At 71.4% G+C, this 57,671-nt stretch carries 46 protein-coding genes and 2 pseudogenes (2 of these 48 cut by a window edge); 20 read left to right on the top strand and 28 right to left on the bottom strand.

What is annotated here, in order from left to right; genetic code table 11:
• A protein-coding gene (locus tag OG510_RS33145; protein ID WP_406141663.1) for a molybdopterin-dependent oxidoreductase crosses the window boundary here: on the bottom strand, positions 1-2,185 show its 5' portion. The gene continues 734 nt to the left of window position 1, outside the view; only the first 2,185 of its 2,919 coding nucleotides appear in the window; the start codon lies at positions 2,183-2,185; its stop codon lies beyond the left edge, outside the window.
• A complete protein-coding gene (locus OG510_RS33140) occupies positions 2,176-2,985 on the bottom strand; it encodes an FAD binding domain-containing protein (RefSeq protein WP_406141661.1) in 810 nt (269 codons plus the stop codon). The genes OG510_RS33145 and OG510_RS33140 overlap by 10 nt, the downstream gene beginning before the upstream one ends.
• Before the next feature lie 162 nt (positions 2,986-3,147).
• Between OG510_RS33140 and OG510_RS33135 the strand changes: the two genes are divergently transcribed.
• Positions 3,148-4,656: a PucR family transcriptional regulator gene (locus OG510_RS33135; RefSeq protein ID WP_406141659.1), complete on the top strand. Its 1,509-nt coding sequence runs from the start codon at positions 3,148-3,150 to the stop codon at positions 4,654-4,656.
• A 55-nt stretch (positions 4,657-4,711) separates the two neighbouring features.
• Here the strand turns inward: OG510_RS33135 and OG510_RS33130 are convergent, their stop codons facing one another.
• From OG510_RS33130 to OG510_RS33120, 3 genes are all read right to left on the bottom strand, one after another.
• Positions 4,712-5,491, bottom strand: coding sequence for a lysozyme (locus OG510_RS33130; protein WP_406141658.1), 780 nt, complete (start codon positions 5,489-5,491; stop codon positions 4,712-4,714).
• A gap of 392 nt (positions 5,492-5,883) precedes the next feature.
• The gene (gene dmpG, locus OG510_RS33125) at positions 5,884-6,939 is read right to left on the bottom strand and encodes a 4-hydroxy-2-oxovalerate aldolase (protein WP_406141656.1); all 1,056 of its coding nucleotides are present in this window, start codon (positions 6,937-6,939) and stop codon (positions 5,884-5,886) included.
• Positions 6,936-7,958 (bottom strand): acetaldehyde dehydrogenase (acetylating), encoded by a 1,023-nt coding sequence (locus OG510_RS33120; RefSeq protein ID WP_406141655.1) that lies wholly within the window; start codon positions 7,956-7,958, stop codon positions 6,936-6,938. Before OG510_RS33120 ends, dmpG begins: the two co-directional genes overlap by 4 nt.
• Before the next feature lie 181 nt (positions 7,959-8,139).
• Between OG510_RS33120 and OG510_RS33115 the strand changes: the two genes are divergently transcribed.
• Positions 8,140-8,865 (top strand): IclR family transcriptional regulator, encoded by a 726-nt coding sequence (locus OG510_RS33115; RefSeq protein WP_406142683.1) that lies wholly within the window; start codon positions 8,140-8,142, stop codon positions 8,863-8,865.
• A gap of 59 nt (positions 8,866-8,924) precedes the next feature.
• Here OG510_RS33115 and OG510_RS33110 read toward each other — a convergent pair whose 3' ends face one another.
• The 8 genes from OG510_RS33110 to OG510_RS33075 all read right to left on the bottom strand — a co-directional run bounded on the left by OG510_RS33110 (position 8,925) and on the right by OG510_RS33075 (position 16,105).
• Positions 8,925-9,806, bottom strand: a complete 882-nt coding sequence (locus OG510_RS33110) for an NAD(P)-dependent oxidoreductase (protein WP_406141654.1) — start codon at positions 9,804-9,806, stop codon at positions 8,925-8,927.
• Positions 9,803-10,141, bottom strand: coding sequence for a Dabb family protein (locus tag OG510_RS33105; protein WP_406141653.1), 339 nt, complete (start codon positions 10,139-10,141; stop codon positions 9,803-9,805). Before OG510_RS33105 ends, OG510_RS33110 begins: the two co-directional genes overlap by 4 nt.
• A 4-nt stretch (positions 10,142-10,145) precedes the next feature.
• A complete protein-coding gene (locus OG510_RS33100) occupies positions 10,146-11,489 on the bottom strand; it encodes a M24 family metallopeptidase (protein WP_406141651.1) in 1,344 nt (447 codons plus the stop codon).
• Positions 11,490-11,561: 72 nt separating this feature from the next.
• Positions 11,562-12,566 (bottom strand): transketolase family protein, encoded by a 1,005-nt coding sequence (locus OG510_RS33095; protein ID WP_406141649.1) that lies wholly within the window; start codon positions 12,564-12,566, stop codon positions 11,562-11,564.
• A complete protein-coding gene (locus OG510_RS33090) occupies positions 12,559-13,494 on the bottom strand; it encodes a 1-deoxy-D-xylulose-5-phosphate synthase N-terminal domain-containing protein (RefSeq protein WP_406141648.1) in 936 nt (311 codons plus the stop codon). Before OG510_RS33090 ends, OG510_RS33095 begins: the two co-directional genes overlap by 8 nt.
• Entirely contained in the window at positions 13,491-14,243 is a 753-nt protein-coding gene (locus tag OG510_RS33085) for an enoyl-CoA hydratase/isomerase family protein (RefSeq protein WP_406141647.1), read from the bottom strand. The genes OG510_RS33090 and OG510_RS33085 overlap by 4 nt, the downstream gene beginning before the upstream one ends.
• Positions 14,240-14,803 carry a flavin reductase family protein gene (locus tag OG510_RS33080; RefSeq protein WP_406141645.1) on the bottom strand — a complete coding sequence of 188 codons (564 nt, stop codon included), beginning with the start codon at positions 14,801-14,803 and terminating at the stop codon, positions 14,240-14,242. The genes OG510_RS33085 and OG510_RS33080 overlap by 4 nt, the downstream gene beginning before the upstream one ends.
• A gap of 24 nt (positions 14,804-14,827) precedes the next feature.
• Positions 14,828-16,105, bottom strand: coding sequence for an acyl-CoA dehydrogenase family protein (locus OG510_RS33075; protein ID WP_406141643.1), 1,278 nt, complete (start codon positions 16,103-16,105; stop codon positions 14,828-14,830).
• Between the two features lie 300 nt (positions 16,106-16,405).
• Between OG510_RS33075 and OG510_RS33070 the strand changes: the two genes are divergently transcribed.
• Positions 16,406-17,701: a PucR family transcriptional regulator gene (locus tag OG510_RS33070; protein WP_406141642.1), complete on the top strand. Its 1,296-nt coding sequence runs from the start codon at positions 16,406-16,408 to the stop codon at positions 17,699-17,701.
• Positions 17,702-17,966: 265 nt separating this feature from the next.
• The gene (locus OG510_RS33065; protein ID WP_406141641.1) at positions 17,967-19,247 is read left to right on the top strand and encodes a YeeE/YedE family protein; all 1,281 of its coding nucleotides are present in this window, start codon (positions 17,967-17,969) and stop codon (positions 19,245-19,247) included.
• 158 nt (positions 19,248-19,405) lie between these two features.
• Here OG510_RS33065 and OG510_RS33060 read toward each other — a convergent pair whose 3' ends face one another.
• The gene (locus tag OG510_RS33060) at positions 19,406-19,855 is read right to left on the bottom strand and encodes a spore-associated protein (protein WP_406141640.1); all 450 of its coding nucleotides are present in this window, start codon (positions 19,853-19,855) and stop codon (positions 19,406-19,408) included.
• A gap of 107 nt (positions 19,856-19,962) precedes the next feature.
• Complete coding sequence (locus OG510_RS33055; RefSeq protein WP_406141639.1) at positions 19,963-20,541, bottom strand: TetR family transcriptional regulator; 579 nt, start codon at positions 20,539-20,541, stop codon at positions 19,963-19,965.
• 107 nt (positions 20,542-20,648) lie between these two features.
• On the opposite strand from OG510_RS33055, the gene OG510_RS33050 reads away from it, so the two are divergent.
• A complete protein-coding gene (locus OG510_RS33050; protein WP_406141638.1) occupies positions 20,649-22,139 on the top strand; it encodes an FAD-dependent oxidoreductase in 1,491 nt (496 codons plus the stop codon).
• A 275-nt stretch (positions 22,140-22,414) separates the two neighbouring features.
• Positions 22,415-23,365 carry a hypothetical protein gene (locus tag OG510_RS33045; protein ID WP_406141636.1) on the top strand — a complete coding sequence of 317 codons (951 nt, stop codon included), beginning with the start codon at positions 22,415-22,417 and terminating at the stop codon, positions 23,363-23,365.
• Positions 23,366-23,532: 167 nt separating this feature from the next.
• Here OG510_RS33045 and OG510_RS33040 read toward each other — a convergent pair whose 3' ends face one another.
• Entirely contained in the window at positions 23,533-24,528 is a 996-nt protein-coding gene (locus OG510_RS33040) for an aldo/keto reductase (RefSeq protein WP_406141634.1), read from the bottom strand.
• 126 nt (positions 24,529-24,654) lie between these two features.
• On the opposite strand from OG510_RS33040, the gene OG510_RS33035 reads away from it, so the two are divergent.
• Entirely contained in the window at positions 24,655-25,524 is an 870-nt protein-coding gene (locus OG510_RS33035) for a helix-turn-helix transcriptional regulator (RefSeq protein WP_406141633.1), read from the top strand.
• 251 nt (positions 25,525-25,775) lie between these two features.
• On the opposite strand, the gene OG510_RS33030 is transcribed toward OG510_RS33035, so the two are convergent.
• Positions 25,776-26,348, bottom strand: a complete 573-nt coding sequence (locus OG510_RS33030) for a dienelactone hydrolase family protein (RefSeq protein WP_406142681.1) — start codon at positions 26,346-26,348, stop codon at positions 25,776-25,778.
• Between the two features lie 276 nt (positions 26,349-26,624).
• Here OG510_RS33030 and OG510_RS33025 point away from each other — a divergent pair, with 276 nt between their 5' ends.
• The 3 genes from OG510_RS33025 to OG510_RS33015 all read left to right on the top strand — a co-directional run bounded on the left by OG510_RS33025 (position 26,625) and on the right by OG510_RS33015 (position 27,653).
• Positions 26,625-27,137, top strand: a complete 513-nt coding sequence (locus OG510_RS33025) for a hypothetical protein (protein ID WP_406141631.1) — start codon at positions 26,625-26,627, stop codon at positions 27,135-27,137.
• 101 nt (positions 27,138-27,238) lie between these two features.
• Positions 27,239-27,394, top strand: a complete 156-nt coding sequence (locus OG510_RS33020; protein WP_164267675.1) for a hypothetical protein — start codon at positions 27,239-27,241, stop codon at positions 27,392-27,394.
• 19 nt (positions 27,395-27,413) lie between these two features.
• Positions 27,414-27,653, top strand: coding sequence for a hypothetical protein (locus OG510_RS33015; RefSeq protein WP_406141629.1), 240 nt, complete (start codon positions 27,414-27,416; stop codon positions 27,651-27,653).
• Positions 27,654-27,677: 24 nt separating this feature from the next.
• Here OG510_RS33015 and OG510_RS33010 read toward each other — a convergent pair whose 3' ends face one another.
• From OG510_RS33010 to nirB, 5 genes and pseudogenes are all read right to left on the bottom strand, one after another.
• Positions 27,678-28,376 (bottom strand): alpha/beta hydrolase, encoded by a 699-nt coding sequence (locus OG510_RS33010; protein WP_406141627.1) that lies wholly within the window; start codon positions 28,374-28,376, stop codon positions 27,678-27,680.
• Positions 28,377-28,596: 220 nt separating this feature from the next.
• Positions 28,597-29,226, bottom strand: a pseudogene (locus OG510_RS33005) (sirohydrochlorin chelatase); the annotation flags it as partial.
• A gap of 107 nt (positions 29,227-29,333) precedes the next feature.
• A complete protein-coding gene (locus tag OG510_RS33000; RefSeq protein ID WP_406141626.1) occupies positions 29,334-30,707 on the bottom strand; it encodes a nitrate/nitrite transporter in 1,374 nt (457 codons plus the stop codon).
• A gap of 106 nt (positions 30,708-30,813) precedes the next feature.
• Positions 30,814-31,257 (bottom strand): nitrite reductase small subunit NirD, encoded by a 444-nt coding sequence (gene nirD, locus OG510_RS32995; protein WP_406141624.1) that lies wholly within the window; start codon positions 31,255-31,257, stop codon positions 30,814-30,816.
• Entirely contained in the window at positions 31,254-33,803 is a 2,550-nt protein-coding gene (gene nirB, locus OG510_RS32990; RefSeq protein ID WP_406142679.1) for a nitrite reductase large subunit NirB, read from the bottom strand. The genes nirD and nirB overlap by 4 nt, the downstream gene beginning before the upstream one ends.
• A 311-nt stretch (positions 33,804-34,114) precedes the next feature.
• Between nirB and OG510_RS32985 the strand changes: the two genes are divergently transcribed.
• On the top strand, positions 34,115-35,308 hold the full coding sequence (locus OG510_RS32985) for a uroporphyrinogen-III synthase (protein WP_406141623.1): 1,194 nt from the start codon (positions 34,115-34,117) through the stop codon (positions 35,306-35,308).
• A gap of 166 nt (positions 35,309-35,474) precedes the next feature.
• Positions 35,475-39,806: a molybdopterin-dependent oxidoreductase gene (locus OG510_RS32980; RefSeq protein ID WP_406141621.1), complete on the top strand. Its 4,332-nt coding sequence runs from the start codon at positions 35,475-35,477 to the stop codon at positions 39,804-39,806.
• Positions 39,807-39,952: 146 nt separating this feature from the next.
• On the opposite strand, the pseudogene OG510_RS32975 reads toward OG510_RS32980, so the two are convergent.
• The 6 genes and pseudogenes from OG510_RS32975 to OG510_RS32950 form a co-directional block, all read right to left on the bottom strand.
• Positions 39,953-40,465, bottom strand: a pseudogene (locus OG510_RS32975) (hypothetical protein).
• 115 nt (positions 40,466-40,580) lie between these two features.
• Positions 40,581-41,048 (bottom strand): CAP domain-containing protein, encoded by a 468-nt coding sequence (locus OG510_RS32970; RefSeq protein WP_406141619.1) that lies wholly within the window; start codon positions 41,046-41,048, stop codon positions 40,581-40,583.
• A 101-nt stretch (positions 41,049-41,149) separates the two neighbouring features.
• A complete protein-coding gene (locus tag OG510_RS32965; RefSeq protein WP_406142678.1) occupies positions 41,150-42,160 on the bottom strand; it encodes a protein kinase family protein in 1,011 nt (336 codons plus the stop codon).
• A gap of 193 nt (positions 42,161-42,353) precedes the next feature.
• On the bottom strand, positions 42,354-43,631 hold the full coding sequence (locus OG510_RS32960; protein WP_406141618.1) for an ATP-grasp domain-containing protein: 1,278 nt from the start codon (positions 43,629-43,631) through the stop codon (positions 42,354-42,356).
• A gap of 44 nt (positions 43,632-43,675) precedes the next feature.
• On the bottom strand, positions 43,676-44,914 hold the full coding sequence (locus OG510_RS32955; RefSeq protein WP_406141617.1) for an MDR family MFS transporter: 1,239 nt from the start codon (positions 44,912-44,914) through the stop codon (positions 43,676-43,678).
• Between the two features lie 9 nt (positions 44,915-44,923).
• Positions 44,924-46,612: an AMP-binding protein gene (locus tag OG510_RS32950; protein WP_406141615.1), complete on the bottom strand. Its 1,689-nt coding sequence runs from the start codon at positions 46,610-46,612 to the stop codon at positions 44,924-44,926.
• A gap of 599 nt (positions 46,613-47,211) precedes the next feature.
• Between OG510_RS32950 and OG510_RS32945 the strand changes: the two genes are divergently transcribed.
• From OG510_RS32945 to OG510_RS32910, 8 genes are all read left to right on the top strand, one after another.
• The gene (locus OG510_RS32945; protein WP_406141614.1) at positions 47,212-48,471 is read left to right on the top strand and encodes a condensation domain-containing protein; all 1,260 of its coding nucleotides are present in this window, start codon (positions 47,212-47,214) and stop codon (positions 48,469-48,471) included.
• A gap of 212 nt (positions 48,472-48,683) precedes the next feature.
• Positions 48,684-51,182: an ATP-grasp domain-containing protein gene (locus OG510_RS32940; RefSeq protein WP_406141612.1), complete on the top strand. Its 2,499-nt coding sequence runs from the start codon at positions 48,684-48,686 to the stop codon at positions 51,180-51,182.
• A gap of 29 nt (positions 51,183-51,211) precedes the next feature.
• Positions 51,212-52,891, top strand: coding sequence for a carbamoyltransferase C-terminal domain-containing protein (locus OG510_RS32935; RefSeq protein WP_406141610.1), 1,680 nt, complete (start codon positions 51,212-51,214; stop codon positions 52,889-52,891).
• Positions 52,891-54,273 (top strand): KamA family radical SAM protein, encoded by a 1,383-nt coding sequence (locus OG510_RS32930; RefSeq protein WP_406141609.1) that lies wholly within the window; start codon positions 52,891-52,893, stop codon positions 54,271-54,273. Before OG510_RS32935 ends, OG510_RS32930 begins: the two co-directional genes overlap by 1 nt.
• Entirely contained in the window at positions 54,270-55,577 is a 1,308-nt protein-coding gene (locus OG510_RS32925; protein WP_406141608.1) for a pyridoxal phosphate-dependent aminotransferase, read from the top strand. The genes OG510_RS32930 and OG510_RS32925 overlap by 4 nt, the downstream gene beginning before the upstream one ends.
• On the top strand, positions 55,574-56,287 hold the full coding sequence (locus OG510_RS32920; protein WP_406141607.1) for a maleylpyruvate isomerase family mycothiol-dependent enzyme: 714 nt from the start codon (positions 55,574-55,576) through the stop codon (positions 56,285-56,287). The genes OG510_RS32925 and OG510_RS32920 overlap by 4 nt, the downstream gene beginning before the upstream one ends.
• A gap of 65 nt (positions 56,288-56,352) precedes the next feature.
• Entirely contained in the window at positions 56,353-57,519 is a 1,167-nt protein-coding gene (locus tag OG510_RS32915) for an acyl carrier protein (protein WP_406141605.1), read from the top strand.
• 38 nt (positions 57,520-57,557) lie between these two features.
• On the top strand, positions 57,558-57,671 hold the 5' portion of the coding sequence (locus OG510_RS32910; protein WP_406141603.1) for an acyl carrier protein. The gene runs 153 nt beyond the window's last position; only the first 114 of its 267 coding nucleotides appear in the window; it begins with the start codon at positions 57,558-57,560; its stop codon lies beyond the right edge, outside the window.

Genomic DNA, 57,671 nt, shown 5'->3' with positions numbered 1-57,671 from the left:
GGGCCTTGCCCGCCACCGTGGTGCCGGCGGAGGCGAAGGCCCCCGTGTCGTAGATGGCCCCGTCGGTGTCGGAGTTGGTCAGCCGCACCCGGTCAAGCTCGGTCGACATGTCCGTGGCGATGATCTGGGTGTGTACGGTCGTGGTGCCGTTGCCGAACTCGCTGGTCCCCACTCCGGCGACGTACGTGCCGTCCGGCTGCACGGCCAGCGTGGTCTTGGAGACGTGGCCGAAGGGCGCCATCGTGGCGATCATCGAGACCGCCATGCCCTCACCGATCCGCCAGTGTTCGCCCTCCGGCGGAGCCACACCGTTGCCGCGGTCGAGACCCTGCTGCACGAAGTCCAGGCACTGGTCGAGTCCGTAACTTCCGTAGACGAGCCCGTCGTCGGCCGGATGTGCCTCGATCAGCGGGTCGCCGTCGCCGACCATGTTGATGCGGCGCAGTTCGAACGGGTCGATGTCGAGGGCCACCGCCAGTTCGTCCAGGGCGGACTCGACCCCGAGGATGACCTGCCCGAGGCCGTAGCCACGGAAAGCACCGGACGGGACGTTGTTGGTGTAGACGGACTCGGCGTCGACGCGCTTCACCGGGGCGTTGTACAGGCTGAGCGACTCGGCGCAGCCGTGGAAGAGCACACCGGGCGCGTGGTTGCCGTAGGCGCCGGTGTCCGCGAGGACGTTCAGCTTGATCGCGGTGAGCTTGCCGCCCCGCTCGGACCCGACGGTGACCTGGACACGGAACGGGTGACGCACCGAGGTGCGCGAGAACTCCTCGGGGCGGCTCATCTCGTACATGGCGGGCTTGCCGGTGCGCAGGACCACGAGTGAGACGAGGTCCTCGGAGAACATCTCCTGCTTGCCGCCGAAGCCGCCTCCGACGCGTTTGGTGAAGACGCGCACCTTCTCCTCGGGCAGGTCGAAGAGCCGGCACAGCGTACGCCTGGTCAGGAAGGGGACCTGGGAGCTGGTACGGACGGTCAGCCTGCCGTCGTCGAGCCAGCCGAGGCTGCCGTGGGTTTCGAGTTGCATGTGCGAGACCCGCTGGGTGCGCCACTCACCGTGCACGGTGACGTCGGAGTCCGCCAGCGCCTGGTCGATGTCGCCGCCCACTCCGCCGTGGATGGACGCGAGCAGGTTGCGCGAGGGGTCTTCCGGCAGCTCCGCCTCCGGCTGGTCGCTGTCGATCAGATCGGGGTGCAGCACGGGCGCACCGGGTGACCTGGCGAGTTCCGGATCGTGCACCGAGGGCAGGACGTCGTAGGTGACCTTGATGAGACGGCAGGCGTGTTCGGCGACGGCTGCCGAGACCGCGGCCACGGCCGCGACCCGCTGCCCCCGGAAGCGGACGACGTCGTCGAACATCCGGGTGTCGTGCGGGTCGTCGGTGCGGTGTTCGTGCTGAGCGGTGGAGAAGCGGATCCGGGGTACGTTGCGGTAATCCATCACCAGCTCCACCCCGGGCAGTTGCTCGGCTTCGGTGGTGTCGATGCCGACGATGCGGGCATGGGCGTGCGGCGATCCGAGTACGCGGATCTGCAGGGCGCCCGGCAGTTCCATGTCAAAGGTGTACGGCTCGGTGCCGGTGACGACTCGCTTGGCGGCGGGCGGGTTCACCGACGTCCCGACGGTCGTCTTCACACCGTCGGACTCCGGCCCGGCGCAGGTGCCGGATTCCGGCCGGGCACAGGCGGACCGTCCGTCAGCTCCGCACCCCCGCTCCGCGCCGTCCGCCGGGTCCTCGGTGGTGGCCGCGGCCGCGACGCCCTGCTCGATGGCCCGGCGGATGGGACGGTATCCGGTGCACCGGCAGAGGCTGCCCTTCATCAGCCGGTGCATGTCGTCGAGCTGGTCCTCCTTGAGGGTGGACGCGGTGACGATCATCCCCGCGGTGCAGAAGCCGCACTGGAAGGCGAAGTTGTCCACGAACGCCTGCTGCATCGGATGCAGGTTGTCGACCGTTCCCAGGCCCGCAACGGTGGTGACCGACCGGCCTTCGGCGCGCCGCGCCGGGAATATGCAGGAGTGCACCGGCTTGCCGTCGACCAGCACCGAGCAGGCCCCGCAGTCGCCCGCGTCGCACCCCTTCTTGACCTCGAAGTGCGCCTGGTCGCGCACGAAGGTACGCAGACACTGGCCGGCGCGCGGAGTGGCGCTGTATGCCTCACCGTTGATGTTCAGCTCCATGTCAGCAACTCCTCCAGAATCTCCTCGAGCAGCACGCTGCTGACAGCGCGGCGCCAGTCGGCGGTGCCCATCGGGTCGGTGTAGTAGCCCTCCGCGTCCAGGGCGTCCTGGCGCAGCCGAACGGAGCTGGGCAGGGTGTCGTACCGCAGTACCACCGGGCACAGCGTGGCGGCCGTGATGCTGAACACCGCCGCACCCGACTCGTCCTGCCGGCCGGTGAGCACCGCGGCGCTGCGGCCGATCTCGACCAGCGCGATCTTGCGGAAGGCGGTGCGCGCACGGAGCGCGTGGGCGGGAATGTCGATGCAGCGCAGTACATCGCCCTCGCCCAGCGAGTTGGTCCCGTTGCCCGTGGGGATGTCGGCGACGGGCACCGTGTACTCGCCGCCGTCCGCGGTCCAGATCAGCGCGGTGGCGTCCAGAGCCGTGGCCAGCGACACCATGGCGGCAGCGGCGTACGAGCGGCAGATGTTCCCGCCGACCGTCATCATGTTCCAGATCTTGAACGAAGCCAGCAACGCGCTGGCCGCCTGGAAGAAGATCGGGTGCGCCGTCCACCCCTCACGCCGGCGTATCCGGGACAGCTCGGCCACGGTGCAGGTCGCCCCGATCCGCAGGCCGTCGGGCGTCTCCTCGATCGACGGCCACCCCATCGCCCCCAGATCGACCAGGCCGGTCGTACTCACCTGTGGCTCCGAGAACAGCCAGGTGCCGCCACCGAGGACCGCCTCGCCCGGCGCCAGGATGAGGTCTTGGCGTGTACGTGCTGTACGCCACGTCTCGATGGTGTTCAAATCCACGGCTCACCTCGTTCCCACGTGCGCCGCCGGGTACAGCGGCTCGGAATGCGCCAAGTAGACCGCCCGGGGTCTGCCGCCCATCACCACCGCCGCATACGTATTTTCCGGCCCGGAATCGGTGGATCAACCGAACTGGCGGATCGCCCGGTGAGGTGGCACGCCGTGTCTGATAGTGATGGCTCCGTGCAGGTGAAACAGGTATTGGAACTCGCCGACCTCGGGGTGGCACCGCTGTGGGCGCCCCCTCGCGCGCTGCGGCGGACCGTCACCGGTGTCACGACGGCCGACATGGAGAATCCGTCGACGTATCTGTCGCCGGGGGAGATCGTTCTGACCGGTCTGGTCTGGTGGCAGCCGGACCACCGCGGGGCGGCGCGGGCCTTCGTCTCCGCGCTGCGGGCCGCGGGTGCGGTCGCACTGATCGCCGGAGAAGGTGTGCACGGCGCGATCCCCGATGAGCTCTTCGACGCCTGCCGGGACCATGAGCTGCCGCTCTTCTCGGTGCCGCAGAGCACCACGTTCCGCGCCATCCTCGACCGGATCTATGTGTGGCTGTGGGCCAACATCCGAGAATCCGGGGCCCCGGCACTGCCGTCGATCGTCAAGGACGAACTCCTCACCGGCATCGCCTCCGCGGCCCCGGTCGACGCGGTGCTCCGAACGGCGGTCGAGCGCATCGAACTGCCGGGGCTCGCGCTGGTCTCCCCCGCCGGCCGGGTGATCGCGAGCAGCGACCCGCGCGCCGCGGACTGCCCGCAAGGCACACAGGTACCGGTCACATCCGGCCAGGATTCACCGTTCGACGGCTGGTGGCTGCGTACGGGCCGAGCGGTCGGCTCACGCCGTTGGCCCGTGCTCAACGAGCTGGCCGCCCTGTTCTCCACCAGGCTGGCCCAGCACCGCGAGCGGCTCGCTGCCCGTGGCGCGGCGGCCGGGGCACTGCTCGCCGGACTCGACTCGAAGGGCACTCCGGCACGATCGGCGGCCGTGCACGCGTGCGGCCTGCCGGGCGACGTCGCGCTGACACCGGTCGTGGTGAGCACACCCGGTGCGCCGGCCGCCTGGGCCGTGGACGCGGCCAACGAGTTGTTCGAGGCATGCGCGGTGGATTTCGCCGTGTGCCCGGGTGGCAGCGCCGAGGCGGTCGGTTTCGTCGCCGCGCCGCCTGACCGGCTCGCCCCCCTGCTGTCGGAGCAGCTCCCGCCTCTGCAGAGGCTCGTCGACGACGTCACCATCGCGGTGGGCGTCGGCCCGAGTGCCCGTCCGAACGACCTCGCTCCGGCTCTGCACGGGGCTCGTTTCCTCGCGGATGCCGCGGGCCGACGACCGGGCTCCGGGCCCCGGGTCCGTACGGGCTCCGCCCTCACGAGTCTGAGTACGCTCCTGGAGGGGGTGCCTGCTCCCGTGGCGCACGCCTTCCAGATGCGCACGATCGGCCCGGTGATCAGTTATGACACCGCGAAGGGCACCGAACTGCTGCTGACGCTGGCGACGTTCCTGGAGAACAGGGCGTCGTGGACCCGCACGGCGGCAGCCCTGCATCTCCACGTGAACACCGTTCACTACCGGATCGAACGGGCGGAGGCGCTCACGGGCCGCCGGGTGTCCGACCCGGACGACCAGAGCGACCTCTGCACCGCTCTCATCCTGCATCAGCAGTCCCACGGGTGACCACGGCGCACCGGACCGGGCGGAGCGGCCCCACCGGCCGTGGGTCTCCCGCCGGTCAGCCGTTCGCGAGGGCTTTCACACGGTCGAGGCTGCCGTTGAACCGGTTGTGGTCGCCGACCGTCGCCCCCTTGGATGTGTACTGCCAAATGGTCTGGTACTTCCAGCCCGCGGGCAGGGCTCCGACGGACGACCCGTAGTTCGGAACCCACAGCGGATTGGTCTTGCCGAAACCGGAGTTGTTGCCCGTGCAGGACTTCCACCAGTTGGTGGAGGTGTACAGGACGACGTCCCGGCCGGTCTTCGCCTTGTAGGTCTTGGAGAAATCCCTGACCCAGTTGACCATCCCCTGGTGGCTCAGTCCGTAGCAGGTGGCGCCGTAGGGGTTGTACTCCATGTCCAGAGCGCCCGGCAGGGTCTTGCCGTCCTTGGACCAGCCCCCGCCGTGTGCCAGGAAGTACTTGGCCTGCGTGGCACCGCTCGATGTGTTGGGGGTGGCGAAGTGGTAGGCACCCCGGATGATGCCGGCTTTGTACGAACCGTTGTACTGCTGGGTGAAGGACGGGTTCTTGTAACTCGTGGACTCCGTCGCCTTGATGTAGGCCAGCTTCACGCCGGACTTCCACAGCGGGGACCATGCGACGCTGCCCTGGTGACTGCTGACGTCGACACCCTCCGTCCCCCGGGCGCCGGTGAGCGCGACGCCGCTCCTGCTGGTGCCCTCATGCCTGAGGATCTGGGAGCCGGCGAAGTCGTCCCCGGGGTGTGAGGGCTCGGTGACGCCGGCGGCGGCGCCCGCGGCACTGGACAACACGAGAGCAAGGGCAGGAACACCCATGGCCAGAGCGGCCAGAACGGTCGACCTCCGGCGAGGCGTACAAGCGGTCACAGACATGAGACTCCTCCAAGGGTCGAGCCCAGCCTGCGGGGAGTCCGGGGGGACACTCCGTCAGGCGCGCGGAGGACCCAGCTCATATCACCCGATATGTCGTACGGTTGACGCGGCACCGACGCGGCCGCACCTTGAGCGTTACCGTCCCGAAGTCGACGACTCTCTGACATCCGACGTCAGACGATAGAGCCGGACTCGATGGCGGTCCAGGGAAAGTGCACGCACATGACGGAAAAGGCGAGCTTGCGAACAGTTCCGCGCAGGAGCGCTGGGAGACGTGGGCATGACGCCGGACTGCCACGGTGAAGGTGAGCCGTCACCGTGGCAGTCCCGCTGTCCTATCGCCCCGAGTCCGCCACCAGGTCCAGCGCGATATCGGTGATCATGTCCTCCTGGCCGCCGACCATCTTCCGTCGGCCGACCTCGGCGAGGATGGTGCGGGTGTCGAGACCATGACGTTCGGCGGCGGCCTCGGCATGGCGCAGGAAACTGGAGTACACACCCGCGTAGCCGAGGGTCAGTGTCTCGCGGTCGACCCGGACCTCGCGGTCCTGGAGCGGGCGGACGATGTCGTCGGCGGCGTCCATGAGCGGGAACAGCTCGCAGCCGTGCTCCCAGCCCATCAGGTCGGCGACCGCGATGAACGCCTCGAGCGGACAGTTGCCTGCGCCCGCGCCCTGACCGGCCAGTGAGGCGTCCACGCGGGTGACGCCGTTCTCCACGGCCACGACGGTGTTGGCCACGCCCAGCGCGAGGTTGTGATGGGCGTGGATGCCGATCCCGGTGGCCGGGTCGAGGACGTCACGGTAGGCGCGGACGCGGTCGCGGACCCCGTCCATGGTGAGGCGGCCGCCCGAGTCGGTCACGTAGACGCAGTGCGCGCCGTACGACTCCATCAGCCGGGCCTGACGGGCGAGTTCGGCGGGCTCCGCCATGTGGGACATCATCAGGAACCCGGCGACGTCCATGCCCAGTTCGCGGGCGGCCGCGATGTGCTGGGCGGAGATGTCGGCCTCGGTGCAGTGGGTGGCGACACGGACCGACCTGATCCCGAGCGCGTGCGCCTGCCTGAGGTCGTGCAGGGTGCCGATACCGGGCAGCAGCAGTGTGGTGGGCACGGCGGTGCGGGTGGCGTCGACGACTGCTTCGATCCACTCCCAGTCGGTGTGGGCGCCGATGCCGTAGGTGATGCTGGAGCCGGCCAGGCCGTCGCCGTGGGCGATCTCGATGGCGGCGACCCCGGCCGTGTCCAGGGCGGTGGCGATCGTACGGGCCTGGTCGGTGGTGTAGCGGTGCCGGATGGCGTGCATGCCGTCCCGCAGCGTGACGTCCTGGACGTAAAGCGCGGGTGTGTTGCCGGCCTGTGTGGATGTGTTGCCGGTCTGCGCGGTCATCGGGGTGCCACCTCACAGGACGAGCGGTGTGCGGCCATGCGCTCCGCGGTGCGCAGCGCGGCCGAGGTCATGATGTCGAGGTTTCCCGCGTAGGCGGGGAGGTAGTGGGCGGCGCCCTCGACCTCCAGGAACACGGACACCTTCAGCGCCGGTCCGGCCGCGGCGCCCGCGGGCAGCAGGCTGCGCAGTGGGTCGTCGTCGGTGACCGGATCGAACTGCACCTGCTGCTTGAGGCGGTAGCCGGGCACGTACGTACGGACCGTCTCCGCCATCTGCTCCACGGACGTCCGCACCGCGTCCCGGTCACAGTCGGAGACCAGGCAGTACACGGTGTCCCGCATGATCAGCGGGGGTTCGGCCGGGTTGAGGACGATGATCGCCTTGCCGCGGGCCGCACCGCCGACCTGCTCGATGGCGTGGGAGGTGGTCTCGGTGAACTCGTCGATGTTCGCCCGCGTGCCGGGGCCCGCGGAGCGGGAAGCGATGGAGGCGACGATCTCCCCGTAGTGGACGGGGGTGACAGCACTCACCGCGGCGACCATCGGGATGGTGGCCTGGCCACCGCAGGTGACCATGTTGACGTTCGGGGCACCGAGGTGGGCTTCGCCGTTGACCGGAGGCACCAGGTAGGGGCCGACGGCGGCCGGGGTGAGGTCGATCAGGGTACGGCCGAGGGGGCGCAGCACTTCCTCGTGGTGGCGGTGGGCTCCGGCCGATGTGGCGTCGAAGACGATCTCGACATCGGCGAACTCGTCCATCGTGACCAGGCCCTCGACGCCCTCGTGGGTGGTGGCGACCTTCAGACGGCGGGCGCGGGCCAGGCCGTCGGAATCGGGGTCGATGCCCGCCATGGCCACGATGTCCAGGCGCTCGGAGAGACGCAGCACCTTGATCATGAGGTCGGTGCCGATGTTGCCCGAGCCGATGACGGCGACCTTCGTGGGGACGCCGGTCCGTTCGGCCCGTGCGAGGGCGTCGGCCGCTTCGCGGACCGCGTCCGGGGTGGATGGGGTGCTCATGGGCACCTGCGGAGGGCTCGCGGGGAGCGGATGCGCGGCACGGACATACGGAACCTCCGGTACGGGGAGTGGGGTGAGGGGACGGCGCCCCGGGAACGACGGGTCGATGTCCTCGGTATAGAGGGAGCGTCGCGAAGGTGACAAACTCTGTTCCATGACACGGAACAACACGGTCGGCAATATGCTGGAAAAGGCGGTTTCTGTCCTGGATTGCTTCCAGGAGGCAGGCGGCTCATACCGTCTGGCGGAACTCACGGTGCGTACAGGACTGTCGAAGACCACCGTGCACCGGCTGGCGGCCGACCTCGTACGTCTGGGGCTGCTGGAGCGCTCGGGTGACCGGTACCAGCTGGGCGGCAAGCTCTTCGAGCTGGGCACCCTCGTGCCGAGGCGCCTCGATCTGCGGGAGTCGGCTCTGCCGTTCCTCCAGGATCTGTTCGAAGCCACCCGGGAGACCGTGCACTTCGGAATCCGCGAGCACCACGAGGTCGTGTACCTGGAGCGGATCCATGGTCACGATGTCCTGCCGCTCCCCTCCCGGATCGGCGGCCGCCTCCCCCTCACCTGCACGGGGGTGGGCAAGGCGCTGCTGGCCTTCGCCCGGCCCGAGTTGCTCGACGAGGTGCTCGCCGCGCCGCTTCCCGGGCTGACCTCGCACTCGCTGACCGATCCTGCGCGGCTGCGCACCGAGATCGAGCAGACGCAGGTGTCGGGCATGGCGTACGAGGAGCAGGAGGCCACCCTCGGGGTGAACTGCATCGCGGCCCCCGTCTTCGCCGGAGGCGGCACAGCGGTGGCGGCCCTGTCGGTGGCCGTACCGATGGACCGCTACCGTCCCGCGCAACTCGCACCAGCGGTACGGACGGCGGCGCTCGGCCTGTCGCGTGTGCTGCGGAACGGGGTGTGAGAGCCGGAGAAGGGGAAGGGCCGCAGGAACTGCGGCATGCCACCCTCCCCCTCCAGCCGTCAGCGGGGCAGCCCGGCTCTGTCCCTGGCCACCTCCGACAGCACCGCCCAGTCCTGCTCGCCCCATCCCTTGGCCAGTGCCTGGAGCAGTGCGTCATGCACGAGCCCGGCCAGGGGGAGCGGGACGTTGTTCGCCGCCGCGGCGGCCTGGGCCAGGCGGACGTCCTTGAGCCCGAGGCGAGCGGTGAAGCCGGGTGGCTCGTAGGTCCGGTTCGCGACCAGTCCTCCGTAGGCGGTGTAGACGGGGCCCGGCAGCACGGTCCCGGTCATCACCTCCGCGAACAGCGTCCGCTCCACTCCGAACGACTCGACCAGGGCGCAGGCTTCGCTGATCGACTCGATGGCGTTCGCCACCATGAAGTTGACGGCGATCTTCACGGCGTTCGCGCGTTCGGGCTCGGTTCCCAGGTTCCAGATCCGGCGGCCCATCGTCCGTAGCAGCGGTTCCAGCTCGGCGAGCCGCTGTGCGTCGCCCGCGGCCAGGATGTGCAGGGCGCCGACAGCGGCCACGTCTGCCCGGCCCAGTACGGGAGCGGCGACATACCCGATGCCGTGTTCGCGGTGCCGGGCGGCGAGTTCACGGGCGAACGCGGTGGACACCGTCGCCATGTTGATGTGCACGCCGCATGCCGCGTCGGTGAGCACACCGGTCTCGGCCACCTGCCGGCGGACGCTGTCGTCGTCCGCCAGCATGGAGAACACGACCGGCCTGGCGAAGACCTCCCGGAGCGACCCGGCGGGGACCGCGCCCTGCCGGGCCAGCTCCTCCACCGGTGCCGGGGAGCGGTTCCAGACGGTGACGCGGTGCCCGGCCTCCAGCAGACGCCGCGCCATGGACCGGCCCATGGTCCCCAGTCCGACGAAGCCGACGTCGGCCTTCATGTCCGGTCCTGGCTTTCGCCAGGAGCTGGGGCTGCCGGGGCGGTCGCGTAGTCCATCGCGAACCTCTCGGAACAGATCTCGTCGAGCCTGGACATGAACAACTGGTGTGCGGGGTGGACCCAGTAGGCGTCGAACGCCCGGGTGTCGTCGAAACGGCCGAGGCATCCATGGGTGTAACCGCGGGCGAGCCCGGACGCGTTGGTGTTCTCGCCCCATGTCAGATCCCGCAGTCCGGTGACACCGCCGCCGATGCCGGCCGCGAGTTCCCCGAGGGCTTCGGTGAGTTGCCGCTCGCGGCCCGGGTGGGGTGTGAGGACCACATAGTGCTCCAGCATCCGGCTACTCCGTTCCGTCGGTGTCGCCGCTCCGGCCCGCGTACGACGCGGCGCCCCGGCCCGCCCTGTCCGCACGGTCGACCGCGAAGGAGAAGCCGTTCCAGTAGCGCGTGCCCGCCACCAGGAGTTCGTCGGCCGGGAAGCGGGTGATGACCCTCGGGCCGTCCGCGGTGACCACGACCTCCTCCTCGATGCGGGCCGCCGACGAGCCGTCCTTCGTCGGCCAGTAGGTCTCCAGCGCGAACACCATGCCCTCCTCGACCGGCACCGGGTGCTCCAGCGAGTGGTAGCGGCTGATCAGCGGCTGCTCCCAGACCGAGAGACCGATGCCGTGGCAGTACTGGAGGCCGAACGCCTCCTCCTCGCTCGCGTAGCCGAGGTCCGCCGCGCTCGGCAGCGCACGCGCCACATCGGCGGTGGTGGCACCCGGGCGCACCGCGCTGATGGCCTGGTCGATGGCGTCACGGGCGCGCTGGTAGGCGTCGCGCTGCCGGGCGTTGGAACTTCCCACGTTGAGCGTGCGGTAGTAGCAGGTCCGGTAGCCGTTGAAGGAGTGGATGATGTCGAAGTAGGCGGTGTCCCCGGGGCGGGTGATCCGGTCGCTGAACACATGCGGGTGGGGGCTGCACCGCTCACCGGAGATCGCGTTGACGGCTTCGACCTCCTCCGAACCCAGCTCGTAGAGAACCTTGTTGACCAGGGCGACGCAGTCGTTCTCCCGCATGCCGACATGCAGGGACCGGTAGAGCTCGTCGTAGGCGGCGTCGACCATCGCGGCGGAGTGGTCGAGCAGCGCGATCTCGTCGACGGTCTTGATCCGGCGGGCCTGCTGCATCAGCTCCTGGCCGTTGACGACGTGCAGGCCCTCACGCTCCAGGGCGCGCAGCACGGGGATCTCGACGACGTCGATGCCGACCGGCTCGTCGTGCAGGCCGTTCTCACGCAGCAGATCGGCGATCCGCTTGGCGTTGCCCGCCTCGACGCCCACGTCCTCGGGGATGGAGCCCCGCCAACTGGAGATCCCCGCACGCCAGTTGTCGGCGGGAAGCCAGCTCGCGTGCGTCTTGTGCTGCCGGGCGGCCGAGCCGATGTCCCACAGGATCGGGCTGTGGCCGCGCATCAGCAGCACACAGCGGAAGAGCTTGTCACGGGCCCAGTTCCCGATGTGGGTGGCGGTCGTGTAGCGGATGTTGTTCATGTCGAACAGCACCAGGGCGCCCAGGTCGGAGGTCTCCAGTGCCCGCATCGCGCGGGCCAGGCGCTCGCTGCGGAGCCGGTCGAAGTTGACCCGTTCCTCCCAGTCGACGCCGAGGACGGCTCCGGGTGAGGCAATGCTGTGGGACGGCATGGTCGATGACTCCTCTTCGGATCCGGGCGGAACCCGGACGGTTCTTCGCTGCGCGAGGGGACGGTGGGTGGGTCAGACGGGTGCGTACTCGCCCTGCTCCGCCCGGTACTCCGGTGCGCGCGGGCCCGCCGAGCGCCGGCCGAGGAGCGACCAGGCGGTGTCGACGATGTGCTGGGTGGACAGGCCGTACTTCTCGAAGAGGTAGGGGCCGGACTTCGAGCCCTCGGCGAAGGTGTCCTGGATGCCCACCCGCCGCAGCGGCACGCCGGCCCCCGACTCGGCCAGGGCTTCGGCCACGGCCGAGCCGAGGCCGCCGATGACGGTGTGGTTCTCGACGGTGACCACCGCTCGGGCGGATCCGACGGAGCGCAGGATTCCGGCCCGGTCGAGCGGCTTGATGACGGGTACGTTCACCACGCCGGCCGCCACCCCGGCCGCGGCCAGTACGTCCGCCGCCCGCAGGGTCGCGGGCAGCATCATGCCGCTGGTGACCAGGACGACGTCCCCGCCGGGGACGACGTGCTGTGCGGCGGTGAGCGAGAACTGGTGCTCCTCGTCGAAGACGACCGGTATCTCGCCGCGCTTCAGCCGCAGATAGACCGGTCCCGGGTGGTCCACGATCGCCGGGATCACCTGAGCGATCTCGACCGCGTCGGCGACGTCGACGACCGTCATGTTGGGCAGCGCCCGCATGATCGCGACGTCCTCGATCGCCTGGTGGCTGGGGCCACCCGGGGTGGAGAGCCCCGGCATGAAACCGATGATGCGGACCGGCAGGTTCGGGTAGGCGATCGCGTTGACCACCTGGTCGTACGGGCGGCGCGTCGCGAACACACCGAAGGTGTGCACGAACGGGATCAGTCCTTCCCTGGCGAGTGCCCCGGCCATCGACATCATGTTGGCCTCGGCCATCCCCGCGTGGATGAACCGGTCAGGGAACGCCTCCTGGAACAGATCGACCTCGCACTGGCGGGTCAGGTCGCCGGAGAGGCAGACGACGTCGGGGCGGTTCCGGGCCAGTTCGACCAGGGCGCGGCCGTAGGGCTTCAGTACGGTCGGGTAGGGGGCCTCACGCATGGTCGTCCGCCAATTCGCCGAGAGCGAGCTCGGCCAGCTCGGCCGGCATCTTGATGAAGTGGCCGTCCGCTTCGGGTGGCAGGCAGGACAGGCCGTGGGTGGTGGAGGTCCGGGCGATCACCACGCTCGGGCGGGGGTCCGCCACCGCCTTCGCCAGGGCGTGCAGCAGCCGCACCGGGTCATGGCCGTCGACGTCCTCGGCGTACCACCCGAAGGAGCGCCACTTCTCCGCCAGTGGTTCGACGGTGGTGAGGGAGCTGACCGGCCCGTCCACCTGGGAGTCGTTGGCGTCGAGCAGGACGACGAGGTCGCCGAGCCGGTGGTGGGCCGCGTACAGCGCCGCTTCCCAGGTCTGGCCCTCCTCCACTTCGCCGTCGCTGACCAGGACGAAGGTGCGCCGGGTTCCCTCCACTCCCCTGAGCCGGTCGGCGAGGGCGAATCCGGCGCCGCCGGACAGCCCCTGGGCGAGGGAGCCACAGGTCAGGTCGGTACCCGGGGAGCGCTCGGTCCCGATGGCCTCGATCTCCGAGCCGTCCTGCCCGTACCGTGCCAGCTCCGCGTCGGGCAGGATGCCCGCCTCGGCGGCGGCCGCGTACGCCGTGATGATGTAGTGGCCCGGCGAGCAGACGAAACGGTCGGTACCCGGCCGGAAGAAACCGGTGTGCAGCGTGGCGATCGTCTCGGCAGCGGACAGGGCCTGCCCGAGGTAGCCGAAGCCGTGCGGGGCGATCATCCGCACCGCGCGCAGCCGGATCCGGCGGGCGAGGCGCTCGATCTGCCCGACCGTATCCGCCGTCCACGCGGACGTGGTCTCAGTGGGCGTCTCCTCCGCGGGCGTCTCCTGTGTGGGCGTATCCGCCGGAGCCTCCGCGGGCTTCGTGACGCTGTGAGCGGTGCGGCCTGCTGTCCGGTGAGCGGTGCTGGTCATGTGCCGTCCTTACTGCTGAGCATCGCGACGAATCCGTCGTACGCGGCGTCGAGGTCGGCCTCGTAACCGGCCGACAGGCTCAGGGACTTGAGGGCACGGCGCCCGGTCCCGGCGAGCGCTCCGGCGCGGGCCATGAGATCCGCGTACTCGGTGGTGCGGCGGTCGACGTCCGCGGCGGCCACCAGGTCCGCGATGACGCCGAGGTCGAGGAGCCGGCCCGCGTCGAAGGGGACTCCGGTCACCACGTTCAGGAGCGCCACCTTGCGCGGCAGCGTGTGCAGAACGGGGACCTGAGCGATCATCGGCCAGGTTCCGCCGGCCACTTCGACCGTTCCCAGGCGGGTGCCGTCCGCCGCCACCGTGACATCGGCGAGCAGCGCCACGGAGAACCCGGAGGCGAGGGCGTCGCCCCGTACCGCGGCGATCACCGGCTTCCGCAGGGCGGGCACCAGTTTGAGGAGGCGGATCACCTCGGCCGCGAATCCGGTCGATGTGCCTGTCCTGTGCAGCTTCGCGAGATCGGCGCCGCCGCAGAACGCGGTGGGCGATCCCGCGAGTACGACGACCGCGCAGGCGGGATCCGCTTCGGCGTCGAGCAGGGCCTCATTGATGGCTGCGGTGAGTTCGAGGTCGAGCAGGTTCGAGGTCCCGTTGTCCCACTCGATCCAGGTCGCGGTGGACCGTCGGACCGTGGTGACCCGGGGGTCGGACGCCGTCCCGGCGGTACCGGGTGCGGGTGGCGCGGTCATGAGGTGCTCCTGTCGTCGGGCCGTTCCGCCGCGTCGGCGGCTGGCGGGAGAGGTGCGAACGCGCCGTAGCCGCCCCGGAGGAACAGCAACGGCCTTCCTGGCGCCTCCACTTCGAGTCCGTTGACCCGCCCCATGACCAGGTGGTGGTCCCCCGCGTCGTCGACGCGGTCCACCTCGCAGTCGATCCAGGCGACCGCGCCGTCCAGGATCGGGGCGCCCGACGGTGCGGGCCTCCACCGCAGCCCCCTGAAGCGGTCGGGGCCGGGGCGGCTGAACGCCCCGCAGATCTCTTCCTGGTGCGCCCCGATCACGTTGACGCAGAAGCTTCCGTGCGCGCGGATGGCGGGGAAGGTGCTGGATGTCCTGGCCGGGAAGAAGGCGACCAGGGCGGGCTGGAGCGACACCGAGGTGAAGCTGCCGATGGTCATACCGACCGGCTGCCGCTCGGCGTCGAGCGCCGTGACTACGGTGACTCCGGTGGGGTAGTGCCCCAGTACGTGGCGGAATTTGCGGGCCGACTCCACAGGGCCGGTCCCGGAGTTGACGAGTGTGGTGGTCATGCTTGTACCTCCTTGATCCGGCGGTCAGACCTGCACCGTGAGACCGCCGTCGGCGCCGAGGAGCAGCCGGCCGTAGACCTCCGCGGCGATGGCCGGTGTCGCGTGGACATGGCTGCCCGCCATTCCCACGTCCTGGAAGATCCGGCTGAGCGGGCTGGTCTCCAGGAAGCTGCCGGAACCCGCCGCTTTGAGAAGCCGGTCGACGGCTTCGTGCACCAACGTGACGACGGTCCCGGTGTCGTTGCGGACCCGGGCGCGGGCCAGCTCGTCCGGGTAGACGCCCGTGGCGGCCGATTCGTCGATGTCCCGGCAGGACCGATGGACGAGCAGCTCGGCCGCGTCGATCTTCGAGAGGGCCTCGGCGACGGCGGTCTGGTGCACCGGCGAGTCCCTGGCCCGGGTGTAGACGCTTCCGACCACGCCCTTGGAGCGCAGCCGTTCGACCGCGAGGTCGAGTGCCGCCCTGCCGAGGCCCACCTGGATCGCGCCGAAGATGACCGTTCCGGTGGGCAGGAACGGGGCCCGGGACCGTACGTCGGTGTCCCGCAGTTCGGTGGCGTAGTCACCGGCGACCAGGTCGTCGAAGTACTGGATGCGGTGATCGGGGACGAAGACCTCGTCGATCACGACGGTGTCGCTTCCGGTGCCCCGCATGCCGACCGGGAACCAGGAGCGCTCGATGCTCCACTGCCCGGGGTGGAAGAGCCCGACGGCCGCGCGGGACGAGCCGTCGTCCTGGGGGACCAGGAAGCCCGTGATGGCGTGTGTCGCCGCGAAGGAGCCCGAGGCGTAGGGCCAGCGGCCCGAGACCAGGCAGCCGCCGTCGGCCTTCCTGGCGGTCGACGACGGTGCGAGGATCGCGCAGCACCGGGCGTCGGGGGTGTCGCCCCAGATCTCGTCCTGGACGCGGACCGGCCAGGTGGTGGCGAACCAGTTGCCGATGTTGAGCAGCATCGCCGTCCAGGCCGTCGAACCGTCACCGCGCGCCAGCCCGGCGAGGACGTCGACCAGGGTGCGGGAGTCGGCCCCATGGCCGCCGTAGCGGTGCGGCACGGTCAGTCTCAGCAGGCCCTGTTCCTCCAGCGCCCGGATCACATCGGGGACCACCCGGCCTTCCCGGGATCCCTCTTCGGCACGTTCACGGATCAGCGGCCGCAGGGCGGCGGCCCGTGCGACGAGGCCCGAATCCGGCTCGATGGCGTTGTCGGGCTCGGTGGCGGTGTCCGTGGCGGTGCCGGTGTCGGTGGGTGAGCCCGTCGCGCGGGTGGGCACCGGCTCATTGCTCAGGGTGGGGACTTTCATCTGGAACTCCGATACGGGGAAGGAGCTGCGGCCCGGAATCTCTGTTGCCTGGAGTTTGCGACGGGGTGAACAGGGGCGGCCATGGGCTGCGCGGCCAAGGCCGTACGGGGGTTTGTGCACCGTGCCGCGCACCATCCGTACCGGCCGCTCCGCTTGGGCGCGCAGCACAAACACGTCTCCGCTGTGAGGCACTTCGCACAGACGCGTGACCGCGCTGGTGACCCCGGCGGGAGAGTGAGTCACAGTGTCCGGAGACCCCCAGCGCACGGGACGGGGTGGCAGAGACAGGTGGCAGCGGAGATGGACCACACGTGGGTGAGGGAGCTCTCGGCCGGGAGTCCCGAGGACGGTGTCACGTCGCTCGGGACCCGGCACCGGGCGTCAGCCGTGATCGGTGAGAGCGCGACGGCGTGGGCGGTCACCGCCGGGCGCCGGATGGCCGACTACATCCTCGAAACCCTGGTGGACTGGCCCGGCGACCACTCCGACGGGGAGGCCGAGGCGCTGCGCCGGGCCACCGAGGCCAGCACACTCGACACCCTCACCGCTCTGGTCGCGGGCGACCGGAACGTGCTGGCGCAGTCGGCCGAACCCCTGCAGAACGTCTCCTACTACGTACGGCACGGCATCCCGCTCGACGAGGTGGTCCGCAATGTGCACGCCGGCCAGGAGTTCCTCACCCAGGAACTGCTCGGCTGCGTCGAGGCCCTCGTCCCCGCGGAGTCCCGGATGCGGGTGGTCCAGGAGATGACCCGGGTGGTCATCGAGTCCTGGTCGCTGTTCGCCAGGAACATCTCCGTCCAGTACGCGGACGAGTACGAACGCTGGTCCAGGAGCCGCGACGGCGTCACCGCGCGGCTGATCCGCAGCATCATCAACGGTGTCCGGGTCGACCCCGCGGAGGCGGCACGCGAGCTGGAACACGAGCTGGACCAGAGCCATGCCGGACTCGTGCTGTGGCTGGCCGGGGTGGACGTCGACAGCGCCCGCGCCTTCGACTTCGGTGCGGTCGCGCGGGAGATCGCCGCCGTGTCGCTGAGCGGGCAGCACCCCCTGGTCGTCATGCGCGGGTTCTCGCAGGCCGATGTGTGGCTCGGCTCCCCCGATGCGGCCGTCGCCGGGCGGCTGCGGGACCACGGGGCATGGCCGTCCCCGCTGCGTATCGCGGTCGGCAGGCCGGGCAGCGGACTGTCCGGTTTCCGGTCGACACACCAGGAGGCCAAGGCGGCCCAGCATGTGGCCCGGCTCTCCCGTACCAGGAACGCGGTCACCGCGTACGAAGATGTCCGGCTCGTCTCACTGCTGGCCGCGGATACCGAACGCGCCGGGGCCTTCGTCCGGTCGGTCCTCGGGCCGCTGAACGCGCAGGACGAGCGGACCGTCGAACTGCGGAGGACCCTGGCGGCCCACATCGACGCCAACGGAAGCATCGCGCTCACCTCCCGGGCGCTCCACACGCACCGCAACACGGTGACCTACCGCCTGCGCCAGATCGACCAACTGCTGGGCGAGAACCGCAACAACACCGAACTGCGCTGCGCTCTCGAACTGGCGGCGTGTCTGCCCTCCGCGGTGCTCGCTCCGCCTCACCCCTGAACCTGGTGCGGCGTCCGCGGCCCGGCCCCACCAGCCCGTCTCACTCCGCGGACCGCGTCTCACGAAATGGAACGCGGTGTTCCCTTACGCTCGGCGCCGCATAAGGTGGGCCGCATGTTCGGACCCGCTCGCCGACTGGCGCTCGCACTCTTCGCGGCAACGCCGTGGAGTGTCGACGACGCGCTCTGTCGCCGCTGACGTACCACCGGGCCTCCTCCTGCGGCCCGTACGCCGGTCCGCCTTCCCTCCAGTCCCGGAGAACCCCTTGACTACCGCTCCTCCTGCCGGGGCGCCGCCCCGAGCTGCCTTGCTCGCTCCGCTTCCGACGTCCGTACCGGCCCCCGAGGCCGAGCCCGCCCCCCGGGTACGGCGGACACCGCTCGCCGTCGCCGCCGTGATCGGCGCGGCGCTCAGTGCCTATGTGTTCGCGGCGCACGGGGCGAAGCCGGGCGTCCTGCTCCTGCTCGGTATCGGTCTCGGCTTCGCGCTCTTCCACTCGCGGTTCGGCTTCACCTCGGCCTGGCGCCAGCTGGTCGCCGTCGGCAACGGCGCCGGGCTCCGCGCCCACACCCTGCTGCTCGGCGTGACAGCGACCCTCTTCGCGCTGGTCATCGGTACCGGTACCGGACTGTTCGGTTCGGCGCCCGCGCCGAGCGCGGGACCTCTCGGCGTCGGTCTGCTCGTCGGGGCGTTCCTGTTCGCCATCGGCATGCAGCTCGGCGGCGCGTGCGCCTCGGGGACGCTCTTCGCCGTCGGCTCCGGCCAGAGCGCGATCGTCCTCACCCTCTTCGGTTTCATCGTCGGATCGACGCTGGCCGCTTGGCAGTTCGGGCTGTGGAGCGATCTGCCGGCTCTCGACCCGTACGTGCTCTCCGACCATGTGGGCTGGTTCGGCTCCTGGGCCGTGACCATCGCGGTGCTCGCCGTCATCTGGCTGATCAGCCGCACCGTCCAGAAGCGCCGTAACCCGCCGCCGGTCGGGGCGCCGCCGTCCGCGCGCGGCACTCTGGCCCGTACGGTGCGCGGCTCCTGGCCGCTCGCCGCGGGTGCCGTGGTGCTCGCACTGCTGGGCGCGGGGGTGCTGATGGTGTCGGGGGGCGCCTGGGGCATCACCAGCGCTTTCGCCCTGTGGGGGTCCAAGGCGGTGGAGGCCGTCGGCGGCTCTCCGGCGCACTGGGCCTTCTGGCAGCAGCCGGGAAGTGCGGCCCAGCTGTCCGGCCCCGTACTCACCGACAAGACCAGCCTCACGGACATCGGCATCATGATCGGCGCCGCGGTGGCCGCGGCCGCCGGCGGGGTCTGGAAGCTCCACCGCGCCATCCCGGCCCGCACGGCTCTCGCCGCGGTGCTCGGCGGCATCCTGATGGGCGTCGGTGCCCGGATGGCCGGCGGCTGCAACATCGGCGCCTACCTCGCGGGCATCGCGTCCGGTTCGCTGCACGGGTGGGTCTGGGGTGCGGTCGCCATCCTCGGCACGTGGGCGGGTCTGCGGCTGCGCCCGCTGTTCGGCCTCGGCAACCCGAAGCCGACGGACAGCGTCTGCTGACGCCGCCCCACCGCACAAGCCCACAGGCGGCCGGGCTCCGTCTCCACGGGCCCGGCCGCCCGGCCGCCTGTCACGAGTGGCGTGTGTGCGGGTTGCACTGCTTGTGTCGCTTGTACGGTCGCCGGGCTGCGGTGCGTGATGCGCCCGGCGACCCCGGCTCAGCGGATACCGGTGACCCGGTGCTCCTTGAGCGCGGCGCAGTTGGAGTTGTCCACCGAGACGTAGACGTTGGCGATGGTGCCGCCCCAGCTCACGCAGTGGCCCTTGCCGTAGACGTAGGCCGGCCCCGCGTAGGAGGTGTAGTTGCCGTCGTCCCCGGCCGAAGTGCCGGTGTCCGGGACGTAGATGAACGTGGACACGTACGTGGCCTTGCCCGGGTTGGTCCTGATGGTCGCGACGCAGTTCTTGCCGTTCGAGGAGTCGTACGTGAGGTAGACGGTCCCCAGCGAGCCGATGGGCGCCGAGTTCACGGTCTTGTAGGCACTGCCGCAGACGCCCTGCGGTGTGACATTGGGTGCGGCGGAGGCGGTCGTACCGAGCGCGGTGGTAGCGCCCACCGCCAGAGCGGTCAGCGCCCCGGCGGCCACGATATTGCGCGTGATCCCCATATTTCCCCCTTGCGTGTACGAGAGTGGTTTTGCTCCCACCTGATGTGACCCTCGAACCACGCGGATAGTTGTACCGGGTTCGCGATGAGGCGCTCTCCGGCCCGGCGTCAGGGGTGCTCGGACGTCAGATAGCGCTGGACCGTCGGGGCGAGCCAGGCGACGATCTCGTCGCGGGACATCGCGACCGCCGGCTCGATGCGCAGCACATACCGGGTGAGCGCCATGCCCAGGATCTGCGACGCGACAAGTGCAGCGCGGCGCGGGGTGTCGGCGGGGTCGGGGCATACGCCGGCGGCCACAGGTCCGAGCTGTTCGGCGAAGACGGCCCTCATCCGCTCGGCTCCCGCCTCGTTGGTGACGCCGACCCTGAGCAGGCCGGTCAGCACCTCGTCCCGCTCCCAGCGGTCCAGGAAGTGCCCGACGAGAACCGCGCCGATGTGCCGCCCGGACAGCGCACCGGGGCCGGGCAGCCGCAGATCGATGGTGGACGCCGCGGCGAACAGCCCTTCCTTGGAGCCGAAGTAGCGCATCACCATCGACGGATCGATGTGCGCGTCGCGGGCGATGGCCCTGATCGTGGCGCGTTCGTATCCGTCGGCGGCGAACCGCTCCCTGGCTGCTTCGAGGATCGCCGCCTTGGTGACGGCGGCCGACCGGCGTGGGGCGGAGGGGGCTGGAGCTGACATACCAACAAGCGTAGGCCAACAAGCGTTGACATGCCAGACCGCTCCGCTCTAACCTTGCCAACAAGCGTTGACCAACAGGCGTTGGCATGTGCGATTCGGAGGCCGCCATGACGGACACGTACAGCACCGCAGCGAACCACCCGGACACCACCGGCGTACCGGCCGATGTACTGATCGTGGGCGCGGGCCCGACCGGCCTGCTCCTGGCGGGCGACCTCGCCGCGCAGGGGCTGTCGGTCACGGTCGTCGAGCGGCGCCCGCCGGGGACGGGCAATCTGACGCGGGCCTTCGCCGTGCACGCCCGCACCCTGGAGCTGTTCGACACACGCGGCCTCGCCGACGCCCTGATCAGGACCGGCACCCGGCTGGACCGGATGCGGCTCTTCGGCCGGCTCTCGCTCGACCTCTCCCGGCTGCGGTCGCGCTTCCCGTTCCTGCTGATCACACCGCAGTACGAGGTCGAACAGCTGCTGAGGGACCGCGCGCTGAAGGCCGGAGTGAGCTTCCGGCACGGAACGGAGCTGGTCGGTCTGAGCCAGTCCCCCGCAAGCGACAGGGTCACCGCCACCGTACGCGGCGCCGACGGGGTGCGCTCCACCGTCGAGGCCCGGTATCTCGTGGGAACGGACGGGGTGCACAGCTCGGTCCGCCGGGCTCTCGGCCTGCCGTTCCCCGGCGAATCCGTGATCAAGTCCATCGTCCTGGCCGATGTGCGGCTCACCGAGACACCCCCCGCGCTGCTCACGGTGAACGGCGTGGGCGACGCCTTCGCCTTCATCGCCCCGTTCGGCGACGGCTGGTACCGCGTCATGGGCTGGAACCGCGCCCGGCACGCCGACGACAGCGAACCCGTGGAGCTGGACGAGCTGCGCGGGATCACCCGCCTCGCGCTCGGCACCGACTACGGCATGCACGACGCCCGTTGGCTGTCACGCTTCCACAGCGACGAACGCCAGGTGCCCGCCTACCGCACCGGCCGTGTCTTCCTGGCGGGCGATGCCGCCCACGTCCACTCCCCCGCGGGCGGCCAGGGCATGAACACCGGCCTCCAGGACGCGGCGAACCTCTCCTGGAAGCTCACGGCCGTCCTGCGCGGGCACTCCGCGGACCCCGAGGCGCTTCTCGACAGCTACCACGCGGAGAGGCACCCGGTCGGCGCCCAGGTGCTGCGCGCCAGCGGTGCCCTCATCCGGCTCGCCATGGCCAGGACGCCGTGGCAGCGCATACTGCGCGCGGCCCTCGTGCAGACGCTGTCCACGGTGCGGCCTGCCTCGGACAAGGTCATCGGCAGGCTCTCCGGTATCGGCATCGCGTACGGCGCCCCCCGGGGCAGCCACCGCCTCACGGGCACCCGGGCGCCCGCGCTGCGCCTCGCCGAGGGGCACCTGCCCGAGCTGTTGCGGGACGGCTCCTTCGTCCTGATCACACCGCCGGAGGTCCCCCACCGCACCGGGCCGGTTCCCCTGGTGCACGCGCACTGGACGAGCGGCCGCACCACCAGTCTGCTCGTCCGCCCCGACGGATACATCGCCTGGGCAGGTACGCGTCCCGACACCGAGACCCTGAACGGGATACTCGGCGGGCCGATGACGGCGTGAGGACCATCGCCCCGTGCCCCGTGCCCCGTGCCCCAACCAGGCGGCCCCACAAGGCCGGACAGCAGGCGTCTCCCGGGCCGGTCTTCACGACAAGCTCACATGTCGTCATCTTGGCAGGTGCTGGTCCAGGCCATAGCGTACGTGACGCATTGCGCTCGGTCATGGCTCGTTTCGAGCAGAAATCGACAAAGTGAGTGCGCGGATCGGCGTGGACCCCGCAGCCGCTTCCCTGGGGTGGTGCGGTCGCTCACCGCTGCACTCCGGACGGAGGCACCATGCTCACAAGATTCCGGATCGCCGCCCTGGCCGCCGCGGCCTCACTCGGTGCGGCGGCCCTGTCCGTGCCCGCGTCGGCGCACACTCCCCCGGCGACGGTCCTCACCCCGTACGGCCGCGTACCCCGGTCCGATGTCGTGCAGGTCGACAACCACCAGGCGCTCCAAGTCGTCAACGGCCAGGTGGAGAAGGTGGATCTGCGCAGCCATGCCGTCGTCGCCCGCCTCGGAGCAGCGGCCTCGGGTCCGGCGTCGGCCGACCCGTTCCGCCACGCAGCGAGCCTGCGCGCACAGGCAGGCATCACGCAGTCAGGCACACCGCAGGCCGGCGCCGCGCCGAGCGCGAGCGCGAGCGCCACCGATCTCGGGGGCAACTGCCCGGCAGACTGGGGCCCGACCAACATCCAGTCGTTCAAGACCACTTGGACGGTGCCGCCGAAGCCGTCCGACTCGACGAGCACGACGACGTTCTTCATCTGGAACGGGCTGGCCGGAGGTGCGCTGCAGCCGGTGCTCCAGTGGGGCAACGGCACGGCGGCCTACCAGATCGCCAACTGGTACTACGTCGGCGGCAAGTACGCCCACGGCACCTATCTGAGCGTCTCGCCCGGCACCTCCCTGACCGGCCGGATCGACTTCGTCTCCCAGAGCAACGGCACCTACACCTACAAGGAGTCGTTCGCCGGATACCCCTCCGCCGACGTCACCGTGAACCGGACCAGCGCGGCCGACGGCGTCATCGAGTGCTTCGAGCCGTACACCGACGGGGACGCGACGAAGAACCCGGATGCGCCTGATGTGGCGATGAAGAACATCAGCCTGACCGGCCGGCCTGGACACACCGCACCGCCCACCATCGCCTGGACCGGCAACAGTTCGGCGGCGAGCACCAAGGTCGTCGACTCCAGCAGCTCCAACGGCGAAGTGGACCTCTACTTCAACGGCGTGTAGGCGCACCGCCGAAGCCGGGACGTACGGTCCGCTGCGCCGGTCTGCGCAGCGGACCTGCCGGAGAGCCGGAGAACGGGCGAGCCGGAGAACAGGGCTCAGTCGCTCGCTGGCTCAGTGACTCGCTGGCTCAGTGACTCGCTGGCTCAGTGACTCGGTGACTCGGTAACTCAGTTCCCCACGCCGAGCACCGACATGGCCGCCGGCGGGTAGCGGTCGCCGCGCGCCGCGCCCGCCGGCACCGCCTTCTCGATCTCCGCGAGGTCCTCAGGGGAGAGGCGCAGCTCCATCGCGGGCAGCGCCTCGGCCAGCCGCTCGCGGGTACGGGCACCGACCAGCGGCACGATGTCCTCACCCTGGGCTGCGACCCAGGCGATGGCCAGCTGGGCAACGGTGCACCCCTTCGCGTCGGCGACCCGGCGCAGCGCCTCCACGAGGGTGAGGTTGTGCTCGACGTTCCCGTCGGCGAACCGGGGGCTCGCGGCACGCGCGTCACCGGGGCCCGCTGCGTGGCCGGCGGACCAGTGCCCGGAGATGAGGCCGCGGCTGAGCACCCCGTACGCGGTCAGCCCGATGCCGAGTTCGCGCAGCGCGGGGAGCACGTCCGCCTCCACCGCGCGGGAGATCAGCGAGTACTCCATCTGCAGGTCGGCGACCGGGTGCACGGCATGCGCCCGGCGGATCGTCGCCGCGTCGACCTCGGAGAGGCCGAGGTGGCGTACGTACCCGGCGTCGATCATCTCCTTGACCGCGCCGACGGTCTCCTCGATCGGTACGTCGGGGTCCAGCCGGGCGGGGCGGTAGATGTCGATGTGGTCGGTGCCCAGCCGGGTCAGCGAGTAGGCCAGGAAGTTCTTCACCGCCGCGCGACGGCAGTCCTGTCCGCCGAACTCCGGGCCAGGCCCCCGCAGCATGCCGAATTTGACGCTCAGCTGGTAACTGTCCCGGTCCCGGCCGCGCAGTGCCTCGGCGAGCAGCAGCTCGTTGTGGCCCATGGCGTAGAAGTCGCCCGTGTCGATCAGCGTGACACCGGCGTCCAGCGCCGCGTGCACGGTGGCGATGCTCTCCGCGCGGTCGGCCTCTCCGTAGGCACCCGACATGCCCATCGCGCCCAGGCCCAGCGCGGATACGGCGGGGCCGGTGTTTCCCAGGGTCCGTCTCTGCATCTCGTTCTCCTTCGTGGTGGATCTGTCACCCACCTTGAGCCCGGGACGTCGGGCGCGAAAGCGGAGCGTTCATCATGGGAGCGCCGCTCCCTGGATCGGCCCGGCCCGGCGAGGGACCATGAGGGCATGCAACGCGACCAGCTCGCCGACTTTCTGCGCCTGCGCCGCGAGGCGATCCGCCCGGCCGAGGTCGGCGTCCCCGAAGGTCCCCGGCGCCGTACGCATGGCCTGCGCAGGGAGGAGGTGGCCATGCTCGCCGGGATGTCGGTGGACTATGTCGTACGTCTTGAGCAGGGCCGCAGCAGTCAGCCGTCGCCCCAGCTGCTCGGCGCGCTGGCACGGGCGCTGCGTCTGTCCGACGACGAGCGTGACCACCTGTTCCACCTGGCCGGCCACCGGCCGCCGCCCGCCGACGGGGTGGCCCGCCTGGCCAGGGCCGGCCTGGTGCGCATGCTCGACCTGCTCGGGGACACCCCGGCCATGGTGCTGTCCGACCTGGGGGAAGCGCTCGCCCAGAACCGGGCGTCCGTCCTGCTCGCGGGCGACCAGACGGGCTTCTCCGGGGACCGGCGCTACGGCGTGTACCGCTGGTTCACCGACCCGGCCGCCCGTGCCGCTGGTGTCTCCGAGGAGCAGGAGCACCACGCCCGCCGCCTCGTGGCCGACCTGCGCGCGGTCGCCGGCCGCCGGTCCGGCGACCCCACGGTCACCGGGCTCGTCGACCGGCTGCGGGCCGCGAGCCCCGACTTCGACCGGCTCTGGGCCGACCACGAGGTGGCGGTCAGGCGCGCCGACCGCAAGACGCTGCTGCACCCGCGGGTGGGCCGTCTGCTGATGGACTGCGAAACCCTGGTCACCCCCGACCAGGGCCAGCAGCTGCTGGTCCTCACCCCGGCGGACGCCGGGACACGCGAACGGCTGGAACTGCTGCGGGTCCTGGGCATCCAGGACTTCCCGACGGGTCCGACGGGTCCGACGAGCACCCCGGCACGGTGAAGCGGCCGCCTTGGGGGTGCAGGAACCGGGCGGCGGCAGGTCGTTCCAGGCAGCGGCGCCAGTTAGCGGCCTGGACCGTCCAGGCCAATTGCCTTGCATACGGGGCTACTTGGACGGCCGGGCGGATGGACCGGCGTTCGAGCGTCGTCCACTGTCTGGTGCCCGCAGGGGGCGTCCTAGTGCCGCCAGGTCGAAGTCGACGCCCTCTGCGCACAGCTGACAAAACGAGCCCAGGTGTCACGCATCAGGTCTCATGCCTGCAGAAACGCCAGTGTGCGGTCGAGCAGCAGAGCGGCCGCCTCCGGGTCGTACGACGCGAGTGTGCTGTCGGCGAAGTAGTGCTGGTCACCCGGGTAGAGGAACAACTCGGCCTGCTCGGCCGACGCGACGAGCGCCCGGGCCGCGTCGATGTCGCCCTCGCCGACGAAGACCGGGTCGGCGTCCATGCCGTGCACCTGGGCCGGAACGGCGTGCGGCCAGGCAGGGCTGAACTCCGTTACCGGGACACAGGAGTAGTACAACAGTGCCCCGCGCGCTCCGGGCCGCGTCTGGGCCAGCTTCTGTGCCGGGAGTACGCCCACGGAGAAGCCGGCGTAGACGAGGTCCGCAGGCAGGTCCTCCACGGCACGGGTACCGCGCCCGATCACCTCGCCGAACCCGATCTGCTCGATGTAGCCCATGCCCTGGTCCAGGGTGTCGAACGTCTTGCCTTCGAAGAGGTCGGGCGTGTGCACGGTGTGCCCGGCCCGGCGCAGCGTCCCTGCGAATCCGGTGACTCCGGGAGTGAGCCCCAGCGCGTGATGGAACAGCACAACGTCGGTCATCCCGGCCTCCAGCAGTGACCTGTCCAGCGAATGATCCATGAGGCTAGCGGACGGACCCGCTCCCGGTCATGGCCTCGGCGGCGCCCCGGCCCATGGTCCGTTCGGCCCCCTGCCCGCCGTTTCGTGTGGTCGATTCAGTTCTGTCGCGGTTTGCTGTGGTAGCGGGGTCGCTGTCGTGGCACGGCGTACAGGGCCAGGCCGCCCGGGTCGCGAGCGGGCAGGCGTACGGGCCGCGCCGTGGAGGAGATCGCCGCGTACGGCCGGAAAGGGCTCAGGATGCATACCGACAAGCTCGGGATCTATCTGAACGACCACCTCATGGGGGCCACCTTCGGCGTCGGAATCGCGCGGCGCATCGCCCACCAGAACCGGCACTCGGTCCGGGGCCCGGAACTGCAGCGCATCGCCGATGAGATCGCCGATGACCGCGAGGCGCTCCTCGGACTCATGGGGACACTCGGTGTGCCCGCGCGCCGCTACAAGATCTACGGGGGCTGGGCAGCCGAGAGACTGGGACGCCTGAAACCGAACGGTGCCCTGTACCGGCGCTCCGGGCTGAGCACCTTCATCGAGCTGGAGACCCTGCGCCTGGGCATCGAGGGCAAGAGCCTGATCTGGGGCACCCTGCTCGTGGTGGCCTCCCACGACACGCGTCTGGACACCTCCCGCCTCAGTGAACTTCTGGAGCGGGCCCGAAGACAGATCAGCACGCTGGAGACCATGCGCCGCTCGGCGGCCGAGGTCATCTTCGCCGACGACCTACCCGACGCCGGTGCCGGCAGCGGCTGAGACAGGTGGCCATGCGCCCGATTGAAGGAATCGAACGAGAGGTAGCCATGGACGACGGCGAGCTCGGCCTTACGGCTCAGCAGGTAGCCACACTCAATGAAATGTCCACGACTCACAGGGGGCGCCCCCTCGACGAGATCAAACCGTCGTTGTCGTCGCGGTGGCTTGCCATGGACGGCAGCCTGCTGGACGAGGAGACCCTCACCCGGTTCAGCGAGCGCATCGCCGCCGGCGGCCACTTCGACTCCACGACATGAGCCGGCCCGGGGTGAGCCCATGAGCACCGACAAACCGATCACCGTTCTGCCCGTCCGGGCCTACGGCGGTCGCGAGGTCAAGCACTTCGACACCAGCCTGGGTATCGCGCACTCACTCGACAACCTGCAGGCCCTTCTCCCCCGCTGCGGCCCCTGGGCCGACGACCGGCTGCCACGCCGCGCGGACCTCACCGCCGACGACGGGCCCTGCGAGTGGGTCGGAGAACCGGCCGATGTCTGGGACCGGGACACTCCGTGAACGCCGGTGCGGTCGGACGCGGGGTCACGCCTCGTCAGCAGTGAGGGCCAGGAGGTGCCTGGCCGTGCCGACGGGGTCGACCATCTGGTGCAGGTGCGCGCCCGGCAGATGAGCCGTCCGCCAGCCGCGCGCCCGGGCGTCGGCGGCCGTGTCGTCGTACGGAGGGCCGAACAGCAGGTAGGAACAGGGGTGGTCGTCCCACCCGTCGGGGACCGGGACGCGCTGCTCGTAGTAGGCGAGTGGCAGCCTCGGCTGCTCGGCGATGACCTTCTGCCGCATCGCCGGGTCGGAGAACAGGGGCGCGATGTCCGCCTCGTCCCACCAGTCGGTCCAGCGCGGCAGTGTGCCGTCCACCGCCATGGGGCGGAGAAACTCCAGGAGTTCGGGTGGGGCGGCGGGCGTCGGTCCCGTGCGGGCCGGCAGCGCGGCGTCGACGAAGACAGAGCCGGTCACCGGGTGGTCGAGCCCCGAGCGGACCGACGGGACGAACAGCCCCGCATTGCTGTGTGCCACCAGTGTCAGGGGCTGGTCCTTCGGGATGCCGGCGAGGTCGTCCCGGACGGCTTGAGCGATCCGGGGCCAGAACGGCGGGCCGCCCGGGCCCACCTGGAGCAGAGACGGCACACGCACCTGGTGTCCCTCGGCCGTCAGCTGTTCTGCCACCGGGTGCCAGGTGGCAGGGCCAACGGACGGGCTGTGTACGAGAACGAAGATCCGTTTCATGTGGCCATCCTGTCGCCTCACCCGGGCCGGGTGCGTCCGGCTCGGCTGACGGCGAACAGCGCCGTACCTGGAGCGGCGGCCGCTGTCCCGTCACGCACTCCTGGCGCCCCCGCCCCGTTGCGGACCAGGCGCCGCACCGGTCCCCTCCCGTAGAGCCCGCTCCACCCGCTCGGCGAGCACCTCCAGGAGGGCCGGGTGGGCTCCCAGCGGGCGGGCGGGCGGCCGCGTCCGCGCCGCAGTCCTGGATGCGGTCGGCGAACAGGCCGGGGGCCAGCAGCCAGGTGGCGACCGATACGCGCCCGGCACCCCGCTTTCGCAGGTCCGCGACCGCCTCGGCGACGGTGGGCCGTGCGGACGCCGCCCAGCCGACGGTCACTTCGGCCTGCACGCTCCGGCCCAGGTTCCGGCCCAGGTTCCGACCCAAGGACCGGGCCAAGAGCCGGGCCAGGGCCGCGGTCTCCGCCCTGGCGGCCGGGTCGCGTGATCCGGCGGCGCCCAGCACCACCGCGTCACCGGGCCGCGCGCCCGCCTCGGCCAGCCGGGCCGCCAGCGCGGTGATCAGGGCGGGGTCGGGTCCCACCGGCGGAGTCACCGTCGTGTCCATACGGCCCGACAGCAGGACCTGGGCGGGGATATCGGTACGGACATGGTGACCCGTGGACAGGAAGGCCGGTACGAGGACCGGGGTGCGGCCGGGCGGTGTACGCATGAGCACCTCCGCGACGGTGGGGCCGTGAACGTCCGCGTAGGCGGGGCGTACCGGCAGGCGGAGCCGGGCCGCGAGAGCCGTTGCCAGGTCCTGAGCCATCGCGGTCCCGGCGGGATCGCGGGTGCCGTGGACGGCGAGCACCACAGCCGCCGCCCGGCCGCCCCGGCCCGCCCGGCCGGTCCGACCGGCCCCTTCACCATCCCCGCCCCACCCGTCGCGCTCGGTCCGCGCGCGGAGCGGCGCCCGGTTCACTTCCGCGCCGCCGCTCCGCGGCCGCGCAGGTAGACGGCCCAGGTCAGGACCAGGCACAGGATGTAGGAGGCGAGGAAGGCCAGATAGGCGGCGTTGCCGTTGTGGGCGCTGAGGAAGGACTGGCGGATGGCGAGGTTGACCAGGACTCCGCCGAAGGCGCCGACCGCGCCCGCCACTCCGATGAGGGCGGTGGCCCGGCGCTGCGAGGTGCGCTCGGCCTCGGCCGGATCGGCGCCCGCGAGGACGGCTGCGCGCGCCCTGGCACCGAAGATCGCCGGGATCATCTTGTAGGTGGAGCCGTTGCCGATCCCGCTGAACACGAAGAGCGCGATGAACCCCGTGAGGAACAACGGCAGCGAGTGCCGCTGTGAAGCGACGAGAACGGTCCCGGCGCCCACCGCCATCGCGGCGAAGTTCCAGCAGGTCACCACAGCTCCGCCCCAGCGGTCCGCCATCCTGCCGCCGACGGGACGCACCAGCGAGCCGAGCAGCGGGCCCAGGAAGGTCAGACAGGCGGCCTTGACGGGTGTGTCGAACTGCTGGCCGAACTGCACCTGCAGGACCTGCCCGAAGGCGAAGCCGAAGCCGATGAAGGAGCCGAAGGTGCCGACGTACAGCGCGGACATCACCCAGGTGTGCGGCTCCCGGCAGATGTCGCGCAGCGCGTGCCCGCGCTGGGGCGGTGTCTCGATGTTGTCCATGCGCAGGGCCGCGCCCAGCGCCGCCAGGACGATCAGCGGCAGGTACACCAGGGGCAGCAGCCGTGGGTGCGCGGCACCGGCGGTGGCCAGGATCAGCAGGCCGACCAGTTGGACGGCCGCGACGCCGAGATTGCCGCCGCCCGCGTTGACGCCCAGCGCCCAGCCCTTGAGCCGCTGCGGGTAGAAGGCGTTGATGTTGGCCATGGAGGAGGCGAAGTTGCCGCCGCCGACCCCGGCGACCGCCGCGAGCACCAGCAGTGTGCTGTACGGGACACCGGGCCTGAGCAGGATTCCGGCGAGCAGTGTCGGTACGAGCAGCAGCAGCGCGCTGAAGACCGTCCAGTTGCGGCCGCCGAAGCGTGCCACAGCGGTCGTGTAGGGAAGCCGCAGGACCGAACCGATCGCGGTGGGGACGGCGGTGAGCAGGAACTTGCCCGCGGGATCGATGTGGTACCGCGGCCCGAGGAAGAGGACCAGCACCGACCAGAGGCTCCACACCGAGAAGCCGATGTGCTCGGAGAGGACGGAGAAGACCAGGTTGCGCCGGGCCACCCGGGCCCCGGTCCGCTCCCAGAAGTCCGGGTCCTCGGGGTGCCACTCGCTGAGCGTGCGGGCCCGCGCGGGGGTCGCCGTGGCTGGGGTCGCAGGGTCGTGGACGGTTGCGCTCATGGTGGGCTGCCTCGGTCGCTGGGTGGGAAGCGGACGGGGGTGCGGGTGCGTGCTCGGTAGAAGAGCGGGAGGGGACGTACTGACTGCGGTGCGGGTCGGCGTGATGTTACGGGCGGACGCGGATCGGCCAGGTCCGCAGTGTGGTGCTGCCCCCGTCCTGGGCTGTGTCCTCGTCCAGGCAGACGCCGCTGCGGAGGTCGAAAGCCTGCTTGTACATGGGTGAGATGAGCACGGGTACTCCCCCGCGGCTGCCGAGCAGCCCCCGGGAGAGGACATGTGCGCCGCTGAACGGGTCCCGGTTGTCGAGCGCGTGCAGCCCGCCCGCCTGGTCGCGGAAGGCGGCGATCTGCCGGCCGTTCACGAGCAGGGCCACACCGCGGCCGGGCAGGAGCCAGTCCAGCGCGCAGACGCCGGTCCAGCGTTCGCCGTCATGGACCTCGACCACGGCGGAGGCCGCCGGGCCGGGCTCCCGGCCGGATGCCCGGCCGGCCGTCCCGTCGGCCGCCGGCCGCTCGTCGGCTGAGCGTCCGGACACGCTGGTGAGGCTCATCGGGTACGTACCTCCAGGGAAGGGCCGCCGATCAGCGGCCGCGGGGGCAGGGTCCGGCCGTCCTCGTCGGGGCGGGCCGGGCGGATCTGGTCGCGCTCCGGTACGAAGCGCACGGTCGGGTCGGGGGTGCCGGGGGCGTTCGCGAACGAGACGAAGCGGCGCAGCCGTTCCGGATCGGCGAGGGTGGCGGCCCATTCGTCCTGGTAGATCTCCACATGGCGTGCCATCAGTTCGTCCAGCTCGGCGCAGATGCCGAGCGAGTCGTCCAGCAGGACCGCGCGCAGGTGGCCGAGGCCGCCTTCGAACCGGGCCAGCCAGGGGGCTGTCCGCTCCAGCCGGTCGGCGGTGCGGATGTAGAACATGAGGAAACGGTCGATGGTGCGGATCAGCGTGGCGCGGTCGAGGCCCGCGGCCAGCAGGTCACCGTGACGGGGCGTCATACCCCCGTTGCCGCCCAGGTACAGGTTCCAGCCCTCCGATGTGGCGATGACACCGAAGTCCTTGCTCTGCGCCTCCGCGCACTCGCGGGCGCAGCCGGAGACCGCCGACTTGAGCTTGTGCGGGGCCCGCAGACCCCGGTAGCGCAGCTCCAGTTCGATGGCGAGCGCCACCGAGTCCTGTACGCCGTACCTGCACCAGGTCTGCCCGACGCAGGACTTGACCGTACGCAGTGCCTTTCCGTACGCGTGCCCTGACTCGAAGCCCGCGTCCACGAGTCGGGTCCAGATCAGCGGAAGCTGATCCACGCGTGCGCCGAGCAGGTCGATCCGCTGGCCGCCGGTGATCTTGGTGTAGAGGCCGAAGTCCCGGGCGATCTCACCGATGGTGATCAGCCCGTCCGGGGTGATCTCGCCGCCGGGGATGCGGGGCACCACCGAGTAGGAGCCGTTGCGCTGCAGGTTGGCGAGGTGGTGGTCGTTGGTGTCCTGGAGCGCGCCCTGCTCGCCGTCCAGGATGTGGCCCCGGTCCAGGCCGGCAAGGAGGGAGGCGACGACGGGCTTGCAGATCTCGCAGCCGTCGCCGCTGCCGTGCTCGGCCAGCAGCCGGGAGAAGGTGCTGATGCCCTTGACCCGGACGATCTCGAAGAGTTCGGCCCGGGTGTGGGTGAAGTGTTCGCACAGACCTCGGGCCACCTCGACCCCGGAGGCGGTGAGTTCGTCCCTGACGATGCTCTCCACCGCCTTCGCGCAGCTGCCGCAGCCGGTGCCGGCCCTGGTGGCCTTCTTGACCTGGGGTGCAGAGGTGCAGCCGCCGTCGCGGACGGCTCCGGCGATGACTGCCTTGGTGACGTTGTGGCAGGAGCAGACCACGGCGTCGTCCGGCAGCGCCGGCGGGCCGAGGGGTGCACCGAGCCCCGAGGGGAGTACCAGTTGTTCGGGGGTGCCCGGGAGGTCGGCCCCGGAGAGCGCCAGCGGGCGCAACACGTCGTACGAGCCGGTGTCGCCGACCAGTACGCCGCCGATGAGCCGTCCGTCGGGTCCGATCACCAACTTGCGGTAGACGGCGGCCCGTTGACTGGTGTAGACGACGTCCGTAGCACCCACGGTCACGCCGTGGGCGTCGCCGAAGCTGGCCACGTCCACGCCCAGCAGCTTGAGCTTGGTGGAGGTGTCGGCGCCGGTAAAGCTGCCGGGGCCGCCGCTGATGGCGCGTGCCGCCGTGTCCGCCATCGCGTAGCCGGGCGCGACCAGCCCGTACACCCGGCCGTCGGCTGCCGAAGCGCACTCGCCGATGGCCCAGACGCGCGGGTCGGCGGTGCGGCACCGTTCGTCCACGACGATGCCGCCGCGTTCGGCGGTCGGCAGGCCGCAGTCGCGGGCCAGTTGGTCGCGCGGGCGGATCCCGGCCGAGAAGACGACCAGGCCGACGTCCAGGACGGTCCCGTCGGACAGGGTCATGCTGCGCGCCGAGCCGTCCGTGCCGGTGTCGATCCGCTCGGTCCCGGCGCCGGTGTGCACCACGACGTCCAGTTCCTCGATCTTCCGGCGCAGGATGTCTCCGCCACCCTGGTCCACCTGAAGAGCCATCAAACGTGATGCGTACTCGACGACATGGGTCTCCAGGCCCAGTGCCCTGAGTGCTCCGGCCGCCTCCAGGCCGAGCAGACCGCCACCGACGACCGCACCGGCCCCGGCCTCTGCCGCCCGGTCGCGGATCGCCTCCAGGTCCTCGATGGTGCGGTAGACGTGGCAGCCCCGGGCGTCGTGTCCCGGAACCGGCGGTACGAACGGGTACGAGCCGGTGGCCAGCACCAGGGCGTCGTACCGCACGGTGCGGCCGGCCCTGGTGGTGACCGTACGGGCGGCGCGGTCGACGGCGGTGGCGGGGTCGCCCAGGCGGAGGTCGATGCGGTGCCCCGCGCCGCGCAGCCGGGCCGTGAACCCGGGCGGGAGCAAGGAGAGCTCATCGGCGCCGGTGCCGGTGAACCACGAGGTCAGGTGCACCCGGTCGTAGGCGGGCCGGGGCTCATCGGCCAGTACGGTGATCCGCCACGGCGTGGCCGACGAGTGCTCCGCGAGCGCCTCCAGGAAGCGCTGGCCGACCATGCCGTGGCCGACCAGGACGAGGTGCTGAGGTGTCACGGGCGGGCTCCTTGAGAGGTCGGAGGGGCGGGCGTCCGTACGACCCGCCGCCGGGTGGGGCCCGGGGCCGGCGTACGGGCCATGGCCCTGAGCATCCGCGCGGCCCGTTACCGGACCGGGTCGTCCGTGTTGCCGCGGCGGTACGGGTGACTCACACGGGCGCCCCTCCCCGGTGACCTGGCCGACATCTCCCGTACTCCCGCGGGCAGCTGCCCTAACGGCGGCGTCACCATCGCGCAACCTCGGTGAAACGCCGCTGCCGCAGCCTTCCCTGCATGGCAACTGGCCCCCTGTCCGACCCCGGTCCGGCTCCACACCACGACGTGACCGCGCCGGCCGCCGAGCCCGCGGCGGGTCCGCTGACGGGCTTCACGGTCGGGGTGACCGCCGCACGGCGCCGCGACGAACTCGCCGCGCTGCTCAGGCGCCGCGGTGCGAACGTCGTCTCCGCGCCGACGGTGCGGATCGTGCCCCTCGACGACGACAGCGCACTGAGACGGGCCACCGAACGCTGTCTGGCGGCCCCGCTGGACTACGTGGTGGCCACCACCGGGGTCGGCTGGCGCGGCTGGATGAGCGCCGCCGACGGCTGGGGCCTGGGCAGACGGCTGGCCGAAGTCTGCCGGGGCGCCGTCGTCGTCAGCCGGGGGCCCAAGGCAACCGGGGCGGTACGTGCGAGCGGCCTGAGCGAGGCGTTCTCACCACGGAGCGAGGCCAACGACGAACTGCTCACCTGGCTGCTGGCCCGCGACATCCGCGGCCGGCGGATCGCCGTCCAGGAGCACGGCGCGCCGCTGGACGGGTTCGTCGGCGCCCTGCGCGAACGCGGCGCGGACGTCATGGAGGTGCCCGTCTACCGCTGGGGCCCGCCCGACGACCCCGACGCCGTGCGGCGCCTGGTCGAACAGACCGCCCGCCGTGAGCTGCAGGCGATCGCCTTCACCAGTGCCCCGGCCATCACCGGCTTCCTCGACGCCGCCCACACCGCCGGTCTGCACACCGAGGTGACCGCGGCGCTGCGTGCCGACGCCCCGGGCGGTGGAGTGCTGCCCGTGTGTGTCGGCCCGGTCTGCGCCCGGCCGCTGGAGGAGCACGGCGTCCGTCCCGTCTGTCCCGACCGGGGCAGACTCGGCTCGCTGGTCCGCACCATCGTCGAAACCCTGCCCGCCGGGAACCGCGAACTGCGCCTCGGGGAGCACCGGCTGGTCCTCCAGGGCAATGTCCTGCTGACCCCGGGGGAACCCGTCCGGCTGTCGCCGGCCCAGACCGCGCTGCTGCGGGTCCTGTCCGACCGGCCCGGCCAGGTGCTCAGCCGGGCCGAACTCCTGCGACGTGTGTGGGTGGGCGGCGGCGCCGACGAACACGCCGTCGAGGCGGCGGTCGCCCGGCTGCGCACTGCGCTGGGCCCCTATTCCGGGCTGGTCCGTACCGTACTGAAACGCGGCTACCGGCTGGCACTCGCACCCTGACGAGGGCGGACGGTGGCGTTCGCCCGCCCACACGCAGGGACGCGGCGGACCTAACCGACTACGAACGGTCCGCTTGACCCAGACGCATCAGGCCCTTCCCATAGGGCGGTGCGACCGGGCCGGGTGAACCACCGGCCCACCCGACCCCGACCGGAAAGGGGCGCCCGTGACGGCGTCAGCTCCACAGCCCACCACCGCGGTGAAGACCGTCTGCTCGTACTGCGGGGTGGGGTGCGGCATGGTCCTCGACGTCCGTACCGACCCGTCCACCGGGCGGCGCACCGTGGCCAGGGCGTCGGGCGACAAGACGCATCCGGCGAATTTCGGACGGCTCTGCACCAAGGGATCGACCAGCGCCGACCTGCTCGCGGCCCCCGGCCGGGCGACCACGGCGCTGGTCAGGGCCGAGCGGGGCGCGGAGCCCGAGGCTACGAGCGTCGACGCGGCGATCACCGCGACGGCGCGCCGGCTGCGGGCCGTTCTCGACACCCATGGCCCCGACGCGCTGGCGTTCTACGTCTCGGGCCAGCTGACCCTTGAAGCACAGTATCTGGCGAACAAGCTGGCCAAGGGCTTCGTGGGCACCGACCAGATCGAGTCCAACTCCCGGCTCTGCATGGCCAGTGCGGGCAGCGGATACAAGCTGTCCCTGGGTGCGGACGGCCCACCGGGCTCCTACCAGGACTTCGAACACGCCGACGTCTTCTTCGTCATCGGCGCCAACATGGCCGACTGCCACCCGGTTCTCTTCCTGCGGATGATGGAGCGCGTCAAGGCGGGGGCCCGGCTGATCGTGGTCGATCCCCGGCACAACGCCACCGCCGCCAAGGCCGGTCTGTTCCTGCAGATCAGGCCGGGCACCGATCTCGCCCTGCTGAACGGGCTGCTGCATCTGCTGGTGCGGGACGGCCACACCGATGAGTCCTTCATCGCGGAGTTCACCGAGGGCTGGGAGGCGATGCCCGGGTTTCTGGAGGACTACCCGCCGGCGCGCGTCGCCGAGATCACCGGTCTCCCCGAAGCCGACATACGCCTCGCCGCGCGGTGGATCGGGGAGGCGGCCGAGTGGATGAGCTGCTGGACGATGGGCCTGAACCAGAGCACGCACGGCACCTGGAACACCAACGCGCTGTGCAATCTGCATCTGGCCACCGGTGCGATCTGCCGTCCCGGCAGCGGACCGTTCTCGCTGACCGGGCAGCCCAACGCCATGGGCGGACGCGAGATGGGCTACATGGGGCCCGGCCTCCCGGGGCAGCGCTCGGCGCTGGTCGCGGAGGACCGCGCGTTCACCGAGAAACTCTGGGGACTGCCGTCGGGCACCGTGCCCAGCGGCGCGGGCCGGGGGACGGTCGAGCTGTTCTCGCGGATGGCCGACGGCGACATCAAGGCGTGCTGGATCATCTGCACCAACCCGGTCGCATCGGTGGGCAACCGGAAGACCGTGATCGCCGGGCTCGAGGCCGCCGAGTTCGTCGTCACCCAGGACGTCTTCGCCCGGACCGAGACCAACGCGTACGCCGATGTGGTCCTGCCCGCCACGATGTGGGCGGAGGCCGAGGGCGTCATGGTCAACTCGGAGCGCAACCTCACCCTGCTCGGACAGGCGGTGGACCCACCGGGCCAGGCGCTGCCCGACTGGCAGCTGATCGCCCGCGTCGCCGGTGAGATGGGCTTCGCGGACGCGTTCGACTACAGCAGCGCCGAAGAGGTCTTCGAGGAACTCAAACGGGCGTGGAACCCGGTGACCGGCTACGACCTGCGCGGGGTGAGTTACGAGCGGCTGCGCAGGACCCCCGTGCAGTGGCCCAGCGCCACGGCCGACGGCAGCGACCGCAACCCGATCCGCTACGTCGACGCCAGTGACCGCGATCCGGCCCACTGCGTCGACGACAGCGCCCACCCCGCCCCGGGGGCGCCCGCCGACGGGCGGCGCCGGCCGGTGTTCCCCAGACCCGGCGGGCGCGCGGCCTTCTACCCGCGCCCGCATCTGCCCGCCACTGAACTCCCCGACGACACCTACCCGTTCGTACTGAACACCGGGCGGCTGCAGCACCAGTGGCACACCATGACCAAGACGGGGAAGGTGGCCCGGCTCAACAAACTGAGCCCTGGTCCCTTCGTGGAGATCCATCCTCACGACGCGCGGGCGCTGGGTGTGAGCGAGGGCGAACAGATCGAGGTGGCATCCCGGCGTGGCAGGGCCGTGCTGCCTGCCGTCGTCACGGACCGGGTGCTGCCGGGAAACTGCTTCGCGCCGTTCCACTGGAACGATCTGTTCGGCGAGTACCTCAGCCTGAACGCCGTCACCAACGACGCGGTGGACCCCATCTCGCTCCAGCCCGAACTCAAGTTCTGCGCGGTGGCGTTGACGAAGATCACCGCGCCGGTGGAGGCGCCGGTGCCGGCATCGGAGCGGGGGCCGGAACCGGCATCGGCATCGGCATCGGCATCGGCATCGGCATCGAGTGCGGATACCCGGCGGGGCGGCAGCGGCAGCCTGGTCACCGAGCTGGCCGGCATCCTCGGGGTGGACACGGCAGGGCCACCCGTTTTCTCGGCCGATGAGCGCCTCTATCTGTCGGGATTCCTCACCGGCATCGGCAGCGCCGAACGTTCCGGCCCCTCCGCGACCGCCACCGTGCCGGTGCTCCCGGCAGGGACACCCCTCGCACCGGAGCGCGCCCGATGGGTCAACGGGCTGCTGGCCGGTCTGTACTCCCGCACCGCGCCGCACCCCACCGACCCGGAACGGACACCGGCACCGGCACCGGCACCGGCACCGGCAGCGAACACCGCCCCGGCCGCCACGGAATCCGAGTCGGGCGAGGTCGTCGTCCTGTGGGCGTCACAGACCGGGAACGCCGAAGACGCCGCCGCATCCGGCGCCCGCCGCCTCGCCGAAGCGGGATGGCGCCCCCGCGTCCTCAGCATGGACGACTGCACCCCCGACACCCTGTCGCCCCGTACGGTCCTTCTCGTCGTCACCAGTACCTTCGGCGACGGCGAGGCCCCCGACAACGGAACAGCCTTCTGGCAGGCCCTGCACAGCCACCGTCACACCGGGATCAGCGGCCTGCGCTATTCCGTGCTCGCCCTGGGTGACTCCAGTTACGACGACTTCTGCGGCCACGGCCGCCGTATCGACCAGCGTCTCCTCGATCTGGGAGCCACCCGCCTGGTCCCGCGCACCGACTGCGAACCCGACTACCAGCAGGCCGCCGACCAGTGGCTGGAGCAGGTCATCGACACCCTGGCCGAGGCGAAGGCCACCGCACAGCCACCGGAGACGACGGACCCCGCGCCAGCTCCGCAAGCCGCACCCCGACTGCGACAGCGCAGAGAGACCTCAGCGAGGCGCGACCCCGCATACTCGAAGACCTCCCCCTTCGCCGCACTGCTGGTCGGCAACCGGCTCCTCAGCCGGCCCGGATCGGCCAAGGAGGTCCGTCAGTTCACCTTCGACACCCGCGGCGGCGACCGGGGCCGCCTCGCCTACCGAACCGGCGACGCCCTGGGCGTATGGCCGGCCAACTCCGCCCGGCTGGTGGCGCAATGGCTGGCCGCCACCGGGCTGGACGCCGCCGAACCCGTTCTCGTACCGGGAACGGGCGAGATACCCCTCGGTGAGGCCCTGCGCAACCACCTGGAGATCGCCCGCATCACCCCCGGTCTGCTCCGCTTCGTCGCCGACCGCACCGCGGACCGGGACCTCAAGCAGCTGCTGCGGTCGGACAACAAGGGCGAGCTGGCCAAATGGAGCTGGCGGCGCCAAGCCGTCGACGTCATGGCGGCCCATCCGTTCCACGCGACGGCCGGCGAATGGGCAGCCGTCCTGCGGCCGCTCCAGCCACGCCTCTACTCCATCTCCTCCAGCCCCCTGGCCACCGACCACCAGGTCCGCCTCACGGTCTCCGTCGTCCGCTACAACAACCACCAGGGTGTCCCGCGTACAGGGGTGTGCTCGGCCTACCTGGCCGATGACGCCGACGACGGCCCGGTCCCCCTCTTCGTCCGGAGTTCCCCGCACTTCCGGCCGCCCGCCGACCCCAGGACGCCCATCGTGATGATCGGCCCCGGCACCGGAATCGCCCCGTTCATCGGCTTCCTGGAGGAACGCCGGGCGGGCGGCGATTCCGGCCCCAACTGGCTGTTCTTCGGCGAGCAACGGCAGGAGACCGACTTCTACTACCGCGACGAACTCACCGCTTTCCACCGCTCGGGCCACCTCGACCGCCTCGACCTGGCCTTCTCACGCGACCAACGGGCCAAGATCTATGTGCAGGACCGCATGCGCGAACACGGCCACCGCCTGTGGGACTGGCTGAACAACGGCGCACACCTCTATGTCTGCGGCGACGCCACCCGGATGGCCAAGGACGTCGACCGCGCACTGCGCGACATCGCAGTCGCGCACGGCGGACTCGACGAGGAACAGGCCGGGGCGTACATCAGCCGTCTCATGACCGACCGCCGCTACGTCCGAGACGTCTACTGACCGGGGATCCCCGCCCCCTCACGGCTTGACACGACGCACGACCGCCTTGACGAACTCGGCCCTCGCGACCCGCAGCGCGAACCGCCCGCCTCTGTCGGGCGCGGGGTTGGCGCCGACGGCAGTCGCGAGCGGGCACAGGTCACTTATCACTCATCGGCCGCGAACCGGTCGAGTGCGTCGAGGACATGGCGGCGTGTCTCCGTGCTGCCCAGATGTCCCGCCTCGTCGACGACGATCAGTTCGGCGTCCGGCCAGGCGCGGGCGAGTTCCCAGGCCGTGTCGAGTGGCCCGGCCATGTCCAGACGGCCGTGGATCAGCACGCCCGGGATGCCGGCCAGGCGGTGGGCGTCGCGCAGGTCTTACTGCTCGGGGAAGAACCGGCCGGCGCCCCGGTAGAGCCAGTCGATCTCCGAGCGGCGGGTGGTGGTGACAGCGGAGATCCGGCCACAGCCGCGCTGGTCGAACAGGACGACGCGGTACCGGTCGGGATCGAAGAAGCGGCGCGCGCCGGGTACGCAGCCCGATCCCGGCCCCCCGTGAACGACCAGCGCCGGCTTGCCCTCCGGGTTGCCGCAGACCTCCCAGTGGACGAGGTTGCCGTCACCGACGTCGAGCATTCCCTGCTCGTACGGCTCGATCGGCGGATACAGCTCGCCCATGGCCCGCTCTCCTCCTCTGTCACCGGCAGGTACGGCGTGCGCGGTCACCTTACGCGGCCGCGTGTCAAGGATGCTCCGCAGACGCACAGTTCACGTCGCCACGTCCGACAGCGGGTCAGTGCGCCGCGAAGTCCTGGACCCACATGCGGTGCGAAGCCGGTCCTCGTACCGCGATGCCGGTGTGGTGGTACGCGCAGTTGAGGATGTTGGCCCGGTGTTCCGGGCTGCGCAGCCAGCCCTGGACGGCTTGACGGGCGTCACGGGGGCCGAGGAAGACGTTCTCGCCTGCCAGGTGCCAGCGGTAACCGGCCCGGCTGATGCGGCCGCCCGGGGTGGAGCCGTCGCTGCCGGTGTGGGAGTAGCGGCCGGACCGGATCAGGTCTCCGGCGTGGTGGCGGGCCGCGCGGCTGATCTGCCGGCTGATCCACAGGGGCCTGCACCCGGCCTCAGCACGGGCGGCATTGACCAGGCGCAGAACGCGCTGCTCGGCCCCGCCGTCGGCTCTCGTCCGTGCCACGACCGGGCTCGCCGCGGCAAGAACCGATGCCAGGACCAGTACGAGAACGGTGATCCTTCTCCTCACGGCGCACACGCCCCTCCCTGGCCCGCGACACCCACCGGGCCCTTCTCCATTCAGGGACAGCGCGGGCGGTTTGTGCAAGGGGCGTGATCCGCCGGATCGTTTCAGTTCGGTGAGGAGCAGCCTTCCTCCCGGAAGAGCCGTTGGACCGCCTCTCGCGGGTACGGAGTCTCCCTGCTCTCGTGCTGCAGCTTTCCGTAGAAGTCCGTCACGACCGCCGCAAGCGGCGCATGGCGTGTGAGGGCCGACATGACCTCCGGCGGTCCGGGCGGGGGCCGTTCCCCTTCTGCGCACGCGCGGATCAGTGCCTCCCGCTCGGCGCGCCCGTACCCGTACAGGTGAGTGATCAGCCAGTTCACCAGGTAACTGAGCGCGTAGGCACGGTCGTACGTGCGGTGCTCGTCGAAGAAGTCGGCCTCGCGGGGCGACAGGGCGAACCGGGACGAGAGGGCCAGACCGTAATCGGTGAAGTAGAGGTGACGGCCGTCCGTGAGGATGTTCTGGAAGTGGGCGTCGAAGTGCAGCAGTCCGCGGTCGTTCATGAAAGCGGTGCCGGACACGAGTTCCCTCTCCACCAGGGAGCAGGCGCGGTCCGCCGTCTCGTCCCCGGCGCGCATCTGCTCGGCCAGCCATGTGTGGAGCGTCCGCGGGATGTACTCCAGAAACAGCACCAGGCTCGCCGGTGACTGCTCAACGGCCTCGATCCGGCGGCGCACCTCGGGCCCGCCTCCCCAGAAGGAGACGGCCCGCTCCACGTCGGCCAGCTCCTCCGGCAGAGCCGGTGCCGTGTCCGGCACCACGCGCCAGTGGTACATCAGCGGGAATCCCTGATGCTGCCCGGCGAGCACCCAGTTCGTGGTCATGACATGAGCGGCGAGTTCCCGCCACACCCCGAAACCCGGGCCGCCGATTCCGTACTGACAGAAGACGGGCAGCCCGAACACGTTGGCCGTGGAGCGGAGGTGCTCGGGCCGGAGTTCCCACTCGGTCACGGGCACCCGCTTCACGAAGACGGGCGTCCCCGCGACCTCCAGCAGCGCCGAGCGCCCGCCGATGCCGGAGCCGAGTGGTGTGGCGGTCTCCACCAGTTCGCGCAGTTCCCCGTCGCCGAGCAGGGCGAGGGACGTGGAAACCGTGCTGTACGCGGCCGGCCGCGGGCCCGGTGGTCCGGCAGGGCCCCCGGCCGCCGAAGCTGCCGATGCCGATGCCGACGACGCCGCCGCCGATGCCGACGCCGACGCCGACGCTATCGAATCCTTCGGAGCCTTCGAGCCCTTCGGATGCCTCCGGATGTGGACCTCCCGCGTCTCACCACTGCGTCGCCATCTCCACCGTAATCGAGTCCATGGCCTCCGCCGCCACCTTGTTGACCTCCGCCGCGGTGGCTCCGCGGAGCATGATCTGGCCGATCCGGCCCATGTTGTCGTACGGCCCGCCCACTTCGTCCCCCGGCATCCTGGACATGGCGGTCGCGACCACGTGGTCCCCGGAGGGGAGCGCGCTGGTCCACCGGAGAACTCCGGCCTCCGGTGCGGTGATGAACCGGATGGCCGCCGCCGTGGCGCGCCTCGGTGCCACGTCGGGCCGCAGGCCGAGCACCGTCTGCAGGTAGGCGCGTGCCTCGTCGATGCCGAGTGCTTCCTTCACCAGCCGCATGATGTGGTCGCCCGGCGGACGCGCGCCCACTTCGATGACCTTGGGGGCGCCCCCGGTGCTGACCTTCACCTCCGTGTGCGCGACACCGTTCCGCAGCCCCAGTGCCCTGATCGCGGCGGTGGCCGCCGCGTACAGCGCCGTGCCGACGGCGGGTGTGGTGTCGGCGGGCACGGTGTGGCCCAGTTCGGCGCGGCTCGTTCCCCCGGTGGTGAACTTCTCGGTGACCGTCAGATGGTGGATCTCGCCGTCGCAGATGACGGACTCGACGCTGTACTCCTCGCCGTCCACGTGCTCCTGGGCCAGCAGGGTGGTGTCGAGGGCCAGACCGTGCGAGGTCTTGTGGGTCTGCGACTGTGCCAGCAGGGCGGCTCGGGGAAGCTCCGCGGCCGAGCGTACGACCGAGACGCCGATGGACGCCGCGTTCTCCGCCGGTTTGACGACGAGGGGGAAGCCCAGGCCGCTCTCCGCCACCCGCCGGGCCAGTTCCCCTGGGTCCCCGGCCACCACGGTGCGCGGAGCGGGGACCCCGAATGCCGTGAACGCCTCGGCCATGAGCCGCTTGTTGCGGCAGGCGTCGGCGAGTTCCGGCCGGTGGCCGGGCAGCCCCAGCCGGTCGGCGAGCCGGGTGGCCAGCGGCGAGAGGAACTCCCAGCAGGCCACGACCCCGTCGATGCCCGTCTCCCGGCAGAAGCGGACCAGGTCGTCGAGTGCCGTCTCCGGATCGGCGAAATCGGTGAAGACGGTGCCGGTGATCCTCTCCTTCAACTCCGGCCGATAGGAACGGAATACGTCCTCGTGGGTGGCGACATGGGCCTCGACGCCGATCTCTGCCGCCGCGGTGAGCAGGTCCTCACCCGCGGACACGTCGGCCTCTATCAGCAGCACCTTCGGCACCTTCGGCAGCTTCTGCGCCTTCTGCACCTTCTGCACAGTGGGGGTTCCTCTCAGTGAGGTGGGCGAGGGGTCGCGGGCGCTCACTGCGCCGTTCTGCGGCGCAGGACCGGCGCCAGGGTGAGCTGGCCGGCTGCCGCGACGAGGCACAGACACGCGGCCGTCAGCCAGAGCGTCGTGGGGCCGACGAGCAGCAGGCGGGTGCCGACGACCGGCGCCAGCAGGAAGCCCGTGCCCCAGGCCATCCCGATCAAGCCGTTGTAGCGGCCCCGGAGATGGGCCGGCGCCAGGTCGGCGACGACGCTCGATGTCATCGCGAAGACCAGGATCTCCCCCAGCGTCCACACGGCGATGGCGAGCCCGTACACGAGGGCCGTGGAGGCGAACGCCGTCACCGTCGTGCCGACGGCGGCCACACCGAAGCCCGTGGCCAGCACCCGGCTCTTGTCGAAGGCGCCGAGCCGGTGGCCGATCAGCGGCTGAGCGGCGATGACCACCACACCGTTGACGGCCATGACCGTGCCGTACGCCGTGCTGGACAGACCGTCGCCCCGCATCGCCAGGGGCAGGGTGGCGAACGCCTGCTGGAAGACGGTCGCGTAGACCACGATGATGCCCGCGAAGGCCAGCATCGCCCGGTCGCGCACCGGGGTGAGGAAGCCGCCGCCCGTGCTGTGCTCCCCGGCCGCCGGCTGGGTCTCGGGGACGGCGAGCCACACCAGCGCCGCGAAGGCCGTGCAGGCCCCGGCGTCCAGCCAGAAGATCAGCTGGTATCCGTGCGACGCGAGGTACCCGCCCAACACCATCGCCATGGAGAACCCGAGGTTGACCGACCACAGCAGCAGGCCGAAGGCGCGGGTGCGGTCGGCGGTGGGCACGGTGTCCGCGACGAGGGCCTGGGCCGCGGGCCGGAAGAAGTCGATGGTGATACCGAGGACGAAGCAGGCCGGGACGAGTACGCCGAGGCCGTGCGCGTGTCCGAGTGTCAGCAGTGTCGCACCGTTCGCGAGCATGCCGCCGCTCAGCGCCACCCGGCGGCCGAAGCGGTCGGCGATGAACCCGCCGAGCGGCTGGGAGATGACCGATCCGACGCCGACGGTAGCGAGGATGAGTCCGGCGGTACTGATCGGGACTCCCCGTATCCCGGTCAGATAGAGGCTCAGGAACGGATTGACCATGGAGCCGATCCGGTTGACCAGCGTCCCGCCCCACAGCACCCAGAAGGCCCCGGGCAGCCCGCCCGCGCGGATGCGTACGAAGGTCCGCAGCCGTCCTTCCGCGTGCTCGGCCGGGTGCGGGGCGGGCGTATCGGTTCTGCTCACAGCTGTCTCCTACGGGGCGGTTGCGTGGCCGGGTCCGGCATCCCGTACGGATTCGGCGGCGGCCGCCAGCGCCGTACGGTCGACCTTGCCGTTCGCCGTCGTGGGCAGCGTGTCCACCAGCTGGATCTCCTGCGGGACCATGTACGGGGGCAGGGTCCGCGCGCAGAAGTCCCGCAGGACGCCCGCGTCCGCCCCGCCCGTCGCGTCCTGGGACGCCTCGGCGGCGGCCCCGTGCGCTGCGGCCCGGTGCTCGGTCGCCCGGCGGTCGGCATCCGCGGCCAGTACGGCGAACGCCGTCAGCCGCTGTCCGCCGTCCGGCCCCCGTACCGCCAGCGCGGCGGCGGCCGTGACGCCCGGGTACGCCTGCAACTGCTCTTCCACCTCACCCAGTTCGACCCGGTTGCCGTTGATCTGCACCTGCGAGTCGGTCCGGCCGCTGAAGTAGAACTCGCCGTCCTTGCCCCGTACGCCCAGATCACCGGTACGCAGGACCAGCTGCCCCGACTCCGGCGCCAGCGGATCGGGCACCAGCGCCGCCCGGGTGGCCGCAGGGTCGTCCCAGTACCCCGTGAACAGCGCGGGGCTGCGCAGATGGAGTTCGCCGGGCACACCGGCCTCCTCCACGATGCCGCCCGCGTCGTCGACGAGGAACAGCTCGGCGCCGGGATGGGCGATACCGATGGAGAGCCGCTCCGCCGTCTCGGGCAGCGGGCGGGGCACGGGCTCGAAGGAGCAGGCCATCGACTCGGTGCTGCCGTAGCAGTTGGTCAACTCCGCCTGCGGCAGGAGCTCCTGAAGGCGGCGCAGCTCGGCGGGCGGGAACACCTCGCCGCAGAAGAGGACGCGGCGCAGCCCCCGCAGCGCGGCCAGCCGCTCGGACTCGTACCGCAGGGCCTGGCGCCAGATCGACGGGACGCCGTTGACCTGGGTGGCGCCGCTCTCGCGGAGCACCCGCAGGAAGTGCCTCGGCCAGCGCACCAGTCGTGGCGGTACGGGGACGACGGCTGCGCCGGTGCCCAGCGCCAGGCCGATGTTGAGCAGCGAGAAGTCGAACTGGAGGGGGGAAGTGCTGGCGATCCGGTCGTCAGGGGTGGCGAGGCGGTGAGCCAGCATGCCCCGGTAGAAGGCGACGACGGCACGGTGACTCATCACGACACCCTTGGGCCGCCCCGTGGTGCCTGACGTGAAGATGATGTAGGCGGGGTCGGTGACACAGGGGGTGTGGCGCCGTGGGGTACGCCAGTCCGGTGTCCGCTTCACGGCCAGCCCGCCCGGACCGAATCTGGCGGTGCCGACCTCCTGGGGGATGTCGGTCCGTGCGCCGTCCGCCGTCTGGAGATGGAGGGCGGGCCGGGCGGCCCCGATGATCGCAAGCAGCCGCGCGCCCGGCATTTCGGGGCTCACCGGGATGAAGGTGAGCCCGGCCCGCGAGCAGGCGAGGAACATCGCGATGGACAGCGCGGTCGTCTCGGCCTCCAGGATCACCCGGGCGCCGGTCTCGATGCCGAGCTGCTCCAGCGCACCGGTGTAGGTGTTGACCAGGGAGCCGAGTTCGGCGTAGGTGGTCACGGTGGTCTGCCCGGCCTGGGCCGACTCGACCACGGCCGGGCGGTCCGGGGTCAGCGCCACCGCCCCGAGCAGGAAGTCGTGCAGAAAATCCCCGGCGGAAGCGGCCTGGGGGTACGGCTGTTGCGTCACGTTGATGAGACCCCTCGTCGGGTGCGGGAAGGATGATCCGGGGCGGGCCGGCGGCCCGTCGGCCCGTTGCGCCCGGGTTCTCCGGCAGACGCCGGGGCGCCGGAGCCGTGCCGCGCGGGACCCGGCCGACGGTCGCGTCGCGCTCTTCTCGTGTCTGACCACTGCCCTGACCACCGCACATTTCGCACAGCGGAAAGCAACTTCCGAAGTGAGGCCAGGCTCTCATGCGGACGCCGGGGTCGGCATGTGATCTGGATCACTTACCGACCGGACCCGACTAGGGCCTGTCGTCAAAGTGCCGTCGTTGCCCGGAGGGCGGCCGCGCGGCGTCTGGTGCGTGCGATCGCAAGGCGCCGGAATGTTCTCGTAGCGGAGCTACTAGGGCATTTCGGCAACGCCGCGATCGTGCGTGCCAGGCGTCGCGCGGCAGGCGGCACTTTGACGACAGGCCCTGAAGGGGCAACCAGGGGAAGTTCGACCTGGACAGGCTTCAACAGTGTGTGGCAGCGTCAGCGATGCATGGAATAGCGATTCCGCCATGCGAAAACCTGCTGAGCCTATGCCGATGTCCTGTGTCGATGGAGAGGGGGTGCACGCCGGTGGCAGGACCGCTTTCACTGGGGCAGCTCTCGGTCTGGCACGACATCCGGGATCTGCCGAGCACCCGGTGGCACGAGGCGAACAACGCGGCGCTCTGGGAACTCCCCCGCGCGGCCGGACCCGCGGAGGTACGCACCGCCTTACACGCCGTCGTCGCCCGCCACCCCTCGCTGAGAACGCGGTACGACCTCCAGGACGCGGACGCCCCACGCCAGTTGACGCCCGACGCCGACTTCTCCGACGCGCTGCCGGTCGTCGAGACCGATGGCCTCCCGCTCGACGACTTCGTCGCGGGACCTGCGACCGAGCCCTTCCGCCTCGGCCGTGAACACGGCTGGCGGGCCACCCTGTTGACCCGCGCGGGCACCGCGTCCCATCTGCTGTTCGTCAAACACCACATCGCCGCCGACGCCTGGGCCCAGGAGGTGCTGCGCCAGGAGTTCACCGCGGCGCTCGCCGACCCGGCCGGAGCCGGACCCGCCTCCGTGCACAGCCCCCTGCCCGGCCCCGCCGAGCTGGCCGCCGACCAGTTCACCCCCGCCGGTCTGCGCCGGCAGGCCGCCGCGCTCGGCCACTGGGACCGCGTCATCGACCGAGCGCCGCAGGTCGCCCTGCCCGCCGCGGACGGCTCCGGTACGGGCGTGGTCCAGGCCACCCTGCGCTCCGGGCCTGCCCGCGCCGCCGCCCGTACGGTCGCCGCGGCGGCCGGGGTGTCGGTCGCCGGCGTCGTCCTCGCGGCCTACGCCCGCAGTGTGGCCAGGATCTGCGGCACCGATGCCCTGCTGGTGCAGCTGATGAGCGCCAACCGCTTCTCCGCCCGCTGGAAGAACACGGTCACCTCGATGAACCAGTGGGTGCCCGCCCTGATCGAGGGCGCCCGCGACAACGACCTGCGCACCCTGGCGTCGGCCGTGCACTGGAGCAGCCTCGGCGCCTTCCGGCACGGCGCGCATGACGTCACCGCCGTCGCCGAACTGCTCGCCCGCAGACCCGACGCGCCCGAACCCGTCTGTGCCTTCAACTATGTGGCCCTGCCGGAGCAGCCGCCCGACTCCGCGGATCCGGTGCCCGTCATCGAGCCCGTCATCACCTGGGAGGAGCCCTTCACCACGATCGGCCCGCGCTGTTACGCCCGCGCTCTGGAGGGCGCGTCCGACCTGTCGGTGCGGCTCACCGCCAAGGACATCGGCCGCGAGCAGTGCGCCGAACTGCTGTGGGACATGCACCACGCGCTCGTCACCACCGCCGGAGACTGCTGACCGGCCCGACGATCCCCCCTCAAGTCACCGACCGGACAAAGGCGTTGCGGTCGGCCGGGGACGTACCCCCGCAGCCGCCGCCCGTACCGGCGGGGCGGCGCCACCGGCTCCCGTACCCGTCCGGCTCACGTTCACGGTGCGCCCAGGACGGCCCCCTTCGCCCGCCCCCTTCCCGTCCCGCCCGTGCCGTTCCTGACCCAGGAGGCATCCCAGTGCCCGAACACGTGATGGTCATCCACCGGTGGACCGACCGGTACGCCGACTACGCCGCCTATCTGGACCACACCGTCCACCACGTCAGCTATGTCACCACCGAACGGGCCGCCCGCCATCTGCCGCACGAACAGGCCGCCGGTGTACGGCTCGTGGACAGTACGGAGAACGTCAAACAGGTCCGTGACGCGATCGCCTCGCTGACCGAGCAGGTCGGTCCGCCGACCCGGATCGTGGCGCTCCAGGAGACCGATCTCGATCTGGCCGCCGATCTGCGCGGCGAGTTCGGCCTGCCCGGACAGCGCAGCGAGGACCTGGAACCCCTGCGGGACAAACTGCTGATGGCTCAGCGGCTCACCGGGGCGGGCATCGCCGTTCCCCCGACCGCCGACGCGCCCGACCACGGAGCGGTCGCGTCCTTCGCCGCGCAGCACGGCTGGCCGGTGCTGGTGAAGCCACGGCGGGGCACGGCCAGCGCCGGAATCCGGCGGCTGGACTCCCCCGACGCGCTCCGGGCGTACGCGTTCCCGCGCGACACCGAGATGCTCGTACAGCCGTGGCTGCCCGACCGGGTCCTGCACGTCGACGGCGTCTACACGGGGAACACGGGAGCCCCCGGGGACGCCGGGGACGCCGACAACACAGGTTCCGGTCTCGGTGCCTGGCGTGCCTCCCGCTATCTGAGCACCTGCCTGGAGTTCACCACCGGCACCGCACTGGGCTCGGTCGAGATCGACGACCCCGGGCTCCTCGCCCGGACGGGCGAGATCGCGGCCGCGGCGGCCCGTGCGCTCTTCACCGGGCCCGCGGTCTTCCATCTGGAACTCTTCGAGAGCGACAGCGGCGCGCTGACCGTCCTGGAGATCGGGGCGAGGCCCGGCGGCGCCGAAGTCCCCTTCATCTGGCGTGAGGTGCACGGCATCGACCTGATGGCGGTGGCCGTCGCCCAGCAGACCGGTATCGGATCCGCCGCCGCGCCCGCCTTCGACGGGACCGCCGAAGTGGCGGGATGGCTGCTGGTGCCGCCCTCGGTGCCGATGCCCTGCCGGGTCCTCCCCGCCCTCCCCACGAGTGGCGGCCGGCCCCCCGGCAGGGCCCTCGGACCGTACGCCGAAGTACGCCCGCACGACGGGGCCTTGCTGAACGAGGGCGGGTACGAGAACGCCGGGGTCCGGTTCCGGTTCCGCGGCCCGGACAGTGCCCGGGTCACCGAGGCCGTCCGCCGCACGATCCAGGACACCTCGCTCGTGTGCGCCCCCGTCGACATCCGGCGGCCCGGCCGGCTCACCGTCGTGGGCTGCGGCAATCCGCCCTACCGCGCGTACGCACTGAGCGCCGTGGCCGCACGGGTCGACGCCGCGCTCGTGCAGAGCACCCCCGTCGACTGGCAACAGCAGTACGTGGGCGACCGGTTCCGGACCGCTGACACCTCCGACGCCTCAGCGACCGCGGCCGCCGTGGCGGAACTCCTCGACGGACACGACGGCCCGGGCGCCGTACTGACCTGGGACGAGACCCTTCTGGAGACCACGGCCGAGGTCGCCGGGCTGCTGCGGGTGCCGCATATGAGCCCCGAGGCGGCCCGCCGCTGCCGGGACAAGCTGGCCACCCGGCGGCTGCTCGGCGCGGCCGGGGTCCCCTCCGCCGCCTACCACCATGTGCACAGTCACGCGGAGGCCGCCGAGGCCGCCGATGCGCTCGGCTGGCCCGTGGTGGTCAAACCCCGCGGTCTGGCCGGCAGCATCGGGGTGAGCCTCGTGGACGGCCCCGAACAGCTCGCCCGCGCCTTCGAGCAGGCGCGCACCTCCACGTTCCCCGGGATCAGCGCCCTGGACGGCGCCATCGTCGAGGAGTATCTGGAGGGCCCGGAGATCAGCGTGGACTGCGCGGTGTCCGACGGCGAGGTCCACGTCGTGAACGTCGCGCACAAGCAGCTGGGATTCGCGCCGTACTTCGAGGAGACCGGCCACCGGGTCGCCCCCTGGCGCGACGAGCCCTGGGCCGACGAGACGCGGTCCGTGGTGGCGCGGGCCCATACGGTCCTCGGTATCCGCACCGGCGTGACCCACACCGAGCTGCGCCTCACCCGCACCGGTCCGCGTGTGGTGGAGGTCAACGGCCGGCTCGGCGGCGACTTCATTCCCCTCCTCGGCACGCTCGCCACCGGCGTCGACCCGGTCACCGCAGCCGTGGACATCGCGCTCGGCCGCACCCCTGACCTCACCCCCACCCGCGACCGCTGCGCCGAGGTCCGCTTCCTCTACCCCGAGCACGACTCCACCGTCGACTCACTCGATCTGACCGGCGCCGCCGCCGTCCCCGGCATCGTCGAAGCGGTCCCGCTCGTGGCCCCGGGCAGCGAACTGCGGCTCCCGCCACGCGGCATCGTGCCCCGCATCGCCGCGCTGATCGCCGTGGGCGACAGCCCCGCCGAGTGCACGGCCGCCCTCGACAGCGCCGGGCGCGCCGTACGGCACACCCTCACCCGACTTCCGTGACGGACCACAGCCAACGAGGAGAGACGCGCATGACGTGGATTCTTGGAGTCAACGCACCTCCCGCCGGGTGGCACGACAGCGCCGCCTGCCTCATCGACGGGAACGGCGAGATCGCCGCCTTCTCCGAGGAGGAGCGCTGCAACCGGCGCCGGCACTCGCTCTACCGCAAGCCGCTGGGCGCGGCCCGGTTCTGCCTGGAGCAGGCCGGGATCACGGCCGCCGACATCGATGTGGTCGCGCTCGGCTGGGACAGCGAGCAGCTGTACCCGCGCCGGTTCGCGTCCGACGCGGAGTTCCTGGAGTACGCCGTCGGCCTGGACTTCGGCGGGCACACCCCCGAAGTCGTCCGCGTACCGCACCACCAGGCGCACGCCGCCTCGTCGTTCTACGCTTCGCCCTTCCCGAAGGCCGGGGTGCTGGTCGTCGACGGGCACGGCGAGAACGAGTCCTCGACGATCTGGACCTACGAGGACGGCGCCGAACCACGCCTGGAGCGGACCTGGCAGCGCACCGCGTCCCTCGGGTACGCCTATGACGCCGCTTCCACCTGGCTCGGTTTCTCCTTCCTCAACGCGGGCAAGACCATGGGCCTGGCCGCGTACGGGCGTGCCGCCGGTCTCGACGTCGAATCCCTGGTCGACATCGGGGCGGACGACTTCCGGCTGGCCGTCGAACCGCTGACGGAGAGCACGGGGCACGCCACCGCCGACGAGATCAAGGAGCAGTACGACACCACGGTCGCCCGCTGGCGGGAGCGGTACACCCGGATCGCGGGCGCCGAAGCGCCCGGCGCCCCCGAGGAGTCGCTCACCCAGGACCCCCGCGCGGTCCTCGTCGCCTACACCGCACAGCGCCTGATCGAGGAGACCGTCAGCCACCTCGCCGCGCTGACCCGCAAGACGTCCGGTGTCGAGCGGCTCTGCATGAGCGGCGGTGTGGCGCTGAACTGCAGCACCAACGGCACGCTGCCAGGACCGCTGTACGTCCCGCCGGTCCCGCACGACGCGGGCGTCGCCCTCGGGGCCGCCTGGACCGTACGGCCGCCGAAGCGGCGCACCGGGGCGCTGAGCCCCTATCTGGGCACCGACATCCACGGCTACGACCACACCAACGGGCCCGGCGCACCGGACACTTCGGGCCTGCTCCGCAGCGATCTCGACATCGACGAGCTGACGGCGCTGCTCGTCGATGGCCACGTCGGCGCGGTCGCCCAGGGCCGGGCCGAGGTGGGGCCGCGTGCGCTGTGCCGCCGGTCGATCATCGCCGTACCGGACACCACCGCGGTGCACGCCCGGGTGAACTCGATCAAGAACCGTGAGCAGTGGCGGCCTTTCGCCGGGGTGACCCGGCCCGACTACGGGGCCCTGCTGTGGGAGCAGCAGGAGCATCTGAGCCGCTACATGCTCGGCGCGGCCAGAGCGACCGAGCTGGGCCGGAGTGTGGCGCCCGGCGTCGTGCACGTCGACGGCACCACCCGCCCGCAGGTCCTGCACGGCGACGAGGCACCGGCGGTGGGAGCGGCCCTGGACGGTCTGCGGCGGGCCGGTGTGCCGCCGGTGCTGCTCAACACGTCCTTCAACGACAAGGGCGAGCCCGTCGTCAACACCGCGGCCGACGCGGTGAACGCCTTCCGCTCGATGGACCTCGACTTCCTGGTCATCGGCGACGCGCTGTACCGCAAACCGAACCGGGCGGGAGGCACGGACTGATGCCGGCCGGACAGCGGGATCCCGACAGGTTCCGGGCGTTCGGGCCGCGCCACATCGACGACATCGCCCAGCGGTTCGGGCTGCCCGAGCACATCACGGAGACCGTGCGCCGGGTGTCGCTGGTGCTGCCGTTCCGGGTCAACGAATATGTGCTGTCGCACCTGATCGACTGGGACCGGGTCCCCGAAGACCCCATGTTCCAGCTGACGTTCCCGCAGAGCGGCATGCTGGCGCGCTCCGACGAGGACCAGCTCGCCAAACTCTCCGGCGACCCGTCGGACAAGCTCCTGCTGCGCGAGGCCGTACGGGACATCCGCGAGCGGCTCAACCCGCATCCGTCAGGCCAGCAGCAGCTCAACGTACCGAGCCAGGAGGGCGTCCAGCTCCCGGGGCTCCAGCACAAGTACCGCGAGACGGTCCTCTACTTCCCCGGCCAGGGGCAGACCTGCCACGCCTACTGCACGTACTGCTTCCGCTGGGCGCAGTTCATCGGTGACGCGGATCTGCGCTTCGCGGCGCCCGACCCGTCCGGGCTGATCGACTATCTGGGCGGCCATCCCGAGGTCCAGGACGTCCTGGTCACGGGCGGCGACCCGATGGTGATGTCGACCGAGCGGCTGCGCGGTCATCTGGAGCCGCTGCTGGGTGTCGAGTCCGTCCGTACGGTCCGGATCGGCACCAAGTCCGTGGCCTACTGGCCGCAGCGGTTCGTCACCGACCCGGACGCCGACGAGGTGCTGCGGCTCTTCGAGAAGGTGGTGGCGTCCGGGCGGCAGCTCGCCGTGATGGCGCACTTCAGCCACCCGCGCGAGCTGGAGAGCGGCCTCGCGCGCCGGGCGGTCGCCCGGATCAGGGCCACCGGCGCCGTCGTCTACTGCCAGGCCCCGATGATCGGGCACGTCAACGACGACGCCCGGGTGTGGAGCGAGCTGTGGCGGGCAGAGCTGGCGGCCGGGGCGGTGCCGTACTACCTGTTCGTGGAGCGGGACACCGGACCGTACGACTACTTCAAGGTGCCGCTCGCCAGGGCGGTGGACATCTTCGCCGAGGCGTACCGCACGCTGCCTGGGCTCGCCCGGACCGTGCGCGGGCCCGTGATGTCGGCGACGCCGGGCAAGGTCGTGACGGACGGGGTCGAGGAGACGCCCGACGGCGCGTTCTTCCGGCTGCGGATGCTCCAGGCGCGCGATCCGGCGCTGGTGGGGCGGCCGTTCCGGGCCCGGTGGTCGCCGGACGCCGCCTGGCTCGACGAGCTGGAACTCGACCCATCGACCCCCGCCGACATCGCGGCGGCCGTGCGCGGCGGCGCCCCGGGCGGTGCCGGATCCCCCGGCTCCGCGGGTGGCCGCGCGGACGGGCAGCCGGAGAGGAACCGCACATGACCGCAGTGACCTTCGCACCGCCTTCGCCGAACCTGGCGCTGAACCAGCTGGTCGACCGGCGCAGGGCCCAGGGGGACTCACTGATCCATCTCGCGTTCGGTGAGGCGAGGCTGCCGGTGCTGCCGCAGCTCGCCGAGCAGCTGGCCATCGGCGCGGCACGCTCCGCCTACGGTCCGGTGGCGGGCGCCGAGGGCGTACGGGCCGCTGTCGCCGGGTACTTCACCCGCCGCGGGCTGCCCACCGACCCGGACCGGATCGTGGTCGGCCCCGGCAGCAAGCCGCTCCTGATGGCCGTGCAGCTCGCCGTCCCCGGCGATGTGCTGCTCCCCCAGCCTGCCTGGAACACCTACGCGCCGCAGGCCGCGTACGCAGGCAAGCAGGTCTTCGGGGTGCCGATCCCCGCGGAGTACGGAGGCATGCCGGACCCCGGCGCACTGAGCGAGACGATCCGGCGGGCCAGACGGTCCGGCGGCGATCCCCGGCTGCTGGTGCTGACGCTGCCGGACAATCCGACCGGGACGCTCGCGCCGCCCGCCGCGGTCCGGGAGATCTGCGCCGTCGCGCGCGCCGAGGACCTGCTGATCGTCTCCGACGAGATCTACCGGGACATCGTCCACGACCCGCGGGCCACACCGTTCCTCAGTCCGGCCGAAGTCGCCCCGGAGCGTACCGTCGTCACCACCGGTCTCTCCAAGACGCTGGGGCTCGGCGGCTGGCGCATCGGCGCCGTACGGTTCCCCGCGGGCGAGGCCGGTGAGCTGCTGCGGGACTCCGTGGTCGCGGCGGCCAGCGAGCTGTGGTCGACGCTCGCAGGCCCGATGCAGCAGGTCGCCGAGTACGCGTTCGCCGAGCCCCCGGAGATCGTCGAGAGGAAGCGGGCGAGCGCCCGGCTGCACGGCGAGGTGGCGCGCGCCGTGCACCGGATCGCGGTCGACGCGGGCGCCGTGTGCCGGCCGCCGGCCGGCGGGTTCTACGTCTACCCGGACTTCGAGCCGCTGCGCGACCGGCTGGCCGCACACGGCATCACGGACTCGGCGTCGCTCGCGGCACAGCTGCTCGACGGCTCCGGGATCGTCGTCCTCGGCGGCCATCTGCTCGGCGACCGCCCGCAGGCGCTGAGGTTCAAGGCGGCCACCAGCCTGCTGTACGGCGACGAGCGACAGCAGGAGGAAGCGCTGCTGGCCGCCGAACCGGCGCGCCTCCCGCACATCGCGGCCGCCCTGTCCACCATCGCCGAAGGGTTCGCCCAGCTCACCCGGCCGCACCCCACCGCACCGCACCGCACGTCGGAGGAGTCCCGTTGAAGGAGATCGCCCCCACCCGGGAGTCGTTCCAGGAGATCGCGGCGGCGGCGGACCGGCTGCTGGCCGGGCTCGCCGGGCTCCGCGACCAGGACGTACCGGAGCCCTCCGGGCTGCCCGGCTGGACCCGCGGCCATGTCCTGAGCCATCTGGCGCGCCAGGCCCCGGCCCTCGAACGGCTGCTGGAGTGGGCGAGGACCGGGGTGGAGACACCCCAGTACGCGAACCGCAAGGCCCGTAACGCCGAGATCGAGGCGGGCGCCGGCCGCCCCGCCGCCGTCCAGCTGGCCGACGTCCGGGAGAGCGCCGCCCACTTCCAGCAGGTGATCGAGACGCTGCCCGCCCCCGCCTGGCAGGCGACCGTCAGGCCCTTCACCGGTGAACTCTGCACCCCGCAGCGCATTCTGGTGATCCGGCTGCGCGAACTCGAACTGCACCATGTGGACCTGGACATCGGCTACGGGTGGCACGACATCCCCGCGTCGGCGCGCCAGATCATCCTGGCCGACGTGCTCGGCTACTACGCCGAGGCCGACGGCGTACCGGACTTCACCCTGCGCGACCCCGGAGGCGACGTCCTCGGCCGGTGCGGCACGGGCGGCCCGGTCATCACCGGGACACCGGCGGACGCGCTCGCCTGGCTGGCCGGCCGCTCCGGCGGGACCGGCCTCACCTCGACGGCCGGGCTCCCCGGACTCCCGCCGTGGCTCTGAACGGTGACGACGGACAACACCCCGGGCCGGGCCCGACGGGTCAAGGACAAGAAAGGTGGGCCGACATGACCGGCACGGACATACCGGGGGCGGGCGCGCCGCACCCCGGCGGGCCCGAGCACTTCGCTCTCGATTCGGTCCACACCGGGCTGCTGGACTGTGTGCAGGTCAATCTGGCCGTACTCGCCGACCACCACCACGGCGCGGGGACACATCTGCGGGCGGGGGCGGCCCTGGAGTTCCGCACCTGGAAGCGGCCCGACGGGCTGCCGACGGTCGAACCCCCGCCGGACGAGCAGCTCCGCACACTGCCCGCGCCGCTGGGACTGCGCATCGCCCGGCGTGAACGGCTGACCGGCGCCGGGCTGCTGGCCGCTGCGGCCCGGCGCGGCTCCACGCACTATGTGATCGCCGACTCGTTCCGGCTGCCCTGGCTGCCGTACCACGGGCAGGCGCACATGGAGCACAGCTTCCTGCTCGCCGCGGGCCCCGGCGGCTGGCACATCACGGACGCCTACCGCAGTGAGACGTCCTGGGGCCCTGCGGTGCCCGGCCGCTGGGTCCTCCAGGACGCGGACCTGGCGGGCATCGAGTCGGCCGACACCGTCGAGATCGTCCCGGGGGAACTGCCGCCGCTCACCGCGCTGCCGCCCGTGCTCACGGCCGACGCCGACGCGGTACGGGCATACCTGGGCGCGTACGAGACCTGGCCGGACCGGGCGCGCGCCGTCGAGCAGCTCACCGTGGAGACCTGGCTGCTGGCCCGCGGCCGCAGACTGCACGCCAAGTACCGCGAGCTGTTCACCGGCCGGTCCGGTCCGGGCGAGGCGGAGGAGGCGCAGCTGCGGGCCTGGGACAAGGTCGTCGAGCAGACGTATCTCGCCCACCGCCGGGTCGCACGGGGCCGGGCCGAACCGCCGCAGCTGGTGGACCGCCTGCGCGAGGTGCTCGCGGCCGACCTGGAACTCCACACGGAGCCCGCCGCTGAGCCCGGAGTGCCGGACGAGGCGCTGCGCCGGCGGGTGGCCGCCGTGGCGGGCGCCGTGCTCGGCGTCCCCGAGGCCGAACTGCTCGCGGGCGCGGCCTTCGACTCGTTCGCCTCGTTCGGTTCCTTCCGGCTGATCGAGATCATCGAACGCGTCGAGGACGACCTCGGTACGGAGTTCGCCGCCGCCGACCTCGTACCGGAGAACCTCCGCCGGGTCGACGACCTGTGCCGTATCGCCCGCTGACTCCGTCCTCCCCACCCCTGCCACGAGAGGCTCCCGCCATGGACTCCCGGTTCACCGAACTGCTCCGCCCCTTCCTCAAGAACGCCGGGCCCGACGGGGTGGAGATCACCCCGGACACGGATCTGCGCAGGCTCGGCGTCGACTCGATGCAA

This window comes from Streptomyces sp. NBC_01089 (assembly GCF_045162975.1).
Classification (GTDB): domain Bacteria; phylum Actinomycetota; class Actinomycetes; order Streptomycetales; family Streptomycetaceae; genus Streptomyces.
This window is presented reverse-complemented; position numbering and strand designations above follow the sequence as displayed.

What these genes read in the sequence shown, in the direction of transcription:
- OG510_RS33130 (WP_406141658.1), bottom strand. Translation starts at nt 5,491, where the DNA reads ATGGGTGTTCCTGCCCTTGCTCTCGTGTTGTCCAGTGCCGCGGGCGCC.
- OG510_RS33015 (WP_406141629.1), top strand. Translation starts at nt 27,414, where the DNA reads ATGAGCACCGACAAACCGATCACCGTTCTGCCCGTCCGGGCCTACGGC.
- OG510_RS33095 (WP_406141649.1), bottom strand. Translation starts at nt 12,566, where the DNA reads ATGCGTGAGGCCCCCTACCCGACCGTACTGAAGCCCTACGGCCGCGCC.
- OG510_RS33075 (WP_406141643.1), bottom strand. Translation starts at nt 16,105, where the DNA reads ATGAAAGTCCCCACCCTGAGCAATGAGCCGGTGCCCACCCGCGCGACG.
- OG510_RS33080 (WP_406141645.1), bottom strand. Translation starts at nt 14,803, where the DNA reads ATGACCACCACACTCGTCAACTCCGGGACCGGCCCTGTGGAGTCGGCC.
- OG510_RS32930 (WP_406141609.1), top strand. Translation starts at nt 52,891, where the DNA reads ATGCCGGCCGGACAGCGGGATCCCGACAGGTTCCGGGCGTTCGGGCCG.
- nirB (WP_406142679.1), bottom strand. Translation starts at nt 33,803, where the DNA reads ATGGTCGGCCAGCGCTTCCTGGAGGCGCTCGCGGAGCACTCGTCGGCC.
- OG510_RS33035 (WP_406141633.1), top strand. Translation starts at nt 24,655, where the DNA reads ATGCAACGCGACCAGCTCGCCGACTTTCTGCGCCTGCGCCGCGAGGCG.
- OG510_RS33085 (WP_406141647.1), bottom strand. Translation starts at nt 14,243, where the DNA reads ATGACCGCGCCACCCGCACCCGGTACCGCCGGGACGGCGTCCGACCCC.
- OG510_RS33045 (WP_406141636.1), top strand. Translation starts at nt 22,415, where the DNA reads ATGCTCACAAGATTCCGGATCGCCGCCCTGGCCGCCGCGGCCTCACTC.
- OG510_RS33070 (WP_406141642.1), top strand. Translation starts at nt 16,406, where the DNA reads ATGGACCACACGTGGGTGAGGGAGCTCTCGGCCGGGAGTCCCGAGGAC.
- nirD (WP_406141624.1), bottom strand. Translation starts at nt 31,257, where the DNA reads ATGAGCCTCACCAGCGTGTCCGGACGCTCAGCCGACGAGCGGCCGGCG.
- OG510_RS33000 (WP_406141626.1), bottom strand. Translation starts at nt 30,707, where the DNA reads ATGAGCGCAACCGTCCACGACCCTGCGACCCCAGCCACGGCGACCCCC.
- OG510_RS33055 (WP_406141639.1), bottom strand. Translation starts at nt 20,541, where the DNA reads ATGTCAGCTCCAGCCCCCTCCGCCCCACGCCGGTCGGCCGCCGTCACC.
- OG510_RS33110 (WP_406141654.1), bottom strand. Translation starts at nt 9,806, where the DNA reads ATGAAGGCCGACGTCGGCTTCGTCGGACTGGGGACCATGGGCCGGTCC.
- OG510_RS33050 (WP_406141638.1), top strand. Translation starts at nt 20,649, where the DNA reads ATGACGGACACGTACAGCACCGCAGCGAACCACCCGGACACCACCGGC.
- OG510_RS33090 (WP_406141648.1), bottom strand. Translation starts at nt 13,494, where the DNA reads ATGACCAGCACCGCTCACCGGACAGCAGGCCGCACCGCTCACAGCGTC.
- OG510_RS33030 (WP_406142681.1), bottom strand. Translation starts at nt 26,348, where the DNA reads ATGACCGACGTTGTGCTGTTCCATCACGCGCTGGGGCTCACTCCCGGA.
- OG510_RS33060 (WP_406141640.1), bottom strand. Translation starts at nt 19,855, where the DNA reads ATGGGGATCACGCGCAATATCGTGGCCGCCGGGGCGCTGACCGCTCTG.
- OG510_RS32935 (WP_406141610.1), top strand. Translation starts at nt 51,212, where the DNA reads ATGACGTGGATTCTTGGAGTCAACGCACCTCCCGCCGGGTGGCACGAC.
- OG510_RS33120 (WP_406141655.1), bottom strand. Translation starts at nt 7,958, where the DNA reads ATGAGCACCCCATCCACCCCGGACGCGGTCCGCGAAGCGGCCGACGCC.
- OG510_RS33020 (WP_164267675.1), top strand. Translation starts at nt 27,239, where the DNA reads ATGTCCACGACTCACAGGGGGCGCCCCCTCGACGAGATCAAACCGTCG.
- OG510_RS33040 (WP_406141634.1), bottom strand. Translation starts at nt 24,528, where the DNA reads ATGCAGAGACGGACCCTGGGAAACACCGGCCCCGCCGTATCCGCGCTG.
- OG510_RS32915 (WP_406141605.1), top strand. Translation starts at nt 56,353, where the DNA reads ATGACCGGCACGGACATACCGGGGGCGGGCGCGCCGCACCCCGGCGGG.
- OG510_RS32925 (WP_406141608.1), top strand. Translation starts at nt 54,270, where the DNA reads ATGACCGCAGTGACCTTCGCACCGCCTTCGCCGAACCTGGCGCTGAAC.
- dmpG (WP_406141656.1), bottom strand. Translation starts at nt 6,939, where the DNA reads ATGACCGCGCAGACCGGCAACACATCCACACAGGCCGGCAACACACCC.
- OG510_RS33010 (WP_406141627.1), bottom strand. Translation starts at nt 28,376, where the DNA reads ATGAAACGGATCTTCGTTCTCGTACACAGCCCGTCCGTTGGCCCTGCC.
- OG510_RS33025 (WP_406141631.1), top strand. Translation starts at nt 26,625, where the DNA reads ATGCATACCGACAAGCTCGGGATCTATCTGAACGACCACCTCATGGGG.
- OG510_RS33100 (WP_406141651.1), bottom strand. Translation starts at nt 11,489, where the DNA reads ATGCCGTCCCACAGCATTGCCTCACCCGGAGCCGTCCTCGGCGTCGAC.
- OG510_RS33115 (WP_406142683.1), top strand. Translation starts at nt 8,140, where the DNA reads ATGCTGGAAAAGGCGGTTTCTGTCCTGGATTGCTTCCAGGAGGCAGGC.
- OG510_RS32985 (WP_406141623.1), top strand. Translation starts at nt 34,115, where the DNA reads ATGGCAACTGGCCCCCTGTCCGACCCCGGTCCGGCTCCACACCACGAC.
- OG510_RS33105 (WP_406141653.1), bottom strand. Translation starts at nt 10,141, where the DNA reads ATGCTGGAGCACTATGTGGTCCTCACACCCCACCCGGGCCGCGAGCGG.